The organism is Novosphingobium sp. (assembly GCF_036820275.1).
GTDB lineage: Bacteria > Pseudomonadota > Alphaproteobacteria > Sphingomonadales > Sphingomonadaceae > Novosphingobium.
Genome location: NZ_DAISLT010000006.1, coordinates 154,736 through 211,961, shown reverse-complemented (window position 1 = coordinate 211,961; position 57,226 = coordinate 154,736). Strand labels below are relative to the sequence as shown.

The following is a 57,226-nucleotide window of genomic DNA, read 5'->3' as shown; positions in this document are numbered from 1 at the left end:
ATACTCCGGGCATGGGCGCGATCTTCGGCGAACTGGCGAAGGAAGCCGGCTTCCCCGACGGCGTTATCAACGTGGTATTCGGTGCCGATCCGGCGCTGGCGGGCGAGATGCTCGTCACCGATCCGCGCGTCGACCTGATCTCGTTCACCGGCTCCACCGGCGTCGGCAAGCGCATAATGGAGCAGGGTGCCGCCACGCTGAAGCGCGTGTTCCTCGAACTCGGCGGCAAGTCGGCCAAGATCGTGCTCGACGATGCGCCAAACTTCGCGATGGAAGTGGGCATGGCAATGCTGGTGTTCCATGCGGGGCAGGGCTGCGCCGTGCAGTCGCGCCTGCTGGTGCCCCGCAGCCGTTACGAGGAGGCCAAGGCCATCCTCAAGGGCGCCTACGGCAACTTTGGCGACAACTGGGGCGATATCGAGAATCCGGCGCACATCATGGGTCCGGTGATCTCGAAGCGCCAGATGGAGCGCGTGAAGAGCTACATCGACCTGGGGCAGGAAGAGGGCGCCACGCTGCTTGCCGGCGGCCAGATCCGTCCCGACAAGGGCGGTGGCTATTTCGTCGAGCCGACCTGCTTCGTTGACGTTACCAACGACATGCGTATCGCTCAGGAGGAAATCTTCGGTCCCGTGCTGGTCGTCATTCCTTATGAGAACGACGAGGACGCCATCCGCATTGCCAACCAGAGTTCCTATGGCCTATCCGGTGGTGTCAGCTCGGGTGATTTGAACCGGGCCATCACGATCGCCAAGCGCGTGCGCACCGGCTCTATGAGCGTCAACAACGGCATGTGCATTGCCGGCGATATTCCCTTCGGTGGCTACAAGGCCAGCGGCATGGGACGCGAATGGGGTGTTGAAGGCATTGAAGAGTTCACCGACGTCAAGATCCTCGCCTGGCCGGTCGGCCAGGCCCAGGCGGCCTGACGACGAGCGGTCGGTTTCGGTGGGGGCACCTTCGGGGGAGGGCGAGGGAGAGACCGGTCAGGCACCGGACGGCGGCCTGTCCGCGCTGCCGCCGCAATTGGCGGCGGCGGTGACCGATGCGAGCGCAGGGGTCAGCCACAATCTTCACGGCCAGAAACTCGGTCGCAAGGGGCGGATCACCCGCGAGCGCATTCTCGCCGCCGCGATAGATCTGGTGGAGAAGACGGACGAGCCGGTAACGCTGGGTGCCGTCGCGCGCGCGGTCGGTCTCGGCATGACTTCGCTCTACAACTACTTCACCGACTTCACCGAATTGCTGCTGGCGGTTCTGGAGCCGGTCATGGGCACCGCGCAGGACGAGTATGTCGCGCAAGTCCGCGCCTATTGGCCGGACGAGGAACTGTCGGATCGCGCGATGGCGTTCGTGCGCGCCTACCACGAGTTCTGGGCACGCCACACCGGGCTGCTCCACTTGCGCAACTCGATGGCCGACCAGTTCGACGTCCGCATCATGCACCAGCGCGTCAATTCCACGCGGCCGCTGATCGGGCTGTTCGTGGCGCAGATGGACCCGCGCGGCGTCCTCGGCGATACCGCGGTGCTGATGGCGACGACGCTGATGACCGGCATCGAACGCTCGATCACCCTGGCAACCGACCGCAGGCTGCGACGCATACTGGGTACTTTACCCGGCCGCCGCGAGGAAAGCCTGCTCGAAGTCAACGCGCGGCTGATGGTCCTGGCGATCCGCGACATGCGCGAACGCACGCTGGCAAAAGGCAACTAGCAAGTACGGGACTATCGCCGTTCCCGTCGCCGCGAGCCTTACTGCACCGGGGTAGCCTGATCGCCGCCCAGCACGCGGTAGAGCGTGATGCGGTTGGCGGCCACGGCAAGGCGCACCGCGATCTCCTGTTGCCGGGCGCTGTAGAGGCTGCGCTGCGCATCGAGGTTCTCCAGCGAACTGGTGATCCCCTGGCGGTAGCTGGCCTCGGTCAGGCGGGCGGTATCGGCGGCGGCTTCGGTGTAGCTGGAGGCCGCGCGCAGGCGTTCCGACAACGTACCCTGATCGGCGAGCGCGTCGGAGACTTCGCGGAAAGCGGTCTGGATAGCCTTTTCGTAAGTGGCGACAGCCGCGTCGCGCTGGGCCTTGGCCACTTCGACATTGGCGCTTCTGCCACCGGCGTTGAAGATCGACCAGCTTGCCGCGGCCGTGCCGGTGGCGGCGAAGGCACCCTTGTCGAACAGTGCGGAAAGCGCGTTGCTGGCGAAGCCGAGCAGGCCGGTCAGCGAGATCGAGGGGAACAGCTCGGCTCGCGCGGTGCCGATATCGGCATTGGCGGCGCGCAGCGAATATTCGGCTTCCACCACGTCCGGGCGGCGCAGCAGGACTTGCGAACTGGTGCCTGCGGGTAGCACGGCCAGCGATTGGTTCACTTCGTCCACGCCGCCGGGAAGCAGGCTCTCGTCGAAGTCGACGCCGACGAGCAGGCGGATCGCGTTGACGTCCTGCGCCAGCGCGGTCGTCTGCGAGGCGACGTCGCCGCGTGCGGTTTCGAGGACCTGCTCGGCCTGCCTCAGATCCGTGCGCGGGGCGACTCCGCCCTTGAGACGGGCGCCGGTGAGGGTCACGCTGCGCTCGGCATTGGCGGCCGTCGCCTCGGCGATCCGCAGCAGATCCTTGTCCGCTGCATAAGTGGCCCAGGCCTGCGCGAGGTCGGCGACGAGGCCGAGCCTGACGGTGCGGGCCGCGGCCTCGGTGGAGAGCGCGCTGTTGCGCTGCGCCGCGGTGGCGCTGGCGTACTTGCCGAAGAAGTCGAGTTCGAAGCTCGAAATGCCGCCTTGCAGGGAATAGGACGAGCGGTCGCCGCTCGTGCTGCTCCCGGTACTGCCGCCGTTCGTCTCGGTCCGGCTGGCCGAGCCGTTCACGCCGATGGCCGGGAACTGATTGGCGCGCACCACCCGCACTTGCGCCCGCGCGGCGGCGAGGTTGGCGGCGGCGACGCGCAAGTCGCGATTGTTGGCGAGCGCCTGCTCGACCAGCGACTGGAGCCGCCGATCGCGGAAGATCTCGGTATAGGACACCAGCGGCAGCGCGGCTTCGCTTTGGGCGAGATAGGCGTCGCCGACCGGCCAGGAAACGGCGACCGGCGGGGGCGGCGCGACGTATTTGGGGGCCATCGAACAGGCGCTCAGCGCCAGAGCGGGCAGGGTGAGCGCGGCGATACGAAAACGGATCATGCGGCGTCTCCCTTGGACTGGCGGCGTTCCTGGATATGGCGGCGGACTGCGGCGAGACCGTCGCGCACGCCGCGCCGCACGAGCACGAAGAACAGCGGAATGAAGAAGATCGCAAGCAGCGTGGCGGTCAACATGCCGCCGACCACGGCAGTACCGATGGCGATGCGGCTGTTGGCGCCCGCGCCGCTGGCGATCGCGAGCGGGATCACGCCGAAGATGAACGCGAAGCTGGTCATCAGGATCGGACGCAGGCGGATGCGCGCGGCTTCCAGCGCGGCTTCGATCACGCGCTTGCCTTGCCGTTCGGCCTGTTCGGCGAACTCGATCATCAGGATCGCGTTCTTGGCGGCGAGACCCATGGTGGTGAGCAGGCCGATCTGGAGATAGACGTCGTTTTCGAGGCCGCGCAGGGTCACCGCCATGATCGCGCCGAGCAGGCCGAGCGGAATGACGAGGATGACCGCGATCGGGATCGACCAGCTTTCGTAGAGCGCGGCGAGGCAGAGGAACACCACCAGCAGCGAGAGCGCGTAGAGCAGCGGTGCCTGGCCCGAGGAGAGGCGCTCCTGATAGGACGAACCGGCCCAGGCTACGGCAGTGCCGGGGACCTGGCTCGCCAGTTCCGCCATCACGTCCATCGCCGTACCCGAGCTGACGCCGGGGGCCGGGCTGCCCGAGAATTCGTAAGCCTGCAGGCCGTTGAAGCGCGAGGACGAACTGGGCGCGGTCGACCAGCTGATCGTCGAGAAGGCGGAGAACGGCACCATCTGCCCGCTCGTGCCGCGCACGAACCACTGGGCGAGGTCTTCGGGGCGCGAGCGGAACTGCGAATCGCCCTGCACGAAGACGCGCTTGACGCGGCCCTTGTCGATGAAGTCGTTGACGTAAGTGCCGCCCCACGCGGTTTGCAGGGTCGAGTTGGCGCTGGCGGCCGTAACGCCGTAGGTGGTCAGCGCGCGGGTGTTCGAATTGATCTTCAGCGTCGAGACTTCTGGAAGGTCGCTCAGGCGCACGTTGGTGAGGCGCTGGTCGGCACCTGCCTTGGCCAGGAGTTCGTCGCGCGCCTTCTGGAAGTCCGCACGGGGCATGCCGTTGCTGTTCTGGAGTTCCATGGTGAAGCCGGAGGAAGAGCCGAGGCCGCGGATCGCGCCCGGAACCAGCGTAAAGACTTGTGCATCGCGGATGCCGCGGAAGGCGGCGTTGGCGCGCTGGACGATGGCGTCGGCGTTGTTCTTGCTACCGGGGCGCTGCTCCCAGTCGACCAGCGTGACGAAGGCCTGGCCCGTGTTCTGACCGGCCGCACCCTGTCCGCCGCCGGAAAGCGTGAACATGCTGGCGACGTTGTCCTTCTCGTACTTCGCGAAGTAGTCCTCGACCTGGCGCTGCACCGCCTCGGTGCGGGTGCGCGGGGACCCGGCGGGCAGGCGCCACTGGACCATGATCGTGCCCTGGTCCTCGTTCGGCAGGAAGCCGGTGGGCAGGCGCTGGAACAGGCCGTAGGTGGCGACGCAGGCGATCGCGAAGAGCAGCAGCCAGCGCCACTTGTGCTCGATCACCCGCTCCACGCGGCGGCCATAGGCTTCGGTCATGTTCTCGAAGCTGCGGTTGAACCAGGTGTGGAAGCGTTCCCACGGGCGCAGGATCCAGGGCATATGGCGCTGGATGAAACCGGGAACTTCCTCGCCGTCCTTCGCCTTGGCCTTGAGCAGCGTGGCGGTGAGCGCCGGGCTGAGGATCAGCGCGACCAGCACCGAGAGCACCATGGCGACCACGATCGTCAACGAGAACTGGCGGTAGATCACGCCGGTCGAGCCGCCGAAGAAGGCCATCGGCAGGAACACCGCCGAGAGCACCAGCGCGATGGCGATCAGGGCGACCTGGATTTCCTCCATCGACTTGATCGTGGCTTCGCGGGCGCTCATGCCCGGATTCTCTTCGAGCAGGCGCTCCACGTTCTCGACGACGACGATGGCATCGTCGACCAGCAGGCCGATCGCGAGGACGAGGCCGAACAGGGTCAGCGTGTTGATCGAGAAACCGGCGACGTAGAACACCGCGAACGTGCCCAGCAGCACGACCGGGACGGCGATCGCCGGGATCAGCGTGGCGCGCCAGCTTTGCAGGAACACGAACATGACGATGACGACCAGCACGATCGCCTCGAACAGGGCCTTTTCCACTTCCGCGACGGAGAGCTTGATGAAGGCCGTGGAATCGTTGCCGTAGGTATAATCGAGGCCGTCGGGCATGCCCTTGGCGAGTTCGCCCATCTCGGCCTTGACCAGTTCGGCGGTCGCCAGCGCGTCGGCGCCGGGCGAGAGCGAGATCGAAATGCCCGCGCCCGGATGACCGTTGATGCGGCTGATGGTGGCGTAGTTCTCCGCACCGATCTCGACGCGGGCGACATCGGCGATGGTGACGACCGAACCGTCGGTGTTGGTCTTGAGAACGATATTGCGGAACTGGTCGGCCGTCTGCAGGCGCGAACCGGCGGTGACGATCGCGTTGATCGCCTGATCGCTGGGCGCCGGCAGGCCGCCGATCTCGCCGGCGGCGATTTCGGTGTTCTGGGCGGTGATCGCCGAGGTCACGTCGCTGGGCATCAGCGACACGGCGGCCAGCTTGGTCGGGTCGAGCCAGATGCGCATCGCGTGGGGAGCGCCGAACACGTTGACGTCGCCCACGCCTTCGAGGCGCGAGAGCGGGTCCTGGATGTTCGAGGCGAGATAGTCCGATACGTCCTGGTTCGAGCGGCTGTCGGTCGCGTCGTAAACGGCGACCAGCAGCAACTGGTCGGGGTTGGACTTGGTGACGGTGACGCCCTGGTTCTGCACCGCCTGCGGCAGGCGCGAGAGCGCCGACTGGACCTTGTTCTGGACCTGGACCTGGGCGATGTCGGGGTCGGTGCCCTTCGCGAAGACCGCGCTGATCGTCGCCTGGCCGCGGTTCGAGGACTGCGAGTTGAAGTAGAGCAGCCCGTCGATGCCGGTAAGCTGCTGCTCGATCACCTGGGTGACGCTGTTCTCGATCGTTTCGGCCGAAGCGCCGTTGTAGGTGGCGCGGATGTTCACCTGCGTCGGCGCGATGTCCGGATATTGCTCGTTCGGCAGGAAAGCCAGCGCGCCGAGGCCCGCCAGCATGACGATGATGGCGAGGACCCAGGCGAAGATCGGCCGGTCGATGAAGATGCGCGACATGGGAGGCTCAGCGACCCGCGGCGGAAGAAGCGTCGCCGGCCTTGCCGCTGGGCGGCGCGACAGTCTGCGCGGTCGAGGCCGGTACCGGCTTGATATCGGCGCCTTGCTTGAGACCGTTCAGGCCCTGGACGATGACCTTGTCGCCCTTCTGGAGGCCCGAGGTGACGACCGTGTTGGTGCCCTGGGTACGGTCGGCGGTGACCTTGCGGCGCGCCGCCTTGTTGTCGGCGCCGACGACCATGACATAGGCCGAGCCGTCGAAGTCGCGCTGGACCGCATTCTGCGGGACCAGGTAGGCGCCCGGATCGGTCGCCTGGTCGAAGATCGAGGAAACGAACATGCCGGGCAGCAGCGCCCCGTCCGGATTGGGGAACTTGGCACGCAGGGTGACCGTGCCGGTGTCCTGCGCCACGGTGACTTCCGAGAACTCCACGGAGCCGGGCAGGGGATACTGCGAGCCGTCGTCGAAACGGAGATGGACCTGGGTATTGCCAGGAGCGACGCCGCCGGCGGCCAGCTTGCGGCGCAGCGCTGTCAGGTCTGCGGCGGACTGCTGCATGTCGACGAAGATCGGGTCCATGCGCTGGATCACCGCCAGCGGATCGGTCTGGCTGGCGCTGGCGAGGGCGCCGACCGTCGAGAGCGAGCGGCCGATGCGGCCGCTGATCGGGGCGGGCACGGTGGTGAAGCGCAAGTTGATCTTCGCGGTGTCGAGCGTCGCGGCGTTCTGGGCGATCGAGGCCTTGGCCGAGCGTGCCGTGGCGAGCGCGTCGATGTAATCCTGCTTGGCGACCGCTTCCATGTCAGCCAGCGGCTTGTAGCGCTGGGCCTTGGCACTGGCGGCCTCGGCCGTGGCGCGGGCGCTGGCGAGGTCGGCCGACGCCTGATTGACGGCGGCGCGATAAAGGCTGGGGTCGATCTGGTAGAGCGGCTGTCCGGCGCGCACCAGGCTGCCCTCGGTGAAGAGGCGCTTGACGATCACGCCCGTCACCTGCGGGCGGACTTCGCTGGTCTCGAAGGCGACGGTGCGGCCGCTGAGCGTGACTGCGACCGGCACGGCGGAAGGCTGCACCACGATATAGCCGACTTGCGGGGCGGGACGCTTGTCGTCCTTCTTTTCGCCGCCCGAACAGGCAGCGAGGAGGGCGACCGAAAGGAAGGCAAATCCGGCCTGGCGAGCAAAGGGGCGCAGCGATGCTGCCGAAGTCGAAGAAGACGTGATTTTCAAGTCGCACACCGTCAAAAGTCTTGTCGGCGTTGCTATTCAGGCAATTGTTGCTGCCCGCAAGCGGGGTTTTCGCAAGTGCGACAATTTGCGACCAAAAACGAAGGTTCTGGGAACTTCTGGGCTTACCTATACGTCAAAATGCCCCAGCTGCGAAGCAGTGGGGCATTGTGTTTCGAGGCCTACTGATAACGTGCCAGCATTTGGAGCGAGGCGGCGTAATAGTCGTTGGTGAGCACCGAAGGCTGGGCGCTTCCCAGCAACCGTCCCACGACCGCCGCGCCGCCTGCCGAAAGCGCGTAGTTCGCTTCCTCACCGGTCACGACGTCGGCCCAGGCCGGGATCGGCTTGTTGGCAGAGAGGCATGCGCGCCAATAGGCGGCGACGTCCGTCACCAGCGACTGGCGACCGCCCAGGACAGCATAGAGCGGCACGCGGATCGCGTCGTAACCGAAGCGCGGCGGCTTGTCGCGCGCCGGGGCGACCTGGTTCGGCGCGTTGATGACGACCCAGTCGGTCGGCAGGCGATGGGCGCCGAAGCGGGAGAGGCGGGTGATCGCCTCGCTGTCGCTGATGACCCGGCCCCAGACCTGCTGGCCGTCGGCCTTGGCGAAGGCATCGAGCGCGGGCCAGGCGAAGTAGGAGGGGTTCAGCGTCACTTCGTCGCCGTTGACGAAGCCCTGGATGCCGGGAAGCAGCAATTGCCGACCGTGCCGCTCGATGACGCAATGGCTGCGCACCGCCGAGCGGATCTGCGCGGCGCGCGCGGTATAGTCGGCGCGGTTCCAGCGCTGTCCGGCCATGGCCAGCGCCCAGGCGATCACGAGATCGCCGTCGGTCGCATTGTTCTGGTCCGCCACCGGGTTCGGCGCGGCAGGGTCGTAGCGCCAGGCGTGGAGTGCCATGTCGGGACGCGAGAGGCGGCTCTGGGTCCAGCCCGCGATCTTCTCGAATGCCTCGGCATCGCCGGCCTTGTAGGCGAAGAGCAGGCCGTAGCTCTGGCCCTCGCTATGGCTGACGCCGTTGTTGCCGGTATCGACCACGCGGCCGTCGGGCTGGAGGTACAAGTCGCGCCAGGTACGCCAGAAGGCGTCGCGCACCGGGGCGCGGCTTTGTGCGTCGGTGTTGCAGGCAGCGGTCATGGCCAGCATCGCCCCCAAGGTGAAGTTGCGGCGGGTTATACCGGTATCGAATGGGAAATTCATGCCGATGCTTTCTCGTTGATCGACGTAAAGGGGCTCAGCGACCGTGGCGCAGTTCGACCACGTCGCCGTGCCACTGCGCGACCGTGTGAAGGGCAGGGCCGCTGCCGAGCACGCGGAACCAGGCGTCGTAGGCACCCTGGAGCAGGCCGAGCAGCATGGTGTTCCAGTTGTGCTGCTGGTCGGCGGTGAGCGCCTTGGGCAGGCCGCGATGGTGGACGACGATCGCGTCGTCGCCGACGGCCAGCTGGATTTCGCCCCAGCCGAGATCCTGCCAGAAGCCGTTGATCCGCGCGGCGAGCACGGCTGCGTCGCTGACGCCGTCCAGCGGTTCCAGCGTGGCCATGCGCCGTCCGATTGCGGCGAAGAAGCCTTGCGCCTGGCTGATGGGCGCGCCTTCGCAGACTTCGGCGGCGGCCATCATCGCGAAGAGCGCCAGCCCTCCGGCGCCTGTCTGGTCGCCTTCCGAACGAGGCGAGGGGAATGCGTGCAGTTTCATCGGCCGGTGCTCCCGAAATTCTGTCTCACGCCAAACATACTCCGGAACTCGTCATAAGATCCGAAGGTATTGTAACTGGCCTCGCCGCCGATACGGGTCGTCGGGCTCAGCTTGTAATAGATAGACAGATCGCTCGATACCGCAAAGCCGGTCTTGCTGATGCTGTCGTAATAGGAACGCACGTCGTTGTTTTCCGCCTTCAGCGCGTCGAGCACCGTCTGGAGCGGCGCATTGATCGGATAGAGGTTGGTCTGATCCTGCTTGTAGCTTTGGAAACCGGGCGTGAACGAGGCGCGGATGTCGAAGAGTTCGTCTTCCATCGTGTAGTTCACCGGCAGGCCGACGCTGATGAAGTGCTGCGGGCTGAAATAGCCGCCGTTGCCCCAGGTGAAGTAGTTCTGGCTCTTGTCGTAGCCCTGATAGTTGACGTTGAGGCCCACGGTCAGGTTCGAGCGGGTGCCGTGATAGGCACGCAGATAACCGCCGACATTGGCCTCGAACCCGCTGTTGCGGGCGACATTGGTGCCGCGGAAGCGGTAGTAGCGGCCCTCGGCATAGACGCCGCTGCCGTCCTCGTCATAGGAAAGTCCGGCGCCGCCCGCCGTGCGCATGACCTGGCCCCAACGCATGCCGGTGACGGGATCGCGCGTTCCCGCGTAGGAAAGCACGCTGTCGGTCACGGGCTGGCGCTCGGCGAAGACTTTGCCGCGAACCGTGGGGGAGAGCTTGGGCGAGGCTGCCGCCCGGAACGTCGCCTCGGTCTTGCCCATGCCGACCGGGGTGGTGCCCGCTTCGAGCTGGACGGTATCGCTTTCGTAACCGGCCGAGAAGGCGACGCCCGAGGCATTCTGGGTCTGCGCCGAGGGGAACACCGAAGGCTCCTGCGCGACGATGGCCGCCGCCTCGATCAGGCCGTTGGTGCCGAAGCGGGCCTGGCCCGACTGGTTGGCGCGCCCGGCGTCGATGACCGAGGCTTCCGCCTTGGCGTAGACGCGGCCGCCCGGGGCATCGGTGGAGAAGCGGGCCGAACCCTTGATCTCGTCGAGCTGGCTGAGGCCCGCCTCGCCGGAGCGGCGGCGATAGCCGGTGTCGATATCGACGCGCGGGCCGCTGTCGTGGGAAATCTCGGCGATTTGCGACTGGATCTGGGCGATGACCGGGTCGGCGGAGTAGGCCGAGGTCGAAGCGGCGTCCATTCCAGTGTCGCCGTAGCTGCCGTAGCTACCTCCCGTCGCCGGATAGGGCGCAGCGGTCATCGCGGGAGCGGAATAGCTTGCAGCTCCGCCGTAGCTCTGGCTTCCATAGCCCGGCGTCGCGCCGTAGCCGGAGGGGGCACTGTAGGCGGGCGCTGCGGCATAGGAAGCAGGCGTCGAAGCATTGCCATACCCGGCCGCTGGGCCACTGGGAATGCGGGTGCCGCCGCCGAGCGCGAAGGGGTTGATCTGCTGCGGCGCCGCCACCGGGCGGTCGCGGAAGGGGTTGGAGCCGCCCGCCGGGGTCATCGCGGCAAACGGATTGCCGCCCGCGAGACCGTCGATCGAAGTGCCGCCCTGGCCGCGTGCATAGAGGTTGCGGGCCTCCTTGAGCATGGCCATCGCCGCGCGGTCGTTACCGCGCGCGCGTTCGACGTTGGCGAGCGAAAGACGCACCTGGTAGTCCTGCGGGAAGGCGCGGAGCACGTCGTTCTGGGCCCGGCGCGACAGGTCGTTGTCGCCGGCCGCCTGCGCCGTTTCGGCGAGACCCAGCAGGGCGTCCTTGTCGCCCGGCTTGCGGGCGAGCACGAGCTGCCAGCTCTGCGCGGCGCGGGCCGGCATCTGGCCGCTTTGGTAGAGCCGCGCAAGTCCGGCGAGAATGTCCATGTTCTCGGGCGCGGCGCCCCATGCGCTCTGGAGAATGTCGAAGGATTCCGCGAAGCGTCCAGCCTGCCGCGAGCGGTCGGCCTGGCTGACCAGCAGCGCCGCGTTCATCCGTGCATAGGCCTGTTGGCCCTCGGCGGAACTGCCCGCCATGGCCCCGGCGCGTTGCAGCGCCTGCTGGGCAAGGTCGTCACGGCCGACGCGAGCGAGCACGCCGATCAGTCCTTCATAGTCGGCCACGCTGGAAACCGGTGCCTGCGCAGCGTTCTCGGCCACGCTGGCGGCGCCCTGCGCGTCGCCCAGTTCGTAGAGGGCATTGGCGACGGCGGCCTGCTTGCCGACCGGGATCGCCGACATCGCACCGAGCTGGCGCAGCGAGGCGAGGGCCTGGGCCTGCTGGCCCTGCGCGGCCATCGACTTGGCGCGGGCGATCGCTGCGTCGGTCTTCACGCCGATCGCGAAGCTGCGCATCGGCGCGGTGCGCTGCGCCTCGGGGATCATGTCGATCAGGCGCGAGGCCTCGGTGGCTCGGCCGAGGTCGTTGTTGAGCAGCGCGGCGGCATAGAGCGCGTCGGGCTGGCCCATCGCGGTCAGCGAGCGCAGCAGCGATTCCGCCTCGGGCACGCGGCCGCGCCGGATCTGGAATTCGGCGAATTCGTAGCGGATCCACGGGTCGGTGGGGTCGAGCACCAGGCCGTTCTGGAACTCACGCATCGCACCCATGTCGTCGTTGTTGGCCGCAGCGGCGAGCGCCCGGCCACGCGCGGCGCGCATTTGCAGGCGCTTGTCGTCCGCACTTCCGCTTGCACCGGCGCCTTGGCTTGCCTGGCGGTAGAGGTCGGCGGCGTCGGCGTAGCGGCCCTGCTTCTCGTAGATATCCGCGAGGATTTCGAGCGCGGGGCCGGGTTCCTTGTAACCGGAACGGATCAGGCCTTCCGTCACCGACTGGGCATCGGCGAGGCGGCCCTGTGCCACGAAATTGCGCGCGTCCGCGAGACCGGCGAAGAAGCGGGCGGCGCCGAGACCTTCTGCCCACTGGCTCGCCTTGCCGTAGCGCGAGGCCTGTTCGAGGTAATTCGCCGCTTCCGCGAAGTTGCTTTCGCGCAGGCGCACGAGGCCGAGGCCGCCGAGGGCATCGGGATCGCGCGAATTGACCGAGAGGGCGCGCTGGAACTGGTTGGCGGCGGAGGCGAGGTTGCCGTCCTCCAGCGCGTCGAAGCCCGCGACGCGGGCTTGTCCGGCGCGATTGGCAGACGTGGTCGGTGCCGGTGTGCTGCGCGTGGGCGCGGCGGCCTGTGTGGGGCGCTGAGCGGGCGGCGCTGCAGGCGTGCGCGTCGGTACCGGACGGGCGGCGGCCGGTGCGGGCTTGGCCGCAGGCTTGGCGGGCGGCTGCGGCGCGGGCTTGGGCGCCGCTGGCCTGGCGTTCAGCGCCTGATTGACCGAGGCATTACCCGGATCGAGCGCCTTGGCGCGGCGAAGCGCCTGCTGGGCGAGATCCTCGCGCCCCTTGGAACGCCAATACTTGGCCTGTTGCAGCAGCGCATCGACGCCCGCCGCCTGGGCTTGGGCGGTTCCGGCCTGGGTGATTCCGGATGTCGCGGTGGAGAGCAGAAGCGCCAGGCCGACGAGGCGCAGGCGGGTCATCGCGGCATTCATGCGTTATCGTCCTGCTGGCCGAGGCGGCGCTGGGCCTGGCGACGGAAGTAGAGGTAGGTCGGTCCGGTAAGGATCGCGGCAAGCAGCAGCGAGAACAGGCCCATCAACATCGGGCGCTGGCTGAACCAGTAGGCGAGCTTCATCCAGATCGGCAGCGAGCCCACCCAGTAGCGGTCGCCGATGGCGAAGCTGGTCATGCCGTCGCCCTTGGTGACGGCGAGATCGCCCTGGATCGCGGCGTTGATCTTCTTGTCGGCCATGCCGTCGACGAGCGCGGGCAGGGCCGCGCCGTTGTCGGCGAGCAGCGCGACCACGGTGCGATCCGAGGAGAACGGCGAACGGAAGCTGACGATGCCCGAGAACCCGCGCGCATTGTAGACCAGCGGCGCGGCGACCATCGGGTCGTTGCGCTCGGTGCCGCCGAAGAACGAGGTGGCATACTGCAGCGGCGAGCGTTCGCTGACTTCAAGGTGGCCGTTCACGTAGCGGACGGGTGCCTTGTCGAACAGCGAGCCTGCCGAGGCCAGTTCCACGCCGCCCACGACCAGCACGTCCTGGTCCTGAAGCTCGGCGGCCGAGACCGACGAAGTCACGGTGATGCCGGTGACGGGAACGCCGGTGGAGTCGCCGAAGCGGCCCATCAGGTTGAGGAAGGCTTCGACCGAGGCGGGTGAGGGATTGGCGGCCATGACCACGGTGGTCTCGGCAAGGTCGGGCGCCACGGTGAAGGGGAAGCCTGCGCCTGCGAACGTTGCAAGGTCCGGCATCATGATGGCGTGATAGGCCGAGGTGAGGTCGATCGTGCTGCCGGGATCGATCGAAGTGCGCACGTTTTCCGGCAGGGTACCGGTGCACTTCTTCTTGTCGGCGATGATCAGGTTGTAATCGAGCGCGATTTCGTTCTGGCCGAACAGGTTGTAGCGCGGCAGCACCACCTTCGCCGAGGAATCGTGCCCGCGCGCGCCGGAGCCGCCGAACAGGTTGCTCCACCAGGTCGAGCTGAGCGGCAGCGTCTTGAGGTACTGACCGTTGAGCGAGACGTCGAGACGCGAGCCGCGCTGGTCGAGCCAGTCGGCCACCGGATAGCGGTAGGTCAGGTTCAGGTGGCCACCTTCGCGGGGCCAGAAGAACAGGTCCGGCGCAACGCGGAAGCTGGCGGTCAGCGGGCCGGGGCGCAGGCCCATGCCCTGGAGCGCATAGGCGGACATGATCTTGCCGAGCTGCACCGGCTTGTCGGTGGAGATCCAGCGCAGCGCGCCGTAGCGCGGCCAAGCGGGAATGCGCACGCCGTCGAAGGCCATGCGCTGGCCGCCGAACACGCCGCGGCCCAGCGCGACGGCGCCTGCGGCCACGCGCAGGTCGGCGTCGTTGCGGCCCATCAGCACCAGCAGGGTGCCGGTGGGATCGGCCGGATTGCGCACGGCGGCGGCGCTCGGGCCGGTGGCGGGCGCGAGGTCGAGACCGGGGATCGACTGACCGGCCTTCAGGAACACCACGGCATTGCCCTTGGGCAGCGCGCCGAAGACCGGCTTGAACGAGAAGCCGCGATAGGAAGCGAGCGAGCCCAGCCACGAGGCGGTCGCGGCGGCGGCTTCCAGTTCGCCCTTGTGCGGCTGTCCGGCGAAGACGAAGGGCATACGCAGCGGCACGTTCTGGCCCTTGTCGAAGAACGGCAGCGGCATGCGCGAGAGATCGGGCTGGAACGTCAGTGCCTGATACTCAAGGTCGAGGAACGACCGCGTGTTGCTGATGTTCGTCCAGAGCGAGCTGTGGAACGGGTCCTCGCAATCGCGCGCGTAGTGGCCGAGGAAGCGGATGTTGAGCTGGTTGTCGCCGGGCAGCAGCAGGGCGGCGTTGATCGGAATGCGCAGGGCGTGGCTGCCCGCATCGGCGCGGGTGAGCGGCACGGCCTGGACCACTTCGCCGTTCACGATGACGACGAGCTGGCTGATGTCGTCCAGCATCTGTGCCGACCACGAGAGTTGCAGGGTCAGCACGGCGGAAGTGACGACGCGGTCCTGCCGCATGCCGAAGGGAACGCCGATCTCGCCCGCCGTGCCCTGGAGGCGGATCGGGCTGGCGACGCGCATGTCCTTGAGCGTCAGGCGTTCGCTGAGGCCGCCGCGCGGCGCATCGGCGGCGTCGGTCTGGGTGCCGCTGGCGGGCGCCGCTGCAGTGGCGGAGGAAGGCGCGGGAACCGGGGCGGCATGGACTTCGCGGCTGCCGAGCACGACGGTCGCGACGCCCAGCGCGAGCGCGGCGGCGACGCCGGCGGCCTTGGCCAGCGGCAGCAGGCGGCTCTTGCCGGCCTTCTTCTTGGTTTCCTTCTCGGCAGGGTCGGCGGCGATCGCGGGCGTGCGGGAGGCCATGGCGGCCATGGCCCGGCGTTCGTTGAAGTTGAGACGCAACATGCGTTTGATCGTCACCATGTCGACAAGGATGATGTGGGCCAGCGAGCGGAGGCCGCTGACTTGCGGATTGGAACCGGTGGGCTGCCAGGCGTCGGCACGGCCCATGACGGCACGCACGAGGTGGCGGTTGGCCAGCATGTCCAGTTCTTCGAAGCGGACGAAGGCCTTGTTGCCGCTGGTGCGCATCGTGCGCACCGGGATCGAGAGCACTTCGTCGCCCATGGCCATCGTCATGTGCGTCACTTCGACGTCGCGCACCGGCAGTTCGGTCGGCAGGGCCAGCGCGGCGCCGCCCATCGAGATGTCGATCGTGGTCGCATTGAGGGTGTGGCCGGAGGACAGATAGGCGGTGACCGGCAGCGGCACCGGAATGCGGATGTCCTGACGGGCCTGACGTGTTTCGCGGGCGACGGAGACGGCGGCGAGCAGGATGATCAGGCTGAAGGTTGCCCAGGCACAGTTCAGCACCAGCGTATCGGTCTGGATGTTGAACATGTAGGGGAAGAACGCCCATTTCCCGACCGCCAGCAGAATTCCGCCGACCAGCAGGGCGATGCAGATCAGGTGCGGCTTCACCACGTCCCAGTCGAAGTAGGTCTTGTCCAGCAGCGAGCCCTTGTCGGTCACGTTGAACTTGCCCTTGCGGGGCTGGAGCCAAGTCATGACCGTCGGCTTGACGAGGTGGAAGGCCAGGATCGTCTCGTAGACTTCGCCCCAGAACGGGCGGCGGTCGCCGCCCTGGGTCCGCTCGTTGGCGACCGAGGAGCAGAACAGGTGCGGCAGCGCGTAGGCGAAGATCAGCGAGGCCGAAGCCTGGATGATGTTCTGGCCGAAGATCAGATAGGCGAGCGGGCTGGTCAGGAAGGCGATGCGCGGCAGCGGATACTGGAAGTGCAGCATCGCGTTCAGGTAACAGAGGCGCTGCTGCCAGGTCAGGCCCTTGCCGAACAGCGGGCAGTCGATGCGCAGGATCTGCGTCATGCCGCGTGCCCAGCGGATGCGCTGGCCGACGTGGAGCACCAGGCGCTCGGTGGCGAGACCGGCGGAAAGACGGGCGCTGATATAGGCGGTGTTCCAGCCGGTGCGCTGGAGCTTGAGCGCGGTGTGGGCGTCCTCGGTCACGGTTTCGCCCGCGAAGCCGTTGGTCTCCATCAGCGCCTCGCGGCGGATGATCGCGCAGGAACCGCAGAAGAACGTGGCGTTCCAGAGGTCGTTGCCGCCCTGGACCGGGCCGTAGAACAAGTCGCCTTCGCCCGGCATCTCGCCCATCGTCGAGGCGAGGTTACGCTGCACCGGGTCGGGCGAATACATGTGGTGCGGGGTCTGGAGCAGGGCCAGGCGCGGGTCGGTCTGGAACCAGCCCACGGTCAATTGCAGGAAGGCGCGGGTGGGAACGTGGTCGCAGTCGAAGATCGCGATCAGTTCGCCGTCGGTCTTCTTCATGGCCGCGTTGAGATTGCCCGCCTTCGCGTGCAGGTTGTTGTCGCGGGTCAGGTAGCCGCAGCCGGCTTCCTTGGCGAAAGCACGGAATTCGGGACGCTTGCCGTCGTCGAGGATGAAGACGCGGTAGCGGTCGACCGGATAGTCGAGATCCATGGCCGCGAAGACCGTGTTGCGCACGATCTCCAGGCTCTCGTTGTAGGTCGGGATGTAGATGTCGACCGTCGGCCAGGTCTCGGGATCGCCCTTGGGCTCGATCACCGGGCGGTCGAGCGGCCAGCTCGTCTGGATGAAGCCCAGGATCAGGATGAGCCAGGCATAGGCTTCGGCCAGATAGAGGCCGGTGCCGAACAGGAATTCGGGCAGGGTGCCGAAAGCCAGCGTCTGCGTCGTGCGCCAGAACATGTAGCGCGTGGACATCAGCACGGCGAGCAGGCCCAGCGCCAGCGAGCCCTTGCGGCCCGGCCAGCGCTTCATGATGAGCGTGCCGAAGATCGTCACGCCCGCGAACATCCACTGGGCATTGATGTCGAGGGGAACCCCGATCACCATGGCCGCGATCAGCGCGATCGGAACGATCGCCAGCAGTCGGACGGCGCGGTGCGAAACGAGCTTTCGGATCATGCGGCGAGGCTCACCGGAGCGATCCACGCCTGGGTCGTCGAATCCAGCGTCGGCAGAATGGCTTCCGCGATCTGCTGGATGTCGGACAGGGCGACGCTGGCGGGGGCGTAGCGGCTGAGCATCTTGAGCGAGGCGATGGATTCGGGAACTGCCTCGTCCATGCGGATGCGGCCGATCAGGCGCTGCCCGGCAAGTTCGCGGATGAAGGCGGCGCCGTGGCGGCCGAGGCGGCGCGTTTCGTCCAGCGCATTGATGACGAAGGCGGTGCGGGCAAGGCCTTCGATACCGGCCTCGCCGAAGACCTGCGGGAGCAGGGCAAGCGTGTCGGGCTGGGCGTTGATCGTGCAGACGTGGGCGCAGGCATGGTCGATCAGGCGGCGGGCGAGGCGGGTTTCGCTCGAAGGCACGTCGACCACCAGCACGCGGTCCTTGCCGGGCTGGAAGTAGCCGAGGTCGCTGAGCATCGGCACGAAGTCGAGATCCTCCGGCGCGCGGCGCCAGCTGCGCAAGTTGATGCCGCCGACCAGCACCGCTTCGTCAGCAGGCGCGGTGAGGGCGGGCAACGAGATCGCCGGGGTGAGGCCGAAGTGCAGCGGCAGGGTGTCGCGGGCGGCAATGCTCACCACGGTCACGTCCGCGCCCTGGGCGGAAAGGCCCATGGCGAGGTGAGCGGCCACGAAAGTGTTTCCGGTACCCCCCTTGGGACCGTGACAGACGATCATCGGCATCAGATTTCCCCCCGGGCGCCAAGGTCCGACAGATGGCGCAACATGGCTCGTACATCGCGGACGGGTTCTTCAACAACAGGTTTTGCAATCGATGGCGAAACAGATTGTTGCTCGTAGCGGCTGAACAGGTTCTTCAGCGGCTCCGCAGCCAGTTCCGGATCGATCGTTTCGGTCTCCGGCACGGTGCCGTCCGAAACGGTCTGGTCGAGCGTCTGAAGGCGCGGATCGCGCAAGAGTGCCTCCAGGATCGGCCAGAGTTCCAGGTCGGAAAACCGGTCTTCGAATTCCTTGTAGGCAAATTCATTGCGGCCCAGGCGGTCCAGAAGGTTTCTGGCATCAATGCGCATGACAATCCCCGTTGTTGCCCGATCAGAACTGGCAACTAATGGTTAACATCATCTTTATAGGTGAAATCGAGGTCCGAAAAACCCTGCTTTCGCAGCTTCTTTCACAACTCGTCCTGCAAAATACTGCCGGTTTGGCTCACGATCAGAGCCATGTGGCCACATGTACCCTTATAGGAACGGCGCGGCATGATCGGTTTCGGATTAGCTTTTCGGACTAACGCCTGGACCGATTCGGCAAGAAGAAGGGCAGGCAAAGAAAAAGGCACCACTCTCCGAGGAGAGTGGTGCCCGGGGACGGGATCGAACCGCCGACACTATGATTTTCAGTCATATGCTCTACCAACTGAGCTACCCGGGCAAAACCAAGCTTTTCAGCGAATTTTCCGACTGCCGAAGCGGCCGTTCGCTGCTGGTGGCGGGCCTATGAAGAACCTGGACCGGCTTGGCAACCCTAAAATGACGATCTCGTTTCAATCGTCTTGTGGATAAATATCCAGGTCCGGATTTTGCGGTGCCGCAGGTCCGGGAATGGCATAGCCGTCGCCAAGCCATTGCAGCAGATCGCGGTCGCGGCAGGCCTTGGAGCAGAAGGGGGCATGCTGCGCGGTGCGCGGCTTGCCGCAGATCGGGCACTTGGCATTGGCCCTTGGAGTGGTGCTGTCGCTCATGACGTGATCGCCTGCGCGAATCCGCCGCCCAGCGCAAGGCCGGGATCCTCCCGCCATGCCAGCACGCGCCCGGTGCGGCGGGCGAGTTCGGCTTCCCATTCGGGGCGCACCTGAGCCCGCACGCGCGGGTGGGTGGTGAGCAGGAGTGTGCCGGGTTCCTGAACCCGCTCGGCCTGTCGCATCAGCAGGCGGGCGCAGGCTCCGGCGGGATCGTGGCGCAGGCGGTGGAGAATCGAGGGGCGCTCCAGCCGGGCGACGAGATGGACGAATCCGAAGCCGTTCATCGCGGTGTGCTGGTGCGGCCAGTGGTCGAGCGCCTCGGCGAGCGCTTCGTCCACCGCGCGGCGGTCCTCCTTGCGCTCCAGCGAGGGAAAGTCGATGCCGATCGAGCCGCCGAGGTCGAACTGCCCTATGGCCCGCGCGATTGCCGGAATCGCTGCGAGGGCAAGCGCGCGTGCAGGCAGGGTGCCGTCGATGTCGATCAGGGTCATGGCCGGGGTCGGGATCACGAGGATAGCCCCGCCTTCGAAGGCGAGTTCGCCGCCGAGGGCCTCGGAAAACAGTTCCGGCCAGGGGTCTTCGGGAAAGGCGCGGAGCTTGCGGACCGGATAGCCGCTCTCTTGCAGCAATTCGGCCAGCGACGGAGCGGCACGCGGCGCGCGATTCGTTGGCCTCGCCTGGGCGCGTTTCAGGCGGCCGGTTTCGGCCATGGCGGCGCGGGTGATCTGGGCGCGGAGCGGAGCGCCCTCGCTGGCCTCGGGCGGCAGGCCGTCGACGAGCGCTTCCTCGCCCGAGGGGAAGCGCAGGGTTCCCCGCCTTGCCCCCTTGGCGCGCGACAGGAGCACGGCATCGGCCACTTCACCCGGCGTGAGGCGGCCGTCCCATTGCAGCCGGGCGGCCAGAACTTCCCCGTTATCGACGAGGACCGCGCGCGTTTCGCCGATCCCGTCTTCGACGAGCCATTCAGGCAATCGCGAATCCTGCCGCTTTGAGCAGGGCCCGGGTCTCGAACAGGGGAAGGCCGACGACACCCGAATGGCTTCCGGAGATTTCCGTGATCAGGCCTTCGGCGCTGCCCTGGATGGCATAGCCGCCTGCCTTGCCGTCCCACTCGCCGCCGACGATGTAGGCCTCTATCTCTTCGGGCGAGAGCGACTTGAAACGCACGATCGTCTCGGAAAGGCGTTCGCGCAGCGTGCCGTCAGGAGATCTCAGGGCAATCGCGGAAAGGACGCGGTGGCGGCGGCCGGACAGCAGCGCAAGGCAGGCGCGCGCGGTGGCTTCGTCCTCGGCCTTGGGCAGGATACGACGGCCGCAGGCGACGACGGTATCTCCGGCAAGGACGTGTGCGGCGTCATCCGCAGCGGCCAGCGCCTTTTCGCGCGCCATGCGGCGGGCATAGGCGCGGGGAACTTCCGCGGCCGCGGGCGTCTCGTCGATATCGGCAGCGGTGACGGCATGGGGCGCAATGCCCAGTCGGCCGATCAACTCGCGTCGGCGCGGGCTGGCCGAGGCAAGGATCAGCCGCAGCTCCGGCTGCGGGGCGGTGAGGTCTCCCACGGGAGACGCGAGATCAGTACTGACCGGGGCCACCGCGACCAGGCATGAAGCGGTAGGTGATGCGACCCTTGGTAAGGTCGTAGGGGGTCAGTTCGACGAGAACTTCGTCGCCGACCAGCACGCGGATGCGGTTCTTGCGCATCTTGCCCGCAGTGTGACCCAAGATCTCGTGGCCGTTTTCCAGCTCTACACGGAACATCGCGTTGGGCAGGAGTTCGACGACCCGGCCGCGCATTTCGAGGAGTTCTTCTTTCGCCATCGGCGATCAATACCCGTAAGCTTGCTGATGATTGCGGCGCGCCATAGCCACGACTCACCGAAAATGGAAGCCTTGCCTGCCGAACTCTTCCCGGAGCGACGGGAGCAGGGTGTTTTTCTCCCGCGCCGTTTCAAAAATGCCGCATCGACAGTCTTCGTAGCACCCATCGGCACCAGTATGACAATTGCCTTCTACAATTCGCCCGGCAGGCGCGACAAAATGTTACCGCGCAGCACCTTGCGGGGTCTTCGCAGGTGCGGCATCAGCCTCGCCGGGATGGCGTGAATTCTTTTATTGGCGGAGTGTTGATTTGCGGTGCGCACATTTGGCCCCTCTGCTGGGGCCGCTGGTCGCGGGTGTTTGCCTGCCGGCCCTGGCTCAGGCTGAGGGCCTCTCCCGGCAGGTTCCCGTTTCCGTGGCGGGTGCGGCGCTTGGCGGCGTGGCGGCACCTGCGGATCCGGCGGAAGCCATGCCTCCCGAAGATGAGGACAAGCAGGACGATCCGTTGGAAGTGATGAGCGGCGACATCGTCGTCGTCGCGCCGCGGATACGCGGGCAGCTCGAAGTCCCCAGCGCGCCGATCGCGACGTTCGACGAGGGCGACATCGCCGCCTATGGCGCGGATTCGATCGGCGACCTGATCGACGCGATCTCGCCCCAGACCGGCAGCGGGCGCGGGCGCGGCTCGGGCATGCCGGTGATCCTCGTCAACGGCCAGCGGATCACCAGCTTCCGCGAGATGCGCAACATCCCGCCCGAGGCGATCCGCAAGATGGAAGTCCTTCCCGAGGAAGTGGCGCTGCGCTTCGGCTATCCCGCCAACCAGCGGGTGGTGAACCTGATCCTCAAGGACAAGTTCTCGGCCACGACGCTTGCCGGCGAATACAACCGCCCGACGCGCGGCGGCTACGACAATTACGAACTCGAAAGCGGGCTGGTGAAGATCGCCGGTGCGCGCCGCTACAACTTCAACGCCAAGTATACCGATACGTCGATGCTCACCGAGGATGAGCGGAACGTGCGGCAGGCGGACGGCTCGGTGCCGACGGTGGCGGGCGACCCGAACCCGGCGCGCTATCGCAGTCTCGCCGCTGCCGACGCCGAACTGGTGCTGAACGGCACGATGACGCAGAATCTCGGCGACAGCGGCCTTGGCGGCGCGATCACCGCGAACGGGTCCTATACCCATTCGAAGATGACCACGCTTTCGGGACTGGATACCGTTTCACTGGAATCGCCGTCCGGGAGCACGGCGCTACGCGCTCTGCCGGGGGCGCTGCGCTCGCAGGTGGTGACGGACATCTTCGAAGCCGGTCTCGGCTACAACACGATGATCGGTTCGTGGATGTTCAACGTGACGGGCGACGGCAGCTATACCGATGCCGAGACGCATACGGACAAGCGCCGCGACCTCTCCGGATTGCAGGCGGATGCCCGGGCCGGGACCCTGCCTATCGACGGTCCCCTGCCGCTGGTGCCGGGGGCAGGGCGCGACTTCGCGCGCAGCCGTACCGCGGCGTTGTCCTCGCTGGCGACGCTGTCCGGCATGCCGTTCCGGATGCCTGCGGGGGACGCGAACCTCACCGTCAAGGGCGGCTACGATTTCAGCCGGGTCCGCAGCACGGATACGGCATCGACCGGCCCCGATGTCCGGCTCAATCGCGGCGATCTTTCGGGCGGGGTCAACCTCGCTCTTCCGCTGACCAGTCGCGGCGATTTCCTGGGCGGGATCGGCGATCTCGCGCTCAACCTGAGTGCCGGGCTCAACCATCTCTCCGACTTCGGCACGCTGACCGACTGGAGCGGGGGTCTGACCTGGTCGCCCACCGGAAAGCTGACGATCCAGGCCAGCTATCTGTTCGAGGAAGCCGCGCCCAGTCTGGCGCTGCTCGGCGCCCCGAACGTGCTGACCTACAATGTCTCGGTCTACGACTTCACCAACAACCGCACGGCGTTGGTGACGGTGCTGACGGGCGGCAACCAGGATCTCGTCAAGGAGACCCAGCGCGACATCAAGCTGTCGGCGACCTGGGAACTGCCGTTCATGGAGCGCTCGAACCTCCTGGTGGAATATTTCCGCAACCGTTCCTCGAACGTCAGCGAAGCATTCCCGATGCTGACGCCTGCGGTGGAGGCGGCTTTCCAGGGCCGTGTCGTGCGCGATGCCGAAGGCAACCTGACGTATATCGACAGGCGCGCCGTGACCTTCGATGAGGAAGTGAGTTCGCGCATCCGCTGGGGCCTCAATTTCCAGGGCAAGCTCGGCAGCGATCAGGCACCGGGCGGCCCGCCTCCAGGCGGTCCCGGCGCAGGCAAGCCCGGTCAGAATGCCGCTCCCCGTCCGGCCGGGCCGCCGATGATGGGACCCGGCGGCAAGGGCGGGCGCTGGAACTTCTCGATCTACCACACCTGGCGCTTCACCGACCGCGTGACCATTGCCGATGGCGTGGAGACGCTCGACCAGCTGAACGGCGAGGCCCTCACGGCGGGAGGCGTGCCGCGCCATGCCTTCGAGGCCGAGGGCGGCCTGTTCCGCAACGGCTACGGCTTGCGGCTCAAGGCCGAATGGGAGGCGCCCACCCATGTCAACGGCAGCGGTGCGCCGACGAGTTCCGACTTGCGCTTCGGCAGCACCTTCGACGTGAACCTGCGTCTCTTCGCCGATCTTGGCAAGAACGAGAGCCTCGTGGCGAAGATGCCGTTCCTCAAGGGCACGCGACTGGCGTTGAAGGCGGACAACCTGCTCGATTCGCGGCAGAAGGTCACCGACGGCAACGGCGTGGTGCCGATCGCCTATCAGGCCGCCTATCGCGAGCCGCAGGGCAGGGTGCTCGGTATCGATCTGCGCAAGATGTTCTGATGATATGATGGGGCCGGGTCTACCCGATCCGGCCTCGATGCCCTATCTGGCGCTCATGGCGCGAACACCTGCCGGAACTCCCGAACACCCCCAGGGCACCGAACGTTTCAACGAGGAGCGGGCGACGTTTACCGTGCGCGGCTCCGAACAGCCCGACCTCCAGGCCGGGGTCGAGGCGATCCGCGAGGTCGTGCGCACGCTGCCCGCCAAGCCCGGCGTCTACCGCATGCAGGATGCGCGCGGCGACGTGCTCTACGTCGGCAAGGCGCGGGTGCTGCGGAACCGGGTCGCCAACTATACCCAGTGGGAGCGCCTGCCGGGCCGCCTGCAACGCATGGTCAGCCAGACGCGCTCGATGACCATCGTCACCACCAATTCCGAGGCCGAGGCGCTGCTGCTGGAGGCGCAGCTCATCAAGCGCTTCCGCCCGGCCTATAACGTGCTGCTGCGGGACGATAAATCGTTCCCCTTCATCCTGCTGCGCGCCGAGCACGAGTTCCCGCGCATCATGAAGCATCGCGGCGCGCGCAAGATGAAGGGCAACTATTACGGCCCCTTCGCCAGCGCCGGTTCGGTGAACACCACGATCAACGCGCTCCAGAAGCTGTTCCTGCTGCGCTCCTGCACCGACAGCTTCTTCGCCCGGCGCGACCGGCCCTGCCTGCTCTACCAGATCAAGCGCTGCTCCGCGCCTTGCGTCGGGCGGATCGACGAGGCGGGCTACGGGGAACTCGTGAAAGAGGCCAAGGACTTCCTCGGCGGCAAGTCGAGCGCGGTGCAGAAGAAGATCGAGAGCCAGATGGCCGAAGCCGCCGAGGCGCTGGATTTCGAGCGCGCCGCCATGCTGCGCGACCGCTTGCGCGCGGCGACCTTCATCCAGGGCAGCCAGGCGATCAACGCCGAGGGCATGGACAGCGCCGACATCTTCGCGATGGCCTGCAAGAACGGCCAGATCGGCGTGCAGGCCTTCTTCATTCGCGGCGGCCAGAACTGGGGGCACCGTGCCTTCTTCCCGACCCATACGGAAGGTCTGTCGGAAGAGGAGGTGTTCCAGAGCTTCCTCGCCCAGTTCTACGAGGAAGTGCCGCCTTCGCGCACGATCCTGGTCGATCGCGAACTGCCCGAGGCCGAACTCATGGCCGAGGCCTTCCGCGAGCTGGCCGGCGGCAAAGTCGAGATATCCGTGCCCCAGCGCGGCAGTCGCCGCCGCCTGATGGATCAGGCCGTGCGCAATGCCGTCGAGGCGCTCGATCGCCGCATGGCCGAGCGCGGTTCGCAGGCGAAGATCTGGCGCGAGATGACGGAGTTCCTCGAACTGCCGGACCTGCCGCAGCGGGTGGAAGTCTACGACAACTCGCATATCCAGGGCAGCAAGGCGGTCGGCGCGATGGTGGTGGCGGGGCCGGAGGGCTTCCTCACCAGCCAGTACCGGAAGTTCAACATCCGTGAGGCGCAGTCGAACGACGACTTCGCGATGATGCGCGAAGTCATGACCCGCCGCTTCGGGCGTGTGCAGGAGGAAGACCCGGAGCGCGAGAGCGGCACCTGGCCCGATCTCGTGCTGATCGATGGCGGCAAGGGCCAGATGAGCGCGGTGAAGGACGCGCTGGAGGAACTCGGCATCGAGGACGTGAACCTCATCGCCATCGCCAAGGGGCCGAACCACGGCCGCGAGGGGCGTGAGGTGTTCCATTTCCCCGATGGGCGCGAGAAGATGCTGCCGGTCAATTCGCCGCTGCTGTTCCACCTCCAGCGGCTGCGGGACGAAGTCCACCGCTTCGTCATCGGTGCGCATCGCGCCAAGCGGAGCCGGGCAATCACCGCCAGCCCGCTCGACGAAATTCCCGGCATCGGCCCGGCGCGCAAGCGCGCGCTGCTGCTGCACTTCGGCACGGCCGGAAAAGTCCGCGCGGCAAGCCTCGCCGACCTCCAGCGCGCGCCCGGCGTCAGCGCGGCGGTGGCGCAGACGATCTACGACTTCTACCATCCAAACGGGTAGACGGGACCGTCGGGTCGCGTTCACGCGCCATTTTTCGTCATTGCGAGCGTAGCGAAGCAATCCAGGGCGGTTCACGCGACTCTGGATTGCTTCGCTACGCTCGCAATGACGAAGGGGGCGGTTGAATTTGCAAGGACTCGATCCGTCGATCCCACAGCCATTCTGGTCAGATACTTGTCATACGAACGGCTGACTCCCATCGACGAACGACATGTGCGATGCGTGACACTGCGTGACCCTTGGCGCTAGGACTTGCGCATCCGCTTGCGCGCGCGGCCAAACCGCGAAAATCCCGCGCATCAGCAACAAAGCCGATTTCCCGGAGCTTGTGCCTCTCATGCGTTCTTCCTTGCGTAACCTTGCCACGGCTGGGGCCGTGATCGCTTTTGCCGTTTCCGCGGCCTTCTCCTCCCAGGCCATTGCCGCCAGCGTTCCGCCCGCCGCTTCCGGCGCGCCGGTGCCGCTGGCCGAGACCGTGCCGAGCGACCTGCCGCGTACCGCCCGGCCCACGCACTACCGCATCGAAGTCACCCCCGATGCGCAGAAGCTGACGTTCTCGGGCACGGTCTCTATCGACCTCACCATGTTCACCGCCAGCGATGCCCTGACGCTCCACGGCAACGGCCTGACCGTTTCCGTCGCGAAGCTGGTCGCCGAGAACGGCACGTCCATCGCTCTCCAGACCACGGCCGACGAAAAGGCGCAGACCCTGCGCTTCGCCGCCGGAAAGGCCATCGCTCCGGGCAAGTATCGCCTCGACGTGACCTATGCGGGCAAGATCGGCACGCAGCCCTCCGGCCTCTTCGCGCTCGACTATCCCGACAGGCGCACCGGCAAGGATGTGCGCGGCATCTTCACCCAGTTCGAGGCGCCTGACGCCCGCCGCTTCGTGCCCAGCTTCGACGAACCCAGCTACAAGGCGACCTTCGACCTCTCCGCCGTCGTTCCGGCCGATCGCATGGCGGTGAGCAACATGCCGGTGAAGGGCCAGGAAGTGCTCCCCGGCGGCCTCAAGCGCGTGACGTTCGCGACGACGCCGAAGATGAGTTCCTACCTGCTGTTCTTCGGCATGGGCGATTTCGAGCGTAGCGCGATGAAAGCCGCGGACGGCGTGGAAGTGGGCATCGTCTCGCCCACCGGCAGCGGCGCGAAGGCGGACTATGCCCGCGACGGCCTCGCCCAGATCCTGCCCTGGTTCGACGACTACTTCGGCGTGAAGTTCCCGCTGCCCAAGCTCGACAACATCGCCGCGCCCGGCTCCTCGCAGTTCTTCGGCGCGATGGAGAACTGGGGCGCGATCATGACCTTCGAGCGCATTCTGCTGCTCGATCCCGCCGTGACCAGCCCGTCCGGCAAGCAGAGCATCTACAGCGTCCAGGCGCACGAAACCGCGCACCAGTGGTTCGGCGATCTCGTGACGATGGCGTGGTGGGATGACATCTGGCTGAACGAAGGCTTCGCCAGCTGGATGGCCGACAAGGTCACCGACCACTTCAACCCGGACTGGAACTGGAAGCTGAACGGCATCGACGGCCGCGAAGGCGCCATGGCGCTCGACGCGCTGCCGACGACCCACCCGGTGGTGCAGAAGGTCCGCACCGTTTCCGAGATGGAGCAGGCCTTCGATTCGATCACCTACCAGAAGGGGCAGGCGGTCATCTCGATGCTGGAGGACTATGTCAGCGCCGATACCTGGCGTGCGGGCATGCAGACCTACATGCGTAACCACGCCTATTCGAACACCAGCAGCCGCGATCTCTGGGCGGCAATGGAATCGGCCGGCGGCAAGGACGTGGACCTCATCGCCGAGGCCTTTACCCATACGCCGGGCGTGCCGTTGCTGCGCGTGAACGTCTCGGCCTGCGCCGACGGCAAGACCCGCCTCGACCTGACGCAGGACGCCTTCTCGCTCGACCCCTCGGCGCGTGGAGGCGAAAAGCCGACCTGGCCGATGCCGCTGCTGATCCGGGCCGGAAACGGCGAGCCCACGCGTCACCTGATGACCGGCAAGAGCGACAGCGTGACCGTGAACAGCTGCGATGCCGTGCTCGTGAATGCGGGCCAGCTCGGCTATTACCGCACGCTCTACGATGCCAAGGCGCTCGACGCGCTGGTCTCCACTTTCGGCTCGCTCGCGCCGATCGACCAGTATGGCCTGCTGCGCGACAACCTCTCGCTGTCGCTGGCCGGTTATCAGGACATGTCGGCGGGCCTGCGCCTGCTCTCCTCGGTTCCCGGCACGACCGACGCCACGCTCGCGGGCAAAGTCGTCGGCCAGTGGGAGGGGATCTACGGCCTGCTCGACGATGCCCGGGCGAAGGACAAGATCGCCGCGCGCATCTCCAAGACCTGGGCGCCGCGCCTCGACAAGCTCGGCTTCGATCCGGTGGCGGGTGAACCGCTGACCGACACCAAGCTGCGCGCGCAGCTGATCGATACGCTTGGCTCCATCGGCGACAAGCGCGTGGTCGCCGAAGCGCGCCGCCGCCTCCAAGGGCTCGCCGCCGATCCCAAGTCGCTCGACGGTCCGCTCAAGGCGACCTGGCTCGGCGTCGCCGCCACCAACGCGACCCGCGCCGATTGGGACCTGCTGCGCCAGCAGGCCGCCAAGGCTGGCAGCTTCGTCGAACGCCAACTCTACTACACCGACCTCGGCATGGCGCGGGACGAGACAATCGCCAAGGACGCCCTTGCCCTCGCGATTTCCGGCACGCCGGATGCGACCAGCGCATCGCAGATTATCGCCACGGTCGGCCGCGCGCACCCGGAGATGACCTTCGATTTCGTTCGCGAACATCAGGCGGCGATCGACGGGCTGATCGAACACTCCGGCCGCGCCCGCTTCTTCGCGCGCATCGTCGCGTCGAGCACGAACCCGGAGATGGTCGGCAAGATCGAGGCCTACGCTGCGACGCTTCCGGCTGACGAAGCGAAGCCGGTGGTGCAGGCGCTGACCGGGCTGAAGGAGCGTCTGGCCAATCGTCCGCGGCAGCGGGTCGAGGTTGCGGCCTGGGTGAAGAAGGCCAAGTAAAGGAGGGAAGATTCCGGGGGATGATCCCCCGGACCCTCGGAATGACGACCTTGTGCGCCGCTATGCGTTTTGCGCTCCCTGCGGCGCAGCCTTTATGTCTCCCGACGCGACCATGGGCGCGCTAACGGAGAGTGCAGGGCACGACGCGGACATTAACGGGGTGCAGGGGCGATGGCCCCTGCTTCTCCCTTACTTCCTGAACCTGCGAAGCACCCGCCAAGCCAAAGCCTTGCCCCGGTTCCGTGCAGGCCAACGCTTCGTCCGGCGCGGCGATAGCCCAAGCCCCCGCAGCCACCCGTTGAACGCCCGCGCGTCGGCTTCGGCGAAGCTCCATTCCGAGCGCCAGGTGATCGACAGCGAAACCGAGGGCGCGGTGCCATTGCGCACGAAGTGCGGCGCCATGACCGGCACGTAGACCGCTTCCCCCGGCGAGAGCGCGAACTCGGTGCCGCCGGGGAGCAGGTCGTCGCGCCACTTGAGTTCGCGGCCGCCGCCGGTGTGATAGGTCTCGTGGACTTCGTCCGGCGCGTAGCGAGAGTCGCCGGCGGGGAACTGGGTCATGACCTTGGTGCCGCGCACTTGCAGCAGGATATTGTGTTCGGGGTCGAAGTGGTAGGGTGTGACGCCGCCTGCGGATGTGACGAAGGCGAAGGCCTGGAGCTTCATCATCCGGCCGGTTCGCGGTTCGATGGCGGGGCGCAGTTCGGTGAGCAGGTCTTCCAGCAGGCGCGCGTAGGTGGGGTCCTGTTCGATGTTCTTGATGACGGCCCAGGAGTTGGTCGTCTCGATTTCCCGGATCGTGCGGCCGATGGGGATGCCGGTGGCGGCGGGCTTGCCGTCCACGCCGAGCGGCTGGTTGCCGAAATTGTATTCGACCGAAAGGGCAGGCAGCGATTCTGCAAGCGCGGCGAGCGCTTCGAGCGCCATCAGCGGATGATCCCCCAGGCCGTGGGTCAGCTTGTGCGGGACTTCCGGATAGTTTGCGGCAAAGCGGCTGCGCGTTTCCTCGGGGAAGACGGCGGCGTTTCCGGCTTTGGAAAACACGTTCACGGGCTTCCTCCTGCGGGGCTGCGCGCGGTTTCGGCGCGGACGAATTGACGGAACAGGCGGCGGCGGACCGTGCCGCCGATGGCGATGGAGAGGCGCGCCATCGTCCGGCGTTCGCGCCAGAGGTGATCGATCATCGGATGGTCGGCGGCGGCGCAGCTGTCGGTCCAGTCGATGTCGGAGCGTTCGAGAATGCGCAGGTTCTCGGTTTGGAGCAGGACGCCGGGGGAGAAGCGGGAATAGCTCTCGTCGAAGGCGGTCTTGAAGGAATAGGCGCCCGGCGGGGTGAGGAAGCTGGCGAGCATGGCGATCGGGCGTCCGTCCAGCGTGAGGGCGAGGCGTTCGAGACGGCCGCGTTCGGCAGCGCCTTGCAGGCTGTCGCGGAAGAGATGGGCGGTGGAGGCATGGTTCGCCAGCGCGGAACCGGCCTTGCCCTTCCAGCCCGAAGCTTCGAGCGCGAGAAAGGCGTCACACCATTCGGCGAGGCCGTCCGTGTCGGTGTGCCGCTCGACCGTGACTGCGCCAAGTTCGGCAAGGCGGCTGGCCTGACGGCGCAATTCCTTGCGCTTCTTGCCCGAGAGCGAGGTTTCCAGATAGGCATCGGGCGCGAGATTCGAGGCGAGCAGGGCGCGGTCCTCGAGCAGGACGACTTCGCAATGGCGTCGCTGTTCGGTCAGGATTTGGGAAAGCGCGCGATGGAGCGGGCCTTCGAGGGGGATGCCGCGCAAGTGCAGGAACAGGGCCTGGCCCGGCGCACTGTCCGCCCAGCCGAGCAACGCGTGCCAGAAAGCGGTTTCCGCGCCGCGCCTTACCAGCGGAGTGCCGCAAAAGCAGTTGTCGTGGAGCCAGCTTGCAAGGTTGGGCACCGGCCAGCGGTAATAGCGGGGAGATCGAAGGACCGGCAGAAGGCCCGCGAGTTGCCCGGCCATTTCGAACCGCAGGATCATGACGTCCGCGGTGCGAGGGAGATGGCGCAGCGAAGGGAGGAGATACCAGCTCTCGAAGAAGGGATTGGGTTCGCCGGCTTCCAAAGCGAGGCGGTTCCAGGCGGGAATCTCGTTTTCCAGCGCTCGCCAGGGCACGCAGCGTAGCGAACCGGCCGCCGAGGCGGTTTCTTCGCGAACCGAATGGGCCTCTGGGTCGAACATGGTCTCGCCTGCGTATCCTAGGGGGCGTTCTAGCGCATGGCTCTCAAGGAAGTGCTAACGCGGGCATGAAGAAGCCCCGGCGGAGTGCTCCGCCGGGGCTTCCTGTCGATCGAGCCGGTTCAACCCGCCGCCAGCGCCGCCAGCAGCAGCAGAGCGACGATATTGGTGATCTTGATCATCGGATTGACCGCAGGCCCTGCGGTATCCTTGTAGGGATCGCCCACGGTGTCGCCGGTCACCGCCGCCTTGTGGGCTTCGGAGCCCTTGCCGCCGTGATGGCCGTCCTCGATGTACTTCTTGGCATTGTCCCAGGCGCCGCCGCCCGAGGTCATCGAGAGGGCGACGAACAGACCGCCGACGATCACGCCCAGCAGCAACGCGCCGAGCGCCGCGAAGCCGTTTTCCGTGCCCGCGACGGCGGAGATCACGAAGTAGACGACGATCGGCGCCAGCACCGGCAGCAGCGAGGGGACGATCATCTCCTTGATCGCCGCCTTGGTCACGAGATCGACGGTCCGCGCGTAGTCGGGCTTGGACTCGTAAGTCATGATGCCGGGGTTAGACTTGAACTGCTCGCGCACGTCCTTGACCACGTCGCCCGCCGCGCGGCCAACGGCGGTCATGCCCATCGCGCCGAACAAATAGGGCAACAGCGCGCCGAGCAGCAGGCCGACGATGACGTAAGGGTTCTCCAGGCTGAAATCGACCGAGAGTCCGGGGAAGAACTCCCGAAGATCGGTCGTATAGGCGGCGAAGAGCACCAGTGCGGCGAGACCCGCCGAGCCGATCGCATAGCCCTTGGTCACGGCCTTGGTGGTGTTGCCCACGGCATCGAGCGCGTCGGTCTTCTCGCGCACGGAATCGTCCAGGCCTGCCATTTCGGCGATACCGCCGGCGTTGTCGGTGACCGGGCCATAGGCGTCGAGAGCGACGACCATGCCTGCCAGCGCGAGCATGGCTGTGGCTGCATAGGCGATGCCGAGCAGTCCGGCGAGCTGGTAGGCGACGATGATGCCGGTGACGATCACCAGCGTCGGCAGTGCAGTCGCCTCAAGACTGATCGCGAGGCCCTGAATCACATTGGTGCCGTGGCCCGTTTCCGAGGCCTTGGCGATGGAACGGACCGGGCGGTAGCCGGTGCCGGTGTAATATTCCGTGATCCAGATGATGAGGCCGGTGATGACGAGGCCGACCAGCGAGCAGTAGAACAGCGTGCGGCCGGTGAAGCCGGTCTCGCCGATGGCCGTGTTGATGCCGCCGAGCGAGAAGTCGATCGCCCACCAGATCGCCGGGATCGAGAGCACGGCGGTAACGAGGAAGCCCTTGTACATGGCCCCCATGATGTTTTGCGAACTGCCGAGGCGCACGAAATAGGTGCCGATGATCGAGGTGACGATGCAGACGCCGCCGATCAGCAGCGGCAGTGCCATCAGGCCGGAGAAGTTGTCGATGCCCTTCATCAGCAGGGCGGTGAGCACCATCGTGGCGCCGACGGTGACGACGTAAGTCTCGAACAGGTCGGCGGCCATGCCGGCGCAGTCGCCCACGTTGTCGCCCACGTTGTCGGCGATGACGGCGGGATTGCGTGGGTCGTCCTCGGGAATGCCTGCCTCGACCTTGCCGACGAGATCGGCCCCGACGTCGGCCGCCTTGGTGAAGATGCCGCCGCCGAGGCGGGCGAAGATCGAGATCAGCGAAGCGCCGAAGGCGAGGGCGGTGAGGCCCTGGACCACGGTGCGGTCCTCTCCGCCCACGGTGTGACCGCCGGGACCGGTCAGGTACCAGTAGAACACCGCGATGGCGAGCAGTGCCAGGCCCGCCACCAGCATGCCGGTGATGGCGCCCGCGCGGAAGGCCAGGGTCAGGCCGGGTTGCAGCCCGGTCTGCGCGGCGGCGGCGGTGCGCACATTGGAGCGGACCGAGATGTTCATGCCGATGAACCCGGCGAACCCGGACAGGATCGCGCCGATCACGAAGCCCACGGCCGAAATGGTCCCGAGCGTGACGACGATGATCAGTGCCACGACGATGCCGACGATCGCGATCGTCGAATATTGGCGCTTCAGGTAGGCTTGGGCGCCTTCCTGGATGGCTGCGGCGATTTCCTGCATCTTTTCGTTGCCGGCTGGCGAGCCGAGCACTTGGCGGCTGGTGACGAAGCCATAAAGGATGGCCAGAAGCCCCAGGACAATTGCGATCGTGACTGGATTCACAAAACGCCCCCTTTTCCCAACGATGTAACGACGGGTTTTCCCGTTCGAGACGACTATGGCTATAGGGAAGCGGTACTGGTGGCAAGCACGTTGATAGGATGAGGAATAGTACCCATTTCGCCCGAACGGGCGCGGATGGGGCGGCCGGGGTATCGGGGCCGGCGTATCAGTGCTGGTAGCCGAGTCTCTCGGGCAGGGGCGTCGGCATGCCGTGCCATTCCAGGGCAATGCCGTCGCCCGCGTCCACGGTGCCGATCAGGTGAACGTGCGAACCGGCGGCCGCCGCGGCGGCGCGGACATAGGCGCTGTTCACGACGGGCGCGGTGAAGAGCAGCACATAATCGTCGCCCGCCGTCATGGCTGCGATCCTTTGCTCCAGTTCCTGGCCCACGGTTGCGACCAGGGCGCGGGACAGCGGCACATCTTCGGCGGCGATCGTGATCGAAACGCCGCTGGCCACTGCCATGCGGCGGGCATCCACCAGCAGGCCGTCCGAAATGTCCATCATCGCCGTCGCCAGCGGGGCGAGCGCGACGCCGAGCGCGGGTTCCGGCATCGGGCGGCGGTAGCGGTCGGCGAGCAGCGCGGCTTCCGGGGTCTGCACTCGGCGTCCCGAGGTCAGGAGTTCGAGGCCGAGGCCGGAATCGCCGATGACGCCGCTGACCCAGACGAGATCGCCGGGCTGGGCGCCGCTGCGCGAGGGCACTGCGCAATCTTCCGGGCCGCGTCCCAGCGCGGTCAGCGAAAAGCTGCGCGCCGAACCCTGCGGCATGCGAACGGTGTCACCGCCGAGCAGGGGCAAGTGAAAATGGCGGCAGGCGAGGTCGAGCCCGCTCAGAAACGCGCGGTCCCATTCCTCGTCGCCCAGCGCGTGCGACTTGAGGCAGCCGAGCGGTTCGGCGCCCTTGGCCGCGAGGTCGGAGACATTGACCGCGACGAGCTTCCACGCGACGTCCTCCGGCGGATCGTCCGGCAGGAAGTGGACGCCTTCGACAAGCGTATCCATCGTCAGGACCAGCTTCTCACCGCCGATTTCGAGCACGGCGGCATCATCCGCGAGGCCCCGCGCGGCGGGGCTCACGGCAATGGCGCGCAAGGCGTCGATGAAGGCGAATTCGCGGCTCATGACGGAACAATGGGCCCCGCAGGGCCCATTGTCGAGATCACGCGCGCACGGTCATGCCGCGCACAAGTGAGGTGCAGCAATTCAGCGAACGACCTTGGCCACGGCATCGAGCACGCCGTTGACGAACTTCGCCTCGCGCGCGTCGAAGAAGGCGTGGGCGACGTCGAGATATTCGCCGATCGCCGCGCCGGTCGGCACGTCGGCGCGGGCGAGCAGCTCATAGGCACCGGCGCGCAGGATCTGCAGCATCGTCTTGTCGAGACGGGCGAGCGACCAGCCGTCGGCCAGCTTGCCCGACAGCAGTTCGTCGATCTCGTCGCGGCGGGCGATCACGCCCTTCACCACGTCATCGAAGAAGGCGACTTCGGCGTTGGCGTACTGGTCCTCGTCGATTTCCGCGCCGAGACGGTGGCGGTGGAACTCGTCGAGCAGGATGGCCTGCTGGGTGCCTTCCATCTCGAACTGATAGAGGGCCTGGACGGCGGCGAGGCGGGCGGCGGAGCGGGCCTGCTTGGAATTGGGCTTGGGATTGCTCATTGGGAAAGTCTCACGGAAATGGAGCGCGCGTGCGCGGGAAGCCCTTCGGCATCGGCAAGGGCAACGGCGGCGGGGCCGATGGCCTCAAGCGCCGCCTGGTCGAGCTGGATGAAGCTGGTGCGCTTCATGAAATCGAGGACCGACAGGCCCGAGGCGAACCGTGCGCGGCGCCCGGTGGGCAGCACGTGGTTGGGGCCGGCGACGTAATCGCCCACCGCTTCGGGGGTCATGCGGCCCAGGAATACCGATCCGGCGTGGCGGATCCGGCGGAACAGGCTTTCGGGATCGTCGGTGGCGATCTCGACATGTTCGGCCGCGAGGGCATCGGCCAGCGCCGGGGCCTCGTCGAAGCTTTCGACGACGACGATCACGCCGTAGTCGTTCCACGACTGGCGCGCGGTCGCCTCGGTGGCGAGGGCGGAGAGTTCGATCTCCACCGCCTCGGCAACGGCGTCCGCATAGGCGGCATCGTCGGTGATGAGGATCGACTGCGAGGTCGGGTCGTGCTCGGCCTGGCTGAGGAGGTCGGCGGCGATCCGGCGCGGTTCGTTCCTGGCGTCCGCGATCACGAGGATTTCGCTGGGGCCTGCCACCATGTCGATGCCGACGACGCCGTAGAGCTGGCGCTTGGCTTCGGCCACCCAGGCATTGCCGGGGCCGGTAATGACGTCGACAGGCGCGATCCGCTCGGTGCCGTAGGCGAGCGCGCCCACGGCATGGGCGCCGCCCACGCGCCAGACTTCATCGACACCGGCAAGGTGCGCGGCGGCGAGGACGAGCGCGTTGACTTCGCCCTTCGGCGTCGGCGTGACGACGACGAGACGCTCGACGCCCGCGACCTTGGCGGGGATCGCGTTCATCAGCATGGAGGAGGGATAGGCGGCCCGGCCACCCGGCACGTAGAGCCCGGCGGCATCGACCGCGCGCCACACCGCGCCGAGGCGCACACCGGCGGCATCGGTGTAGTCGCGGTTTTCGGGAAGCTGGGCGGCGTGATAGGCGCGGATGCGCTCCGCGGCGAGTTCGAGGGCTTCGCGCAAGGTCGGCGACAGGGCCTCGAAGGCGGCGCGGCAGGTCTCGGCGTCGATGCGCCAGCCGGTCTGGTCGAGGTCGTGGCCATCGAAGCGGGCGGTGTAGTCGGCCAGCGCCGCGTCGCCATGCTTGCGCACGGCGGCGAGGATATCGGCCACGTCGCGCGCCACGTCCGTCGCGCTTTCACGGCGGTCGGCGACGACACGCTGGAAGGCCTCGGCGAACCCGGCGTCCTTGCTGGAAAGCCGCTGCATCAGGCGGCGGCCTTCTGCTCGGCGACCAGCGCGCGGAAGGCGTCGACCAGCGCGGCGACGCGCTCGTCGGTCTTCAGTGCGGCGCGGTTGACGATCAGGCGCGCGGAAATGTCGAGAATGCGGCTCGTTTCGACAAGGCCGTTTTCCTTGAGGGTGCGGCCGGTCGAGACGAGATCGACGATACGGCTCGAAAGGCCGAGCGAAGGCGCCAGTTCCATCGCGCCGTTGAGCTTCACGACTTCGGCCTGCACACCCAGCTTCTCGTAGTGCTTGCGGGTCAGGTTCGGATACTTGCTGGCGACCCGCAAGTGCGACGGCAATGCACCGCCGACTTCGCCTTCGCGCTCGGCCACCGAAAGACGGCAGTGGCCGATATTGAGGTCAACCGGCGCGTAGAGGTCCGGGTAAGCGAACTCTTCCACCACGTCCGAACCGACGATGCCGACTTGCGCCGCGCCATGCGCCACGAAGGTCGCCACGTCGAAAGCGCGCACGCGGATAAGACGCATGTCGCTGTTCTCGCACGCAAAAGAGAGTGCGCGGGACTTCTTGTCGTGGAACTCCGCCTCGGGCACCACGCCGGCATGCGCCATCAGCGGCAGTGCTTCGTCGAGGATTCGGCCCTTGGGCACGGCGAATGTCAGGGTTGTCGGCATGGTGCGCGCATTAGGCTGGCATTGCTGAAAGGGCAACCGGGATAAGAATCCCGGTCTCGATCACTCTCCGGGCGCGCGGGCTTTGATGGCGATGGCGTGGACCCGCTGGCCGGGAATGTCGCCGAGCGCGGCATTGACGAGGCGCTGGCGCTGGAGGCGGGAAACGCCGGTAAATGCGGCGCTTTCGATCTCGATGGTGAAATGCGATTCGCCGGTGCCGTCATCGCCCATATGGCCCGCGTGGCTGGCGGAATCGTTGATGACATCAAGGCGGGTGGGGGCGAAGGCGGCTTCGAGAAGCTGCCGCATTTCCTGTGCGATCGGTCCGGTCATGGCTTCCATTTAGGCGCTCGATCCCCCATCTGGAAGCCGGTGAGACATTCTAGATTTCATGGCAGGGTCGAATCCGGTGGTCGCATGTGCAACTGGCCGGGGTGTGAGGAGGCGGGCGAGTTCCGTGCGCCGGGCGGGCGCCTGCCCGGTTTCGACGGTCCGGGCGACTACCGCTGGTTCTGCCTCGACCACATTCGCGAGTTCAATGCGGGCTACGACTATTTCGACGGCATGAGCGCGGAGGAAATCTTTCGCGCGCAGTCCCCGCTGCACGGCTGGGAGGCGCAGAGCCGCGCGTTCCGTCCCGATGCCGGCGTGGACGGCACGCCGCGCTGGGCCGATTTCGCCGATCCGCTGGAAGCGATCAGCGGCCGGGCCAAGGCGCACATGCGCCAGCGACAGGCCCACATGAAGCCCGAGAACGCCCGCTTCAACCCGGACGAACGACGCGCCCTCGGTGTGCTGGGGCTCGAAGGGGATATAGACAGCAAGACCCTGCGTTTGCGCTACACCCGGTTGCTGCGCCAATACCACCCAGACCACAACGGCGGCGATCACAGCCGCGCCTCGCGATTGCAGGGCGTGGTCGAGGCCTATCAGTTGCTGCGCAAATCGCCCGCTCTGGCCTGAGAGTATATCAGGTCTTTTCCCGCTCGCAGATTTCCGCGAGCTGGTCGGCGCAGGTGCCCCAGCCGTCCACGAAGCCCATGTCTTCGTGCATCTTGCGGTCTTCCTCGCGCCAGTGGCGGGCGCTGGCGGTGTAGCGGGTCCCGTCGCCTTCGGGAGCGATCTCCCAGATGCCGATCATGAAGGGGCCGGCGGGCTGGAAGTCGCCGGTGACCGCGTCCGTGGTCACGAAGCGGCGGCCCTCGTCGTAGGCGAGGTAGATGCCGTTCTGCGGCGCGGTTTCGCCGTCGGGCCCGTACATCGTCATCCGGCAGACTCCGCCGGGGCGGCGGTCCTGCTCTTCCACTTCGACGCGCCAGGGGCGGGGGCACCACCATTCTTCCTGCCGGTTGACCATGACGTCCCAGACTTGCGCGACCGGGGCGTTGATGGTGCGGGTGATCGAGAGTTCGTTGTCCGTATCGCTCATGCAGTCACTCCTCAGTCCCGGAAATGTTCAGTCTCTCTCCGGTGCGCCAAGCGGGAAGTAGGAACGGAAGGGGCGGGCATCCTCCACGCAGCGCGCCACCGGCGGCAGGGCAAGCAGGTGGGCCCGCCATTCGCGCAGGCGCGGCCGGTCTTCGGGGATCGGGTGGACCCAGTCGGCATAGAACAGCGAAGGTGCCGCCGCGCATTCGATCAGCGAGATCTGGTCCATCTGCGGATAGAACTGCAGCCAGCCTTCCAGCCAGGCATAGACCCGGTCCAGTTGCGCCCGCGCTTCGGCGCAGCGCACCTGGTCGGGGTTGGCGGCGTCGCGGATATATTCGTTCACGACGATCTGCATGACGTTCATGACATAGTTGTCGAAGACACGGTCGAGCATGCGGACGGCCGTCGCCGCGTCCGGGTCTTCGGGGATCAGCATGCCCGGCGAGACATGGTGCCGGTCCAGGTATTCGATGATCGTCGTCGCCTCGAACAGCAGGTTCTCGCCGTCACGCAGGACCGGGAACTTGCCGAGCGGTCCGGCCATCTGCACCACTTCCGCATGGTCCGGGTGCTCCTGGTCCAGTATCCGGAACGCGAAGGGCACTTCATAGGCGTAGAGCGGGATCAGCGCCTTCCAGGTGTAGGACGAGAACGGATGGCCGAAGAGTTCGAGGCTCGGCTGCGGGTTCATGCGGAAGGTCCGGCAACCGCGGCTTCGATCGCGGCGATGTCGATCTTGCGCATCGTCATCATCGCTTCCATCCCGCGCTTCGCTGCGGCGCGGTCGGGATTGGTGAGAGAGTCGCTGAGCGCCTTGGGCGTGATCTGCCAGGAGAGGCCCCACTTATCCTTGCACCAGCCGCACATGCTTTCCGCGCCGCCGTTGCCGACGATCGCGTTCCAGTAGCGGTCGGTCTCTTCCTGGGTCAGCGTCTCGACCTGGAAGGAGAAGGCTTCGGTCTGCGGGAAGGCCGGGCCGCCGTTGAGGCCGATACAATCGATTCCCATGACCGTGAATTCCACGGTGATGACATCTCCGGCCTTGCCGTCAGGATAGTCGGTGGGCGACTGGACCACGCGGGTGACGTGGGTATCGGGAAAAACGGAGGCGTAGAAGTTCGCGGCCTCTTCGGCAGTGCCGTCGTACCAGAGGCAGACGCGGTTTTTCGCGCTCATTTCTTCATCTCCCCGATCAGGGCGTTGTCCACCGCCTTGGCGGCTTTGTACGCGTCGCGCTCCTGGAGGCGCTCTGCATAGGCGACGAAGGCCGGGCGCGGAGGCATCGTGCCGAAGGTCAGGCCCCAGTCCACCGCGCTGCCGACATAGACGTCGGCCATGGTGAAGCGATCGCCGCAGACGTATTTCGACCGATCGAAATGGCTCTCCAAGGTGTTCATCGTACGCTCGAAGTTGCCCCAGCCGGCCATCATCTCCTGCTCGGGCAGAGGTTCGCATTTGAAATGGCGCGAGGTGATCGCCTGCTCGACCGGACCGGAGGCGAAGAACGTCCAGCGGTAGTAGTCGGCCATCTCATCGTCGCTCGGCAGCAGGCCCGCCTCGGGGTGCATCTCCGCAAGATAGAGGCAGATCGCCGCAGCCTCGGTGACGGTGCGGTCGCCGCCTTCGGCATGGTGGACGATCGTGGGTACTTTGCCCATCGGGTTCACGGCGAGGAAGGTGGAGGGTTTGTCTTTCCAGTCGATCAACACCTGCCGGTAGTCGGCCCCGGCCTCGTGCAGCGCCCAGCGCGCGATCTGCCCGCGCGACATCGGGTTGGTGTAGAAGGTGTAATCGGCCATGCTTCCTACTCCGTCGACTTGTCTGTTGGCGGAACAATCATAGAACGTTGTCCCGCCGTCAATGGCCTTTCCGCTCCTGTCGCGTCTCAGTCGCCTTTGGGGCCGACAAGCCCGAAACCGGCACCTTGCGGGTCCACCGCGACGACGATCCAGTCCCCGCCGGGGACTTCGTGCGGCCCCATCAGGACCCTGCCGCCATTCGCTTCGATGGCGGCCTTCGCCGCGGCGATGGAGGGTACGCCGAAATAGAACATCCAGACCGAGGGCTGGCTTTCTTCCTGGCGCTGCATGATGGCGCCGAGCGTTCGTCCGTGGTGGCCGATGAAGCAGTAGTCGCCCATCTCGCCCATCGACATCTTCTCGTCGAAGGTGAAGCCGAAGTGCTTGCCGTAGAAGGCCATGGAGCCTGCCTGGTCGGGACTGGCCAACTCGTTCCAGCGCACCCGCTGGTTCTCGGTGACGGAGAAGACGTCGCTGAAGGCATCGGGCTGGTCGGCGGGGGGGATCGGCTTCATCAGGTAGAACGGCACGCCTTGTGGGTCCGCGACCATGGCGATGCGGCCGACGGGGAGGTCCGTCGCGGGCATCTGCACTTTGCCGCCTTCCACCGTGATCGCCGCGATTTCGGCGTCCACGTCCTCGACGTAGAGATAGGGCAGCCAGATCGGTCTTGCGCCGTTCTCGGCCATATCCTCGGTGATCTGCATGGTGCCGCCTGCCATGCCGCCGTCGTCGCGGACGATCATGCGGTAGTCCATTCCGCCTGCGTCGGGATCGGCATGGGTGGCGATCGTCCAGCCGACGACCTCGCGGTAGAAGGCCGCGGCTCCCGCGATGTCGCTGGTGAGCAGTTCGTACCAGATGAAGCTTCCGACGGGGTTGGCCATGGTCACGCTCCTTCTTGACGGTTGGGCAGTTCGACGACGGAATCGAACCCGCCGAAGATCATGCGCTTGCCGTCGAAGGGCGGCGGGTTGGTGGCAGGATCGAAGCGCGGGTCGTTCTTCATGAGTTCCATGAGCAGGCCCATCTGCCGGTCGCGGGTTTCCTTGTCCGGCCATTCGATCCAGCTGAAGCAGACCGTCTCGTCCTCCTTGGCCTCTACCGAGCGGAAGAAGTCGGTCTGCTTGCCGTGCTGGAGGTCGTCGCCCCAGCATTCGACGACGCGGGTGGCACCATATTCGAGGAAGTATTCGTCCAACTCCCGGGCATGGGCGATGAACTTGTCCTTGTTGGCGAGCGGCACGGCAAGCACGAAACCATCGACATAGGGCATGGCTTTTCTCCTAGTTGGCGGGAGAGGCGTAGCTTTCGAGTTGTTCGGTAAGGGCGTGGCGGAACGCCGGGCGGCTTTCGCCGCGCGCCTTGTAGGCGGCGAGCCTCGGATAGCTGTCGAGGATTCGGGTGTGGTCGAGGATGCGCAGCACCGTGACCATCACGATGTCCGCGATCGAGAACTGTCCGGCGAGCCAGTCCTTCTCGCCCAAGGCGGCCTCGGTACTGGCAAGGCGCGATTCCAGCAGTCGCAGGGCGCTCGGCCGGGCCTGCGCGGCCCAGGGCTTGCCCGAATGGAAGAAATCGAGCGCGCCGATTTGGGCGACGAAAGGCTCCACGCTGTTGAGTGCCGCGAAGAGCCAGGTGATTGCCTGCCAGCGCGCCTTGGGCTCCTGCGGCAGCAGCCGGGCGTCCTGCTCGCCGAGATAGAGCAGGATGGCGCCGCTCTCGAACAGGCGCTGCTCGCCGTCGTCGAAGGCGGGGACTTGCCCGAAAGGCTGCCATTCCAGGTAGGCATCCGGACGCGGGTGATAGACGTCGAGTTCCTCCACCCGGTAGTCGCGCTCGATCTCTTCATGCGCCCAACGCAGGCGCAGATCGCGGACCTGGCCGCGAACGGGCGGGGGGACATCGGCATAGGCCGTGAAGACCGTTCGCGCGGTTTCGCTGCGGGGCATCGGCACTCTCCGGGGTTCAGGTTCGCTTCGAGGCGATTCGTTATTGCCGGAGGGTGCGCATTCGGGTTACAAAAAGCAACCATGAAGTTTAAAAGAGAAACTGCATCGTGGCGAAGCGGACGCCATCTGCGATGAATGCGCCTGCGGTGAATACCGGACCGGACGGAGCCGCTCATGGCCGCTGGTATCGCGACGCCTGTGGTGCGGCTTTCGCCATGGAACTGGTGGGCGAGCGCTGGACCTTGCCGATCGTGCGCGAGATGATGCTCGGGCCGCGTCGCTTCAACGGCCTTCGCGCTGCCTTGCCCGGCCTCAGCGCCAAAGTGCTCACCGAGCGGTTGGGGAGCCTCGAAGCCAGCGGCATCGTCCGCCGCGTGACCCTGCCGCCGCCCGCCTCGGTGCAGGCCTATGCCTTGACCGAATGGGGGCTGGCGCTGGAGCCGGTGATGCAGGAGCTTGGCCGCTGGGCGGTGCGCTCGCCGGGCCACGATCCGATGCTGCCGCTGACTCCGGTGGCCTTCATGCTCTCGCTGCGGACGATGCTCGTGCCGGAGCGGATCGGCGATCTGGCGCTGCGCGTGCTGTTCGAAGTGGGGCAGGCGCTGTTCGTGGGCACGCTAGGGGAGGGGGAGCTGCGGATCGAGCCAGCCGGTGAAGACGTGCCTCCACCGGACCTGCGCTTTTCGGCGGAGACGGCCACCGATTATCTGCCGGTGTTCTACGGCAAACGTTCGGTGGAGGAGGCAGGCGGTAGGCTTACCGTTGCAGGAAACGAGGCGCTCGCTGCGAGGTTTATCGATCTGTTCGCCTTGCCGAGGAAGCTTGGTTGAGGAGTGATGCCAAGCACACGGGGTAGCTTTCCTCCCGCCGCATTCCCGATAAACCGCAAAGCCTGTTGCGGTGCAGCGCCCGCTTGTCTACGCGGGTGCAACGATGACTGAGACCGAGACCATGAAAGCCGAGAATCGTGACGCCACCGTGCTGGCTGCTCCCGACATCGAACTCGACGTGCGCGAGACCTTCGGAATCGATATCGACTGGAAGGTGCCCGCCTTCTCCGTCGCCGACGAACGCGTTCCCGACCTCGACGAGACGTATGTCTTCGATCCGGACACCACGCTCGCGATCCTGGCGGGCTTTGCCTACAATCGCCGCGTTATGGTGCAGGGCTATCACGGCACCGGCAAGTCGACCCACATCGAACAGGTGGCGGCGCGCCTCAAGTGGCCGTGCATCCGCATCAACCTTGATGCGCATATCAGCCGTATCGACCTGATCGGCCGCGATGCCATCGTTCTGCGCGATGGTCTCCAGGTTACCGAATTCCGCGAAGGTCTGCTGCCCTGGGCGCTCCAGCACCCGGTCGCGCTGGTGTTCGACGAATACGACGCCGGGCGCCCGGACGTGATGTTCGTGATCCAGCGCATCCTCGAAACCGAGGGCAAGCTGACCCTGCTCGACCAGAACCGCGTGATCCGTCCGGACCGCAATTTCCGCCTCTTCGCCACCGCCAACACGGTCGGCCTCGGCGACACCTCGGGTCTCTATCACGGCACCCAGCAGATCAACCAGGGCCAGATGGACCGCTGGAATCTGGTGGTTGGCCTCAACTATCTGCCCGAGCCGGTCGAGACCGACATCGTTTCGAAGAAGGTGCCGCAGATCGATGCCGCGACGATCGCCAACATGGTCAAGGTTGCGGACTTCACCCGCCAGGGCTTCATGAACGGCGATATCTCGACCGTGATGAGCCCGCGTACCGTCATCACCTGGGCGCAGAACGCGGCGATCTTCAAGGACGTGGGCTTCGCTTTCCGCCTCTCGTTCCTGAACAAGTGCGACGAGACGGAGCGCGTGATGGTGGCTGAATACTACCAGCGCGTGTTCGGCAACGACCTGCCGGAAAGCGTCGTCGGCAAGGCCTGAGGTCTGCCGAGATAGGGAATGAAAAAGGGAGGCTGCGGCCTCCCTTTTTTGTGCCAGCGCGAAATCGGTAATAAGCGCCCGTCATCCCAGCGAAAGCTGGGACCGCTGTGACCCTAATGCGGCTTTTCGTTAAGGGCGCTTAAACCGCAATGTCCTGACGATGGCTTAGAGCACATACGAAAGCGGTCCCAGCTTTCGCTGGGATGACGGGGTTGCTTTGTCCGGCAAGCGGACGATCAATCCTCCGGATAGATCGCCTTCACGAAGTAAAGCCCGTCCGGCGGGGAGTTGAGACCCAGCGCCTGACGGTTGCGCGCTTCCAGTGCCTCGGCGACCTGTTGCTCCTCCCAGCGTCCCATGCCGACGAGCGCAAGGCAGCCGACCATCGAGCGGACCTGATGGTGCAGGAAACTGCGCGCTTCGGCCTCGATCAGCACCATCTCGCCCTCGCGTCGCACGTCGAGGCGATCGAGCGTCTTGAGCGCGCTTTGCGACTGGCAATGGGCCGAGCGGAATGTCGTGAAGTCGTGCAGACCCACCAGAATCTGCGCGGCGCGGTGCATGGCCGCCTCGTCGAGCGGCTTGGGCACTTGCCACGCCTTGCCGCGCTCCAGCGTCAGCGGCGCGCGGCGGTTGGCGATACGGTAGATGTACGAGCGGCCGATGCACGAGAAGCGCGCATGCCAGTCGTCCGGCACCACCTCGCAGCCGACCACCGCGATCGGATGGGGGCGCAGCCGCGCGTTCAACCCTTCGGTGAACTGGAACGGCGTGAACGGCTTGGCGATGTCGATGTGCGCTTTCATGCCGAGCGCGTGGACGCCCGCATCGGTGCGCCCGGCGGCATGCATCCCCGTGGTCTCGCCGGTAAGCGCGAAGACAGCTTCCTCGACGCTCTGCTGCACCGAAGGGCCGTGCGCCTGGCGCTGGAGACCCATGTAGGGCGCGCCGTCGAATTCGAGAGTGATCGCGAAACGGGTCAAGCGAGCCTCGTTCCAGCGGGAACGGCACGGCCGCGCAGCAGGTCGGCGGTGTCCATGGCAGGCTTGCCCGCGCGCTGGATGCGCGTGACGCGCAGCGCACCTTCTCCGCAGGCGACGGTGAGCGAATCGTCGAGCGTGACCCGCGGCTCGCCGGTGCCCTCCACGACATCGGCGGCAAGAACCTTGTATCGCTCGTCGTCCAGTTCGAAAAAGGCGCCCGGCGCGGGCATGAAGGCACGCACTTGCCGCTCGACCTGCTCGGCGGGAAGCGTGAAGTCGAGCCGGGCCTCGGCCTTGTCGATCTTCTTCGCGTAAGTCACGCCGTCTTCCGGCTGCGTGACAGCGCGATGAACGGCAAGGTCGCGCAAGGTGCCGACCATCAGTTGCGCGCCCCTTTCTGCGAGTTCGGCGGTCAGTTCACCGGCGGTCTTGCGCTCGATGGTGGTGCGCAGGGTCGCCAGCATCGGCCCGGTGTCGAGGCCGGCTTCCATCTGCATGATCGTCACGCCTGTCGTCGGATCGCCTGCGAGGATCGCTCGCTGGATCGGCGCCGCCCCGCGCCAGCGCGGCAGGATCGAGGCATGGATGTTGAGGCAGCCCAGGCGCGGCGCGTCGAGCACCGCCTGTGGCAGCAGCAGGCCGTAAGCGGCCACCACGGCGATATCGGCTTCCAGCGCGGCGAACTTTGCCTGTTCTTCCGCGCTCTTGAGCGAAACCGGATGGCGCACTTCGATTCCGCGCGCTTCCGCTTCCTTGTGGACGGGCGAGGGGGTCAGTTCCTTGCCGCGGCGCCCGCCGGGACGCGGCGGCTGGCTGTAGGCGGCGACGACCTCGTGCCCGGCCTCGACCAGCGCGACGAGGGCGGGCACCGCGAAATCGGGCGTACCCATGAAGACGATGCGCATGGTGTGGGGAATTCTCCGAAGGTCTTTCTCAAAAGCTCCGGAGGCCCTATCTCCGCCGCCATGGCATCGCAAGAGATCGAGACGCTTACCGCCGCGCTGTCGCGCCTTCCCGGCCTCGGCCCCCGTTCCGCGCGCCGGGCGGTGCTCTGGCTCATCAAGCGGCGGGAGACCTCGCTGGTGCAACTGGTCGATGCCCTGGCAGCGGTGCGTGAAGCGCTGGTCGAGTGCGGGACCTGCGGCAATATCGACACCACCAACCCTTGCGGCATTTGCGCCGATCCGCGCCGCGATGCGCGTGCGCTCTGCGTGGTGGAGGAAGTGGCGGACCTCTGGGCGCTCGACCGCGCGCGGCTGTTCAACGGTCGCTACCATGTTCTCGGAGGGCGTCTTTCCGCGCTCGACGGCGTGCGGCCGGAAGACCTGACGATCGACCGCCTGCTGCGCCGCGTGGAGGAGGGCGGCATCGACGAGGTGGTGCTGGCCATGAATGCCACGCTCGAAGGCCAGACCACGGCGCACTATATTGCCGAGCGTCTCGAAGGACTTCCGGTACGTATTACCCAGCTCGCCCACGGTCTCCCGGTGGGCGGCGAACTCGACTATCTGGACGAGGGAACACTCGCCCAGGCGATCCGCGCGAGGCGGCCCGTGGTCTAGGATGCTGTTTGGAAATTCGCGGAATGCGAATTTCGCGGCACCGGCCCGCTCCCCCACCCGACCTCCCACGAGTGTATCCTGATGGGAGGTCGGGTGGGGGAGCGGGCCGGTGCCGCTCTGAAAATGCCCCACGGGCATTTTCCAAACAGGCTCTCGATCACTGTCATCGAAGCGTCCATCTTGCGAGAATCGGCCATCGCGCTTATTTGCGGGGCATGGCTATCCGTGAAATCCTCGAAGTTCCCGATCTGCGTCTCAAGCAGGTTTCGGTCCCCGTCGAAAAGTTCGACGACGAGCTGAAGACGCTCGTCGAAGACATGTTCGAAACCATGTACGACGCGCCGGGCATCGGCCTTGCCGCGATTCAGGTCGGCGTGCCGCTGCGTGTGTTGGTGATCGATCTCCAGCCCGACGATGAAGATGCGGAACCGGAAGTGTGCTCTGCCCACGGCGGACATCACCACACGCACCAGCCGACGAAGCGGGAACCCCGGATCTTCATCAATCCGGAAATCCTCGATCCTTCCGAAGACCACACGGTCTATCAGGAAGGTTGCCTCTCGGTTCCCGAGATCTACGCCGACGTCGAACGCCCTTCGCGCATCCGTGCGCGCTGGCAGGACCTCGACGGCACCGTGCATGAAGAGAACATGGACGGCCTGATGGCCACCTGTCTTCAGCACGAGATGGACCATCTCGAAGGCATTCTCTTCATCGACCACCTCTCGCGCCTGAAGCGCCAGATGGCGCTCAAGAAGCTCGACAAGCTGCGCAAGGCGGCCTGATTTCGCACAATGGGGAAAAGCCGGCCTGAGGGCTGGCGTTCCCTGAATGTTCTGGCTATGCTGCCGGAATGGAAATCGCTGTCGTCGCTATTCTCGCGCTCGTTGTCGGTCTTGGGGCCGGCTGGTTCTTCGGTTCCAGACCGGCCGCCGACTGGCGAAACCGCCACGAAACCCGCGATCGTGAGGCGCGCGAACTCGACGAGAAGTTCCGCGCCGCGATTCGCGATCTTGCCTCTGCCAGTGAACGCGCCAGCCGGGCTGACGAACTTGCTGATGCGCTCGAACGTACGCGGGCCGAGCATAACCAGTCCATGGATCTGGCACGGCGAAGTCACGGCGAAGCGGCCGAACGCCTGCGCGGCGAATATGGCGCGGTGCTGGAACGTACCCGCGGCGATCTTACCCAGACGCTCGAAAATGCGCGTGCCGAGCACGCTACGCTGGTCGATGCCCTGCGCCGCGAGCAGCGCGAACTCGCGTCGGAACTGGCGACCTTGCGGGAGAAGTCTGCCAACTTCGACGAACAGAAGCGCTTGCTGATCGAAGCGCAGGAAGCTCTGCGCAAGGAATTCGAGAACGCTGGGGCCAAGGTTCTGGCCGGTGCACAAGAGGCCTTCCTCAATCGCGCCGGTGCGCGTTTCGAGGAAAGCGAAAAAGCCAATGCCGAGCGGATTCGCACGCTTCTCGCGCCTGTCGGGGAAAGGCTCAAGAGCTATGAGGAGCAGGTTGCAACGCTAGAAAAGCAGCGTACCGATGCCTTCGCGACCTTGACTGGCCAGCTCGTCGAGCTGAGCGCGGGGCAGGAACGCGTGCGCACCGAAGCGGCGCGGCTCAGCAATTCGCTGCGCAATGCCCCCAAGGCGCGCGGGCGCTGGGGCGAGCAGCAACTCAAGAACGTGCTCGAACAGTGCGGCCTTACCGAACATACCGACTTCGAGACGGAACAGTCGATCGAGACGGAGGATGGGCGCCTGCGTCCCGACGCGATCGTGCGTATTCCCGGCAACAAGCAGCTGGTGATCGACGCCAAGGTGTCGCTCAATGCCTATCAGGATGCCTTCGAAGCCGATGACGAGACTGTGCGTAACGCCTTTCTCGATCAGCATGCGGCCTCGATGCGCAATCACATCCAGACACTGGGCAACAAGTCCTACCAGAGCCAGTTCGAGAACGCGCCGGACTATGTGCTGATGTTCGTGCCGGGCGAGCACTTCATTGCCGCCGCGCTCGACCACGATTCCAGCCTGTGGGACTATGCCTTCGAGCGCCGGGTGCTGCTGGCCAGCCCGACCAACCTCGTCGCCATCTGCCGCACCATAGCGCAAGTCTGGCAGCAGGAAGGCCTCGCCAAGGAAGCCCGCGAGATCGGCAAGCTCGGCAGCGACCTCTATGACAGCCTTGCCAAGACGCAGGACGATCTCAGCAAGGTTGGTGTGCATCTCGGCCGTGCGGTCAACAGTTTCAACGACTTTGCCCGCACTTACGAGGGCAACGTGATGAGCCGCGCCCGCCGCCTTACCGAAAAACACATCAAGATCGGCAAGCGCGAGATTTCCGACGAAGTGGCGCAAGTCGAATCGGTCCCGCGCTTTGGTGCCGAGCCGGGCGCGACCGCTTTGCCGGAGGCCGGAGCGCTGCCGGAAGCGGCAGAGTAGGCTTCAGCTACCGTCGGCGGTGCGTGTCGGGCGCTCCATGGGGCCGCCCTCGCGGACGAGTTCGGCGGTATGGCCGCTCGATTGCAGGATCATGTGGTTGCCGTCGATGGCGAAGCGGGGTGTGGCGACGAGCAGGGCGTTCACTGCCTTTTCCTGATCCCAGGCGGGAACCGTGCAGGTCATTTCGGTGAGAGCGAGAGGGCCTGCGATCAGGCGCTCGGCATCTATCCGCCAGGGACCATCCATGCGGTTGCAGCCGACCTGAACGCCGACCTTGCTGCCTTCGAACGTCAGGCGGGCATCGGCAGAATCCGGCCTTTGGCCGTCGATCAGGGCGAATCGCCAGGTCGTTCGGGCGAGAGGCGAATCCTCACCCTGAACGGAGCAGGCGGCGAGGGACGGCAAAAGGCAGAAGGCAAGTAAGGCAAAACGCATGGTTCGGGCACTCTACACGTCGCGGATGATGCCCGGATGAACGCCTTCCTCAGGTATCGCCCTCAAGATGCGCAAGGGCCTCATAGGCGAGTACCGCACCCGCGACGGCGGCATTCAGGCTGTCTGCCCGGCCGCGCATCGGGATGGTGACGCGCAAGTCGCACGCTTCCTCGTATGCCTTGGGCAGGCCTTGCGATTCGTTGCCCACCATCAGGAAGCACGGCGCGGCGTAAGGTGCGCGGCGATAGTCGGTGGGATCGCGCAGCGATGCGGCCACCAACTGGCCATTTCCGGCGCGCAGCCAGTCCTGGAATTCGTCCCAGCGAGCGATGGCAATCTTCTGCGTGAAGATTGCGCCCATGCTGGCGCGCACGGCTTCGACCGAGAAGGGATCGGCGCAATCGTCGAGCAGGATCAGTCCACCCGCGCCGACCGCATCGCCGGTCCGCAGCATCGTGCCGAGGTTGCCGGGATCGCGCAGCGCCTGGGCCACCAGCCAGATCGGTGCGGCCGAACGGTCGAGATTGGCGATCCGCGTGTCGAACTCGGCGAAGACACCGGCGACGGCCTGCGGATTATCCTTGCCCGTGACTTTGGCGAGGATTTCCTCGTCCATCTCGACGATCTCGCCGCCGGCCGCGGCAACGGCTTCTTCCAGCGCGTCGAGCAGCGGGTGCGGATCGCGGCCGATGGCCATGACCAGCATTTCCGGCACGATGCCGCATTCGCGGGCATCGGTCAGCAGGCGCAGGCCTTCGGCGAGGAAGCGCTTCTCCAGCTTGCGGTGCTTCTTCTCGCGCAAGGAGCGGAGGAACTTGACCAGCGGGTTCGAAAACCCGGTAATGGTGCGGCGGTAAGCCGCGCGATCGGCAGGCGTCATTCTTCGCCGAAACCGTCACGCACGAGCGTTGCCAGGACCGAAAGCGCGTCCTGCGCGCCTTCGCCCTTGCAGGCGATCTCGATGCTGTCGCCCTTGGCGGCGCCGAGCATCATCAGGCCCAGGATGGAATTGCCCGCCGCTTCGGTGCCGTCCTTGCCGACCGTGACGAGCACGGATTCCGGCAGTTCGGCGACATGATTGACGAACTTGGCGCTGGCGCGGGCATGGAGGCCGCGCTTGTTCACGATGATAACGGTTTCGCGGAAATCGCTCATGCCGCGTCCTGTCCCAGATATTCGCTGGCGATCGTGATGTAGTTGCGCCCGGCATCGCGCGCGGCAGCGGCGGCTTCGCGCACCGACATGCAGGCCCGCGCCTTGGCGAGGCGAATCAGCATCGGCAGGTTGATGCCGGCGATCACTTCCACGCGGCCCGCTTCCATCAGCGAGATCGCGAGGTTGGAGGGCGTACCGCCGAACAGGTCGGTGAGGATGATGACGCCTTCGCCGCTGTCGACGGCGGTGATCGCTTCGGCGATCTCGCTGCGGCGACGTTCCATGTCATCGTTGGGACCGATGCAGACGGTTGCCACCGCCGACTGGTCTCCGACGACGTGTTCCATCGCGTGTACGAATTCCTCGGCGAGATTGCCGTGAGTGACCAGGATCATGCCGATCATGCTGGGGTTTGGCTCCGAATTTCCTGCGAATGCGACCGGGTTATATAATCTTCTTTCACGCTACCGGACCCCTTCGAGAATTTCCCCCCTCGAGAAGATCAGCAGCCCGCGAGCCCAGGTTGCGATGCAACAATGTGGGCGAAAATCCCGCTTCGCGCAAGGCCGCAGCCATCTGCTCGGCGGTAAAAACGGAGCGGTGTCGCCCTCCGGTACACCCGAAAGCGATGTGAACATAGGCCTTGCCTTGGGCGCGATAACGCGGAAGCAGCAGCAGAAGAAGGTCGCGAATCCGCGCAAATGCGTCATCGAAGGCGGGATCCTTGCGGATATAGTCGCCCACCGGGGCATCCTGCCCGGTCATCGGACGCAGCTCGGAATCCCAGTGCGGGTTGTCCACGAAACGCATGTCGAACACGAAGTCGGCCAGCGGGGGCATCCCGCGCGAGAAGCCGAAGCTGGAGACCGTGATCGTCAGGTCTTCCGGCTCGTCCGCAGCGAACCGTTCGCGAATCGCGCGTTGCAGGTCGTTAGACGTGAATTCGGTGGTTTCGACGAGAATGTCGGCCCAGCGGCGCAGCGGCGCCAGCAATTCGCGTTCGGCGCGAATGCCGCTGTCCACCGGGGCGTCGGCGGCGAGAACGTGGCGGCGGCGGGTCTCGTTGAAGCGGCGTTCCAGTTCCTTGCTCGAACAGTCGAGGAACAGGGTGGTGACTTCGAGATCCTCGCGCTCGCCGAGTGCCTTGACCTGCGCGATCACCCGCTCGGGATTGAATCCGCGCGTGCGGCAGTCGAAGCCGATCGCGAGCGGCGAGGGATCGTCGGAGGGCTGGCCCTCGATCATGCGTTCCAGCAGGCGGACCGGGAAATTGTCGATGATTTCCCAGCCAAGATCCTCCAGAACCCGCAGCACCGTGGTCTTGCCGGCACCGAGCATGCCGGTCACCAGCAGCACTTTCTGCCGATTGGCCGGAGAGGAGGCTCGACGAGCGGCTTCAGGGGGGAGATCGTCCTGCATCCGGGGCTGTTTGCGCCGGGTGGCAGGGAAAGAAAAGAGGCGTTCTTACAGGTTTGTCACCCGGTGAGGCCATAATGCAACAACGCCAGCTCGACCTTCAGCGCAAGAGGTCCGGCATGGGGCCGGAGACGCAAGGCGGGAAGCGTCACGCCGCCGATCGCCACGCTGTCCGCCGCCTCGATGAAGCGCGGCGCTTCGTTGTCCAGCATGACGATCAGGGCAACCGGTGCTTCCTCCCGGCAAGGGAAAGGCAGGATGCCGAGATTGCGGACTTCGATCAGCCCCCGCGTGTTCGGATGGGGCTGCGCGAGGAGCCGCCCCGCGGATTCGCGAAGGAGCACGCCGTCGTCCCCGACCAGCTTGGCCCCGCGATCGATCAGTTCGAGTGCCAGGCCGGACTTGCCCGTGCCCGATGGTCCCTCGATCAGCACCGCGCGAGTGCCGATGGCGACGCAGGTCGATTGCCGGGCGAAAGGTTCGGTCACCGTCATTCGCCCTGCCAGGCGGGGAGCGAGATCAGCAGCCGCGCGCCCGGGGCACCGTCGGTACGGTCGGTCGCGCGCAGCTTGCCGTAGTGTGCCTCGACGATGGTGCGGGCGATTGCGAGACCGAGTCCGGAGTGCTTGCCGAATTCCTCGCTGGCGGGGCGCAGCGAGTGGAAGCGCTCGAAGATCTTCTCGCGCGCGGCTTCGGGAATTCCGGGGCCATGATCGGACACGGAAAGGGTGATCCGCCCTTCGCTGCGCCCCACGGCGACTTCGATGGGCGTACCTTCGGGAGAAAAGGAAATCGCGTTGTCGAGCAGGTTCTGGAGCACGCGCTCCAGCCGCGATGCGTCGCCGGGGACGAAGAGGTCGCCGTCGGCCTCGCGGATCACGCGTATGGGACAGGCGCCGTTGACGCCGCGCTGCTCGCGTTCGGTGACGAGTGCGCGCACGAGGCGCAGCATGTCGACCGGCTCGAAGGTCGTGCGGCTGAGTTCGGCGTCGATCCGGCTGGCATCGGCGATCTCGGTGACGAGGAAGTCGATCCGCCGCACGTCGTCCTTGGCGATGCCGAGAAGTTGCCGGCGCAAGGCGGGGTCGTCGACGCGGTCGAGGTTTTCGAGGGCGCTGCGCAGGCTGGTGAGGGGGTTCTTCAACTCGTGGGCGACATCGGCGGCGAAGCTTTCGACCGCGTCGATGCGCTGGCGCAGGGCGCCGCTCATGTCGGAGAGGGCGCGGGCGAGCAGGCCGATTTCGTCGCGGCGGTCGGGCAGGCGCGGCACCACCACGCTGCGGTCGCGGCCCAGGCGCACGCGCACGGCGGAGCGGACGAGCTTGCGCAGCGGCTCGACGATGGTGCGGGCGAGAAACAACGACAGCAGGATCGAGACGGTGAGCGCGGCGCCAACGATGATGGCGAGGGTCTGGCGCGCCATGCGCACGTTCTCGGTGATGTCGCGGGCGTTGCGGGTGACGAGCAGGGCTTCGCCGCGCTTGCCGACCGGGGTCGCGGCGATGATGACCGGGGTGCGGTCCGGCGCGGCCTTGTGGCTGACTTCGGTCCGGCCACTGGCCAGCGCGGCGGCCACTTCCGGCCAGGCCGAGGCACCGGCGCCCGGCGCGTCGTGATAGTCGGCGACCGGCGGCGAGCCGAGCACCCAGTCCATGCCCTTGTCGAGCGCGCGGGCGGCATCCTGGAGCCAGGGTTCGCTGGCGGGATCGATGAGCCGGTAGGAGGGCTTCGCCAGCGCGAAACTGTCGGCGACGAGCTTGCCGCCGCGGTCGAAGAGCCGCAGGCGCAAGGCCTGGCCGGAGCCGATCCGCGCGATCAGGTCGCGGCGGTCCTCGGCATTCTCTTCGGCCAGGGTGATGCCGACGACTTCGGCTTCCGAGCGGGCGAGACGGAAGCGTTCGTCGAGCAGTTCGCGCCGGTAGGAGTCGATGTAGAACAGGCTTCCTGCCAGCAGGGCCAGCGCGATCACGTTCACCGCGAGGATGCGCGCCGTCAGCGACACGCGCCACGACAGGCCGAGCCGGACGAGCAGCGAGGCCTTGCGGCGCTTGCGTTTCTGCGTGCCCAGCTTCTGGTTATCCATCGGTGAAGGAATAACCGGCGCCATAAAGCGTATCGATCGCGGAAAACTCGGGATCGGCGGCGCGGAACTTGCGGCGCAGGCGCTTGATGTGGCTGTCGATGGTGCGGTCGTCGACGTAGACGTCCTCGCTATAGGCGGCATCCATCAGCTGGTTGCGGCTCTTCACCACGCCGGGCCGCAGCGCGAGCGCTTCGAGGATCAGGAATTCGGTGACGGTCAGCGAGACCGGCTCGCCGTCCCAGGTCACCTGATGGCGTGCGGGGTCGAGGCTGAGGCGGCCGCGCACCACCGGGTCCGGCAGGTTTTCCGGCACGCTCTCCTCAGTGCTCGCCTTCGCCAGTTCGCTGCGGCGCAGGATCGCGCGGATGCGGGCGACGAGCAGGCGCTGGCTGAAGGGTTTGGTGATGTAGTCGTCCGCGCCCATGGCCAGGCCGAGTGCCTCGTCCGGCTCCTCGTCCTTCGAGGTCAGGAAGATCACCGGCAGGCTCGACTGTTCGCGCAGGGATTGCAGCAGGTGCAGCCCGTCCATGCGCGGCATCTTGATGTCGAAGATGGCAAGGTCCGGCGGGTTCTCCAGCAGGGCTTTCAGCGCGGTCTCGCCATCGGTGTAGAGGCGCGTCGCGAAGCCTTCGGCCTGGAGGCCGATGGAGACGGTGGTGAGGATGTTGCGGTCGTCGTCGACCAGCGCGATCGACTGCTGGCGGGCAGGTACAGGGTCCGGGGCCGAGACAGGTGCAGGGGCGATCTCTTCGGGAGAGGCAGGAGCGGGTGTGGAAGATGCCGTGGGGTCTGCCATGGGATGCGCTGCGTTCCTTCCGATGCAACCGGGCCGATGCAACCGGGCGACCGTGACTAGCCTTTGCCGGGACGAGCGTCCACGCCTTTGCGGCTCGTCCTGAAATTGCCCCGGAATGGTCGATGAGCATTCGTCCTACCTCGCTCGCTCCATTTATTTTTGCGAAAATTTGACGGACAACGGCGGCGGGCGAACAATCGCCGACCGATTCTCGGGCAAAAATGTCGGGGCGAGCCCGGTTCCCGCCGGACCCGCCTTAAATGGAGGAGATGACATTGGCCGCTACCCTTAACTATCCGCTCGCCAGTCAAGGCATAGAAACCGGGGCGAAGATCCTGGCCAACCTGGGCACTGCGCCGCTGGTCGAGCAGGCCATCCGGAACGGCGAGGGCGTCCTGGCCGCGGACGGTCCGTTCGTCGTGGCGACCGGCAAGCACACCGGGCGTTCCGCCAAGGACAAGTTCATCGTCAAGGACGCCGAGACCGCGGATACGGTCTGGTGGGGCAAGACCAACGTGCCGATGACGCCAGAGCATTTCGCCGCGCTGAAGGAGGATTTCCTGGCGGCGCTGGGCGGCAAGGACCAGCTCTACGTGGCCGACCTGTTCGGCGGCTCGCAACCGGAACACCGCGTCAAGGTACGGGTGATCAACGAGTTCGCCTGGCACAACCTGTTCATCCGCACCCTGCTGGTCCGTCCGAGCGAAGCCGAACTGGACAGCTTCGTGCCGGAATATACCATCATCGACCTGCCGAGCTTCCGTGCCGATCCGGAGCGCCACGGCTCGCGCACGGAAACGGTGATCGCGGTCAACTTCACCGAGAAGCTGATCCTGATCGGCGGCACGGCCTATGCGGGCGAGATGAAGAAGTCGGTCTTCGGCATCCTCAACTACCTGCTGCCGACCAAGGGCGTGATGCCGATGCATTGCTCCGCCAATATCGGCCCCGAGGGTGACACCGCCGTGTTCTTCGGCCTGTCGGGCACCGGCAAGACCACGCTTTCGGCGGACGCTTCGCGCACGCTGATCGGTGACGACGAACATGGCTGGTCGGACACCGCCGTCTTCAATTTCGAGGGCGGCTGCTATGCCAAGATGATCCGTCTCTCGCCCGAAGCCGAGCCGGAAATCTTCGCGACGACCAAGCGCTTCGGCACCGTGCTCGAAAACGTCGTGATCGATCCGGAGACGCGCCAGATCGACCTCGACGATAACTCGCTGGCCGAGAACAGCCGCGGTTCCTACCCGATCGACTTCATTCCGAACTGTTCGGAGAAGAACCTCGGTCCGGTTCCGAAGAACATCATCTTCCTCACCGCCGACGCTTACGGCGTGCTGCCGCCGATCGCGCGCCTCACGCCCGACCAGGCGATGTATCACTTCCTCTCGGGCTATACCGCGCGCGTCGCCGGCACCGAGATCGGGGTGACCGAACCGGAAGCGACGTTCAGCACCTGCTTCGGCGCACCGTTCATGCCGCGTCACCCCTCGGTCTACGGCAACCTGCTCAAGGAGCGGATCGCCAAGGGCGGCGTGAAATGCTGGCTGGTCAACACCGGCTGGTCGGGCGGCATGGCGACGATGGAAGGGATCAAGCGCATGCCGATCAAGGCGACCCGCGCGCTGCTCAATGCCGCGCTCGACGGCAGCCTCAACCACGCCGCCTTCAAGGAAGACCCGAACTTCGGCTTCGAAGTGCCGGTTGCGGTTCCGGGCGTGGACAGCAAGCTGCTCGATCCGCGCGGTGCCTGGGCCGACGGCGCCGAGTATGACAAGACCGCGCAGACGCTGGTGAAGCAGTTCATCGACAACTTCACGCAGTTCGAAGCGCATGTCGACGAAGGCGTCCGCAAGGCGGCGCCGGTCGCGGCGTGATCTCTCGCTGAACAGCGCGCAATAACAACGGGGCCTCGGAACTTCGGTTTCGAGGCCCTTGTTTTGTCATCCAGACCGTGCATCTTCCTGTTTCCCTCTCTCCAGGAGAAAGACCATGGGACTTTTCGACGGTATCCTTGGACAAGTCAGCGAACATGCCGATGTAGCGAACCTCGCCTCGAAGCTCGGCATCGAACCGGCGCAGGCGGAAAAGGCGATTGCCGCGCTGGGCCTCGCGCATCAGGAAGAGGGTGATACTGCCCAACTAGCGGCAGAGAAGACCGGCCTGGGCGTCGGCACGATCCAGCAGATCATTTCGGCGATCGGCGGTGAAGGCTCGCTCGGCCAGTTCGCCAGCCTCGTAGGCAGCGATCCTTCGAAGTTCACTGCCTTCCTCGACAAGGATGGCGACGGCAGCGTCATCGACGACCTTACCGATATGGCCAAGGGCTTCTTCGGCAAGAAGTAAGCGGAAAAGCGCCGCCCCGAATGTGATCCGGGACGGCGCTTTTCATTCCGCTCAGCCGGCCTTGCCGGTGGCGATGTAGCTGTCGATGTTCTTCGCCAGCACGTCGAGCGGCACGTTGCCGCCGTCGACCACGGCCTGGTCGAAATCGCGCAAGTCG

Annotated in this window: 51 protein-coding genes and 1 tRNA gene (1 of these 52 only partly in view); 13 read left to right on the top strand and 39 right to left on the bottom strand. The window is 66.2% G+C overall.

Features of this window, described 5'->3' with window-relative positions:
* Both V7066_RS07520 and V7066_RS07515 read left to right on the top strand, forming a co-directional pair.
* On the top strand, positions 1-929 hold the 3' portion of the coding sequence (locus V7066_RS07520) for an aldehyde dehydrogenase family protein (protein ID WP_334182453.1). It extends 556 nt beyond the left edge of the window; only the last 929 of its 1,485 coding nucleotides appear in the window; its start codon lies off the left edge, out of view; its stop codon occupies positions 927-929.
* Positions 930-948: 19 nt separating this feature from the next.
* Complete coding sequence (locus tag V7066_RS07515) at positions 949-1,716, top strand: TetR/AcrR family transcriptional regulator (RefSeq protein ID WP_334182442.1); 768 nt, start codon at positions 949-951, stop codon at positions 1,714-1,716.
* A 38-nt stretch (positions 1,717-1,754) separates the two neighbouring features.
* On the opposite strand, the gene V7066_RS07510 is transcribed toward V7066_RS07515, so the two are convergent.
* From V7066_RS07510 to infA, 14 genes are all read right to left on the bottom strand, one after another.
* Entirely contained in the window at positions 1,755-3,170 is a 1,416-nt protein-coding gene (locus V7066_RS07510) for an efflux transporter outer membrane subunit (protein ID WP_334182441.1), read from the bottom strand.
* Positions 3,167-6,367: an efflux RND transporter permease subunit gene (locus tag V7066_RS07505; protein ID WP_334182440.1), complete on the bottom strand. Its 3,201-nt coding sequence runs from the start codon at positions 6,365-6,367 to the stop codon at positions 3,167-3,169. The genes V7066_RS07510 and V7066_RS07505 overlap by 4 nt, the downstream gene beginning before the upstream one ends.
* Positions 6,368-6,374: 7 nt before the next feature.
* Positions 6,375-7,559 carry an efflux RND transporter periplasmic adaptor subunit gene (locus V7066_RS07500; RefSeq protein ID WP_334182452.1) on the bottom strand — a complete coding sequence of 395 codons (1,185 nt, stop codon included), beginning with the start codon at positions 7,557-7,559 and terminating at the stop codon, positions 6,375-6,377.
* A 215-nt stretch (positions 7,560-7,774) separates the two neighbouring features.
* Entirely contained in the window at positions 7,775-8,797 is a 1,023-nt protein-coding gene (locus V7066_RS07495) for a glycosyl hydrolase family 8 (RefSeq protein ID WP_334182439.1), read from the bottom strand.
* 34 nt (positions 8,798-8,831) lie between these two features.
* Complete coding sequence (bcsD, locus tag V7066_RS07490; RefSeq protein WP_334182438.1) at positions 8,832-9,293, bottom strand: cellulose biosynthesis protein BcsD; 462 nt, start codon at positions 9,291-9,293, stop codon at positions 8,832-8,834.
* Positions 9,290-12,805, bottom strand: a complete 3,516-nt coding sequence (locus tag V7066_RS07485; protein ID WP_334182437.1) for a cellulose biosynthesis protein BcsC — start codon at positions 12,803-12,805, stop codon at positions 9,290-9,292. Before V7066_RS07485 ends, bcsD begins: the two co-directional genes overlap by 4 nt.
* Positions 12,802-17,280, bottom strand: a complete 4,479-nt coding sequence (bcsA, locus tag V7066_RS07480) for a UDP-forming cellulose synthase catalytic subunit (RefSeq protein ID WP_334182436.1) — start codon at positions 17,278-17,280, stop codon at positions 12,802-12,804. Before bcsA ends, V7066_RS07485 begins: the two co-directional genes overlap by 4 nt.
* Positions 17,277-18,008, bottom strand: a complete 732-nt coding sequence (locus V7066_RS07475; RefSeq protein ID WP_334182435.1) for a cellulose synthase operon protein YhjQ/BcsQ — start codon at positions 18,006-18,008, stop codon at positions 17,277-17,279. The genes bcsA and V7066_RS07475 overlap by 4 nt, the downstream gene beginning before the upstream one ends.
* Positions 18,008-18,355 (bottom strand): hypothetical protein, encoded by a 348-nt coding sequence (locus tag V7066_RS07470; protein ID WP_334182434.1) that lies wholly within the window; start codon positions 18,353-18,355, stop codon positions 18,008-18,010. Before V7066_RS07470 ends, V7066_RS07475 begins: the two co-directional genes overlap by 1 nt.
* Positions 18,356-18,637: 282 nt before the next feature.
* A tRNA-Phe gene (locus tag V7066_RS07465) sits at positions 18,638-18,713 on the bottom strand.
* A gap of 112 nt (positions 18,714-18,825) precedes the next feature.
* Complete coding sequence (locus tag V7066_RS07460; protein ID WP_334182433.1) at positions 18,826-19,023, bottom strand: DNA gyrase inhibitor YacG; 198 nt, start codon at positions 19,021-19,023, stop codon at positions 18,826-18,828.
* Positions 19,020-19,994: a ribonuclease E/G gene (locus tag V7066_RS07455; protein ID WP_334182432.1), complete on the bottom strand. Its 975-nt coding sequence runs from the start codon at positions 19,992-19,994 to the stop codon at positions 19,020-19,022. The genes V7066_RS07460 and V7066_RS07455 overlap by 4 nt, the downstream gene beginning before the upstream one ends.
* Complete coding sequence (locus V7066_RS07450) at positions 19,987-20,583, bottom strand: Maf family protein (RefSeq protein WP_334182431.1); 597 nt, start codon at positions 20,581-20,583, stop codon at positions 19,987-19,989. The genes V7066_RS07455 and V7066_RS07450 overlap by 8 nt, the downstream gene beginning before the upstream one ends.
* A 13-nt stretch (positions 20,584-20,596) precedes the next feature.
* Complete coding sequence (infA, locus tag V7066_RS07445; protein ID WP_007014967.1) at positions 20,597-20,842, bottom strand: translation initiation factor IF-1; 246 nt, start codon at positions 20,840-20,842, stop codon at positions 20,597-20,599.
* 325 nt (positions 20,843-21,167) lie between these two features.
* On the opposite strand from infA, the gene V7066_RS07440 reads away from it, so the two are divergent.
* From V7066_RS07440 to V7066_RS07430, 3 genes are all read left to right on the top strand, one after another.
* On the top strand, positions 21,168-23,702 hold the full coding sequence (locus V7066_RS07440; RefSeq protein ID WP_334182430.1) for a hypothetical protein: 2,535 nt from the start codon (positions 21,168-21,170) through the stop codon (positions 23,700-23,702).
* A gap of 37 nt (positions 23,703-23,739) precedes the next feature.
* On the top strand, positions 23,740-25,701 hold the full coding sequence (gene uvrC, locus V7066_RS07435) for an excinuclease ABC subunit UvrC (RefSeq protein WP_442947312.1): 1,962 nt from the start codon (positions 23,740-23,742) through the stop codon (positions 25,699-25,701).
* Between the two features lie 376 nt (positions 25,702-26,077).
* Positions 26,078-28,732, top strand: a complete 2,655-nt coding sequence (locus V7066_RS07430; protein ID WP_334182429.1) for a M1 family metallopeptidase — start codon at positions 26,078-26,080, stop codon at positions 28,730-28,732.
* Positions 28,733-28,921: 189 nt separating this feature from the next.
* Here V7066_RS07430 and V7066_RS07425 read toward each other — a convergent pair whose 3' ends face one another.
* The 8 genes from V7066_RS07425 to V7066_RS07390 form a co-directional block, all read right to left on the bottom strand.
* Positions 28,922-29,782 (bottom strand): transcriptional regulator, encoded by an 861-nt coding sequence (locus V7066_RS07425; protein WP_334182428.1) that lies wholly within the window; start codon positions 29,780-29,782, stop codon positions 28,922-28,924.
* On the bottom strand, positions 29,779-30,927 hold the full coding sequence (locus V7066_RS07420; protein ID WP_334182427.1) for a GNAT family N-acetyltransferase: 1,149 nt from the start codon (positions 30,925-30,927) through the stop codon (positions 29,779-29,781). Before V7066_RS07420 ends, V7066_RS07425 begins: the two co-directional genes overlap by 4 nt.
* 119 nt (positions 30,928-31,046) lie before the next feature.
* Complete coding sequence (locus V7066_RS07415; RefSeq protein WP_334182426.1) at positions 31,047-33,140, bottom strand: sodium-translocating pyrophosphatase; 2,094 nt, start codon at positions 33,138-33,140, stop codon at positions 31,047-31,049.
* A gap of 166 nt (positions 33,141-33,306) precedes the next feature.
* On the bottom strand, positions 33,307-34,266 hold the full coding sequence (gene thiL / locus V7066_RS07410; protein ID WP_334182425.1) for a thiamine-phosphate kinase: 960 nt from the start codon (positions 34,264-34,266) through the stop codon (positions 33,307-33,309).
* Positions 34,267-34,347: 81 nt separating this feature from the next.
* Complete coding sequence (gene nusB, locus V7066_RS07405) at positions 34,348-34,803, bottom strand: transcription antitermination factor NusB (RefSeq protein ID WP_334182424.1); 456 nt, start codon at positions 34,801-34,803, stop codon at positions 34,348-34,350.
* Positions 34,800-36,089: a histidinol dehydrogenase gene (hisD, locus tag V7066_RS07400; protein ID WP_334182423.1), complete on the bottom strand. Its 1,290-nt coding sequence runs from the start codon at positions 36,087-36,089 to the stop codon at positions 34,800-34,802. Before hisD ends, nusB begins: the two co-directional genes overlap by 4 nt.
* Complete coding sequence (gene hisG / locus V7066_RS07395; RefSeq protein WP_334182422.1) at positions 36,089-36,745, bottom strand: ATP phosphoribosyltransferase; 657 nt, start codon at positions 36,743-36,745, stop codon at positions 36,089-36,091. The genes hisD and hisG overlap by 1 nt, the downstream gene beginning before the upstream one ends.
* 60 nt (positions 36,746-36,805) lie before the next feature.
* Positions 36,806-37,078, bottom strand: coding sequence for a BolA family protein (locus V7066_RS07390; protein ID WP_334182421.1), 273 nt, complete (start codon positions 37,076-37,078; stop codon positions 36,806-36,808).
* Between the two features lie 39 nt (positions 37,079-37,117).
* Between V7066_RS07390 and V7066_RS07385 the strand changes: the two genes are divergently transcribed.
* Positions 37,118-37,708 carry a DnaJ domain-containing protein gene (locus V7066_RS07385; RefSeq protein WP_334182420.1) on the top strand — a complete coding sequence of 197 codons (591 nt, stop codon included), beginning with the start codon at positions 37,118-37,120 and terminating at the stop codon, positions 37,706-37,708.
* 7 nt (positions 37,709-37,715) lie between these two features.
* Here the strand turns inward: V7066_RS07385 and V7066_RS07380 are convergent, their stop codons facing one another.
* The 7 genes from V7066_RS07380 to V7066_RS07350 all read right to left on the bottom strand — a co-directional run bounded on the left by V7066_RS07380 (position 37,716) and on the right by V7066_RS07350 (position 41,927).
* Complete coding sequence (locus V7066_RS07380) at positions 37,716-38,174, bottom strand: SRPBCC family protein (RefSeq protein ID WP_334182419.1); 459 nt, start codon at positions 38,172-38,174, stop codon at positions 37,716-37,718.
* A 27-nt stretch (positions 38,175-38,201) separates the two neighbouring features.
* Entirely contained in the window at positions 38,202-38,867 is a 666-nt protein-coding gene (locus V7066_RS07375; RefSeq protein WP_334182418.1) for a glutathione S-transferase family protein, read from the bottom strand.
* The gene (locus V7066_RS07370) at positions 38,864-39,352 is read right to left on the bottom strand and encodes a VOC family protein (protein WP_334182417.1); all 489 of its coding nucleotides are present in this window, start codon (positions 39,350-39,352) and stop codon (positions 38,864-38,866) included. Before V7066_RS07370 ends, V7066_RS07375 begins: the two co-directional genes overlap by 4 nt.
* A complete protein-coding gene (locus V7066_RS07365) occupies positions 39,349-39,975 on the bottom strand; it encodes a glutathione S-transferase family protein (RefSeq protein WP_334182416.1) in 627 nt (208 codons plus the stop codon). Before V7066_RS07365 ends, V7066_RS07370 begins: the two co-directional genes overlap by 4 nt.
* Before the next feature lie 86 nt (positions 39,976-40,061).
* Positions 40,062-40,862, bottom strand: coding sequence for a VOC family protein (locus V7066_RS07360; RefSeq protein ID WP_334182415.1), 801 nt, complete (start codon positions 40,860-40,862; stop codon positions 40,062-40,064).
* A 2-nt stretch (positions 40,863-40,864) separates the two neighbouring features.
* Positions 40,865-41,251: a DUF1428 domain-containing protein gene (locus V7066_RS07355; protein ID WP_334182414.1), complete on the bottom strand. Its 387-nt coding sequence runs from the start codon at positions 41,249-41,251 to the stop codon at positions 40,865-40,867.
* Between the two features lie 10 nt (positions 41,252-41,261).
* A complete protein-coding gene (locus tag V7066_RS07350) occupies positions 41,262-41,927 on the bottom strand; it encodes a glutathione S-transferase family protein (RefSeq protein WP_334182413.1) in 666 nt (221 codons plus the stop codon).
* A gap of 107 nt (positions 41,928-42,034) precedes the next feature.
* Between V7066_RS07350 and V7066_RS07345 the strand changes: the two genes are divergently transcribed.
* Entirely contained in the window at positions 42,035-42,757 is a 723-nt protein-coding gene (locus tag V7066_RS07345) for a winged helix-turn-helix transcriptional regulator (protein WP_334182412.1), read from the top strand.
* Between the two features lie 103 nt (positions 42,758-42,860).
* A complete protein-coding gene (gene cobS, locus V7066_RS07340; RefSeq protein ID WP_334182411.1) occupies positions 42,861-43,853 on the top strand; it encodes a cobaltochelatase subunit CobS in 993 nt (330 codons plus the stop codon).
* Positions 43,854-44,089: 236 nt separating this feature from the next.
* Here the strand turns inward: cobS and truA are convergent, their stop codons facing one another.
* Complete coding sequence (gene truA, locus V7066_RS07335) at positions 44,090-44,836, bottom strand: tRNA pseudouridine(38-40) synthase TruA (RefSeq protein ID WP_334182410.1); 747 nt, start codon at positions 44,834-44,836, stop codon at positions 44,090-44,092.
* Positions 44,833-45,741 (bottom strand): methionyl-tRNA formyltransferase, encoded by a 909-nt coding sequence (fmt, locus tag V7066_RS07330; RefSeq protein WP_334182409.1) that lies wholly within the window; start codon positions 45,739-45,741, stop codon positions 44,833-44,835. The genes truA and fmt overlap by 4 nt, the downstream gene beginning before the upstream one ends.
* Before the next feature lie 60 nt (positions 45,742-45,801).
* Between fmt and recR the strand changes: the two genes are divergently transcribed.
* From recR to rmuC, 3 genes are all read left to right on the top strand, one after another.
* Positions 45,802-46,398, top strand: coding sequence for a recombination mediator RecR (gene recR, locus V7066_RS07325; RefSeq protein ID WP_334182408.1), 597 nt, complete (start codon positions 45,802-45,804; stop codon positions 46,396-46,398).
* 215 nt (positions 46,399-46,613) lie between these two features.
* On the top strand, positions 46,614-47,183 hold the full coding sequence (def, locus tag V7066_RS07320) for a peptide deformylase (protein ID WP_334182407.1): 570 nt from the start codon (positions 46,614-46,616) through the stop codon (positions 47,181-47,183).
* Positions 47,184-47,251: 68 nt separating this feature from the next.
* Positions 47,252-48,838, top strand: a complete 1,587-nt coding sequence (gene rmuC, locus V7066_RS07315) for a DNA recombination protein RmuC (RefSeq protein WP_334182406.1) — start codon at positions 47,252-47,254, stop codon at positions 48,836-48,838.
* Between the two features lie 3 nt (positions 48,839-48,841).
* Here rmuC and V7066_RS07310 read toward each other — a convergent pair whose 3' ends face one another.
* Genes V7066_RS07310 through V7066_RS07275 form a run of 8 tightly spaced genes read right to left on the bottom strand, consistent with a single transcriptional unit; the run spans position 48,842 to position 54,723 of the window.
* The gene (locus tag V7066_RS07310; protein WP_334182405.1) at positions 48,842-49,273 is read right to left on the bottom strand and encodes an META domain-containing protein; all 432 of its coding nucleotides are present in this window, start codon (positions 49,271-49,273) and stop codon (positions 48,842-48,844) included.
* Between the two features lie 49 nt (positions 49,274-49,322).
* On the bottom strand, positions 49,323-50,153 hold the full coding sequence (locus V7066_RS07305) for a TrmH family RNA methyltransferase (RefSeq protein WP_334182404.1): 831 nt from the start codon (positions 50,151-50,153) through the stop codon (positions 49,323-49,325).
* A complete protein-coding gene (locus V7066_RS07300; protein WP_334182403.1) occupies positions 50,150-50,428 on the bottom strand; it encodes an HPr family phosphocarrier protein in 279 nt (92 codons plus the stop codon). Before V7066_RS07300 ends, V7066_RS07305 begins: the two co-directional genes overlap by 4 nt.
* Positions 50,425-50,832 carry a PTS sugar transporter subunit IIA gene (locus tag V7066_RS07295; protein ID WP_147219710.1) on the bottom strand — a complete coding sequence of 136 codons (408 nt, stop codon included), beginning with the start codon at positions 50,830-50,832 and terminating at the stop codon, positions 50,425-50,427. Before V7066_RS07295 ends, V7066_RS07300 begins: the two co-directional genes overlap by 4 nt.
* A gap of 55 nt (positions 50,833-50,887) precedes the next feature.
* A complete protein-coding gene (rapZ, locus tag V7066_RS07290) occupies positions 50,888-51,847 on the bottom strand; it encodes an RNase adapter RapZ (RefSeq protein ID WP_334182402.1) in 960 nt (319 codons plus the stop codon).
* Positions 51,848-51,903: 56 nt separating this feature from the next.
* Complete coding sequence (locus V7066_RS07285) at positions 51,904-52,338, bottom strand: HPr kinase/phosphorylase (RefSeq protein ID WP_442947311.1); 435 nt, start codon at positions 52,336-52,338, stop codon at positions 51,904-51,906.
* Positions 52,335-53,951 (bottom strand): sensor histidine kinase, encoded by a 1,617-nt coding sequence (locus tag V7066_RS07280; RefSeq protein WP_334182400.1) that lies wholly within the window; start codon positions 53,949-53,951, stop codon positions 52,335-52,337. The genes V7066_RS07285 and V7066_RS07280 overlap by 4 nt, the downstream gene beginning before the upstream one ends.
* Positions 53,920-54,723, bottom strand: coding sequence for a response regulator (locus V7066_RS07275; protein ID WP_334182399.1), 804 nt, complete (start codon positions 54,721-54,723; stop codon positions 53,920-53,922). The genes V7066_RS07280 and V7066_RS07275 overlap by 32 nt, the downstream gene beginning before the upstream one ends.
* A 275-nt stretch (positions 54,724-54,998) precedes the next feature.
* Here V7066_RS07275 and V7066_RS07270 point away from each other — a divergent pair, with 275 nt between their 5' ends.
* The gene (locus V7066_RS07270) at positions 54,999-56,600 is read left to right on the top strand and encodes a phosphoenolpyruvate carboxykinase (protein WP_334182398.1); all 1,602 of its coding nucleotides are present in this window, start codon (positions 54,999-55,001) and stop codon (positions 56,598-56,600) included.
* A gap of 115 nt (positions 56,601-56,715) precedes the next feature.
* Complete coding sequence (locus V7066_RS07265) at positions 56,716-57,069, top strand: hypothetical protein (RefSeq protein ID WP_334182397.1); 354 nt, start codon at positions 56,716-56,718, stop codon at positions 57,067-57,069.
* The last annotated feature ends 157 nt before the right edge of the window (positions 57,070-57,226 follow it).

Bases quoted from the DNA above. Each gene is read 5' to 3' on its own strand.
- V7066_RS07510 (WP_334182441.1), bottom strand. From the start codon at position 3,170: ATGATCCGTTTTCGTATCGCCGCGCTCACCCTGCCCGCTCTGGCGCTG.
- V7066_RS07505 (WP_334182440.1), bottom strand. From the start codon at position 6,367: ATGTCGCGCATCTTCATCGACCGGCCGATCTTCGCCTGGGTCCTCGCC.
- V7066_RS07495 (WP_334182439.1), bottom strand. From the start codon at position 8,797: ATGAATTTCCCATTCGATACCGGTATAACCCGCCGCAACTTCACCTTG.
- bcsD (WP_334182438.1), bottom strand. From the start codon at position 9,293: ATGAAACTGCACGCATTCCCCTCGCCTCGTTCGGAAGGCGACCAGACA.
- V7066_RS07485 (WP_334182437.1), bottom strand. From the start codon at position 12,805: ATGAATGCCGCGATGACCCGCCTGCGCCTCGTCGGCCTGGCGCTTCTG.
- bcsA (WP_334182436.1), bottom strand. From the start codon at position 17,280: ATGATCCGAAAGCTCGTTTCGCACCGCGCCGTCCGACTGCTGGCGATC.
- V7066_RS07475 (WP_334182435.1), bottom strand. From the start codon at position 18,008: ATGCCGATGATCGTCTGTCACGGTCCCAAGGGGGGTACCGGAAACACT.
- V7066_RS07470 (WP_334182434.1), bottom strand. From the start codon at position 18,355: ATGCGCATTGATGCCAGAAACCTTCTGGACCGCCTGGGCCGCAATGAA.
- V7066_RS07460 (WP_334182433.1), bottom strand. From the start codon at position 19,023: ATGAGCGACAGCACCACTCCAAGGGCCAATGCCAAGTGCCCGATCTGC.
- infA (WP_007014967.1), bottom strand. From the start codon at position 20,842: ATGGCGAAAGAAGAACTCCTCGAAATGCGCGGCCGGGTCGTCGAACTC.
- uvrC (WP_442947312.1), top strand. From the start codon at position 23,740: ATGCCCTATCTGGCGCTCATGGCGCGAACACCTGCCGGAACTCCCGAA.
- V7066_RS07420 (WP_334182427.1), bottom strand. From the start codon at position 30,927: ATGTTCGACCCAGAGGCCCATTCGGTTCGCGAAGAAACCGCCTCGGCG.
- thiL (WP_334182425.1), bottom strand. From the start codon at position 34,266: ATGAGCCGCGAATTCGCCTTCATCGACGCCTTGCGCGCCATTGCCGTG.
- nusB (WP_334182424.1), bottom strand. From the start codon at position 34,803: ATGAGCAATCCCAAGCCCAATTCCAAGCAGGCCCGCTCCGCCGCCCGC.
- hisD (WP_334182423.1), bottom strand. From the start codon at position 36,089: ATGCAGCGGCTTTCCAGCAAGGACGCCGGGTTCGCCGAGGCCTTCCAG.
- hisG (WP_334182422.1), bottom strand. From the start codon at position 36,745: ATGCCGACAACCCTGACATTCGCCGTGCCCAAGGGCCGAATCCTCGAC.
- V7066_RS07390 (WP_334182421.1), bottom strand. From the start codon at position 37,078: ATGACCGGACCGATCGCACAGGAAATGCGGCAGCTTCTCGAAGCCGCC.
- V7066_RS07380 (WP_334182419.1), bottom strand. From the start codon at position 38,174: ATGAGCGATACGGACAACGAACTCTCGATCACCCGCACCATCAACGCC.
- V7066_RS07375 (WP_334182418.1), bottom strand. From the start codon at position 38,867: ATGAACCCGCAGCCGAGCCTCGAACTCTTCGGCCATCCGTTCTCGTCC.
- V7066_RS07370 (WP_334182417.1), bottom strand. From the start codon at position 39,352: ATGAGCGCGAAAAACCGCGTCTGCCTCTGGTACGACGGCACTGCCGAA.
- V7066_RS07365 (WP_334182416.1), bottom strand. From the start codon at position 39,975: ATGGCCGATTACACCTTCTACACCAACCCGATGTCGCGCGGGCAGATC.
- V7066_RS07360 (WP_334182415.1), bottom strand. From the start codon at position 40,862: ATGGCCAACCCCGTCGGAAGCTTCATCTGGTACGAACTGCTCACCAGC.
- V7066_RS07355 (WP_334182414.1), bottom strand. From the start codon at position 41,251: ATGCCCTATGTCGATGGTTTCGTGCTTGCCGTGCCGCTCGCCAACAAG.
- V7066_RS07350 (WP_334182413.1), bottom strand. From the start codon at position 41,927: ATGCCCCGCAGCGAAACCGCGCGAACGGTCTTCACGGCCTATGCCGAT.
- cobS (WP_334182411.1), top strand. From the start codon at position 42,861: ATGACTGAGACCGAGACCATGAAAGCCGAGAATCGTGACGCCACCGTG.
- fmt (WP_334182409.1), bottom strand. From the start codon at position 45,741: ATGCGCATCGTCTTCATGGGTACGCCCGATTTCGCGGTGCCCGCCCTC.
- recR (WP_334182408.1), top strand. From the start codon at position 45,802: ATGGCATCGCAAGAGATCGAGACGCTTACCGCCGCGCTGTCGCGCCTT.
- def (WP_334182407.1), top strand. From the start codon at position 46,614: ATGGCTATCCGTGAAATCCTCGAAGTTCCCGATCTGCGTCTCAAGCAG.
- rmuC (WP_334182406.1), top strand. From the start codon at position 47,252: ATGGAAATCGCTGTCGTCGCTATTCTCGCGCTCGTTGTCGGTCTTGGG.
- V7066_RS07310 (WP_334182405.1), bottom strand. From the start codon at position 49,273: ATGCGTTTTGCCTTACTTGCCTTCTGCCTTTTGCCGTCCCTCGCCGCC.
- V7066_RS07305 (WP_334182404.1), bottom strand. From the start codon at position 50,153: ATGACGCCTGCCGATCGCGCGGCTTACCGCCGCACCATTACCGGGTTT.
- V7066_RS07300 (WP_334182403.1), bottom strand. From the start codon at position 50,428: ATGAGCGATTTCCGCGAAACCGTTATCATCGTGAACAAGCGCGGCCTC.
- V7066_RS07295 (WP_147219710.1), bottom strand. From the start codon at position 50,832: ATGATCGGCATGATCCTGGTCACTCACGGCAATCTCGCCGAGGAATTC.
- rapZ (WP_334182402.1), bottom strand. From the start codon at position 51,847: ATGCAGGACGATCTCCCCCCTGAAGCCGCTCGTCGAGCCTCCTCTCCG.
- V7066_RS07285 (WP_442947311.1), bottom strand. From the start codon at position 52,338: ATGACGGTGACCGAACCTTTCGCCCGGCAATCGACCTGCGTCGCCATC.
- V7066_RS07280 (WP_334182400.1), bottom strand. From the start codon at position 53,951: ATGGCGCCGGTTATTCCTTCACCGATGGATAACCAGAAGCTGGGCACG.
- V7066_RS07275 (WP_334182399.1), bottom strand. From the start codon at position 54,723: ATGGCAGACCCCACGGCATCTTCCACACCCGCTCCTGCCTCTCCCGAA.
- V7066_RS07265 (WP_334182397.1), top strand. From the start codon at position 56,716: ATGGGACTTTTCGACGGTATCCTTGGACAAGTCAGCGAACATGCCGAT.